The sequence below is a fragment of the Anaerosacchariphilus polymeriproducens genome, from assembly GCF_003363435.1.
Classification (GTDB): Bacteria; Bacillota; Clostridia; order Lachnospirales; family Lachnospiraceae; genus Anaerosacchariphilus; species Anaerosacchariphilus polymeriproducens.
In genome coordinates this window covers 1-57,671 of the sequence record NZ_QRCT01000045.1, presented here as the reverse complement: position 1 = coordinate 57,671, position 57,671 = coordinate 1, and the positions used below count along the sequence as shown (strand labels likewise).

Here is a 57,671-nt window from a genome sequence, read left to right as displayed (position 1 = left end):
TTTTGTTGAAGGTGCAAAGGATGGATTCAAAATTGTAATTCAGATTATGCCGACTTTAATCGGCTTATTAGTCGGAGTCGGAATATTAAGGGCTTCTGGTTTTCTTGATTTGTTAGCTGATATTTTAAGTGGATTTACGAAATATATTGGTTTCCCATCAAAATTAGTTCCTCTTGCTATTGTCCGATTGTTTTCTTCTAGTGCAGCCACCGGGTTAGTACTAGATATCTTTAAAGAGTATGGAACAGATTCACAATTAGGCACAATATCATCTATTATGATGGGTTGTACAGAAACTATCTTCTATACCATAGCTGTTTATTCGATTGCTGCAAAAGTAAAAAAGACACGTTGGACACTGGTTGGTTCATTAATTTGTACAACTGTTGGAGTTAGTGCAAGTGTAGTATTAGCAAGAATGCTGTAAATGACAATATTATACAATAATATAAGAAGACTGAATTAAAATTATAAAAATCATAAGAAAAGGCTTTTAAGATTTATGTTAAAATATAAGTAATCGAGGAGGCTTTTGTATTTTTTTGCCTTAGATTAACAAATTATCTCAAAATAAAGTGGGGGTGAGAAAAAAAAAGTCAATTTGCAAAAAATAAAAGGGGATAAAATTGAACAAATAAGGAGGCAAACGTTATGATACAAATAGGTATTTGTGATGATGACATGAAATCGGCTTCTAAAATTGAAACACTCCTGCAAAATATTGGAAAGAAAAAACTTATAGATATGAATATTGAAGTATATGCGGACGGTGCTACTTTTTTGGAAAGCTTAGAACGTAAAATGAGATATGATATTATATATCTCGATATAAAAATGAAGTTATTGGATGGTGTAGATACAGCAAAGGGAATACGTGAAATAGACCAAGAAGCAATCATTATTTATGTATCGAATTACGAAAATTATTTTATGGAATTATTTGAAGTAGAACCTTTTCGTTTTATAAAAAAGCCTATAGATGAAGAAAAATTTTATAGATATTTCATGAAGGCATACGAAAAAGTCTTGAAAAAAGATAATTTTTTCGAATATAAATTTAATAAAATGGTATTTAAAGTTCCACTAAAAGAGATTATGTATTTTGAAAGTTCTGGAAGACTTATCAAAATTATCCGAAAAGATTTCAACCAAATTGAAAAGTTTTATGGTAGATTAAATGAAATCGAAAAATTTTTAAAAGATTGTAAATATTTCTTTTTAAGAATTCATCAATCGTATTTAGTAAATTTTGAGTATGTTCAGAAAATGAATTATACAAAAGTTTGTATTTCGAATGGAAAGGAATTATTTATAAGTGAGAGCAGGCAAAAGAGAATAAGAGAAGAATATAGTCAAATACTAGGAGAAAAATATATTGATAGATAATTACTGTTTTTTTCATATACATATACTTCCATTCGTATGTTGCTTATTATTAGTAAAAGAATCATTAGATTTAATTTTTTCATTTAATTTTTATAAATATAAAGAAAAATTTCTCTGGATTCTGTTTTTTATCATTGATTATATAATGATGGATATAATCGAAAATATTTTTATTATTTATTACTTCAATATACTGGGTATGATTTTACTTTGCGGTTACCTTTATAAAGGAAATTTGAAAAGTAAATTAATATGGATATGTCTGCTAAATGAGATGTGGATGCAGATAGAGTTGTATATTGACTGTATTTTAAAAGTTATAGGAACGGATTATAAAGTGAATTCTCTTTTAGAATGTATATTTCTAAAGGCAGGTATATTAATTGAAATCTGTTTTGTAATTAAGTTTTTAAAATACAAGTTCATAGGAGACATTACTTTTTTTCAATGGTTGAAATTAGTACTTATGCCGATTGGTAGTGTTTTTATTATATACACATTAGAGCTGTTCTTTAATGTAACAAAATCAAAGGAATTGTTTATTTATATAATAGTGTCATGGACATTAATTTTTATAGCAAATGTCTTTGCCCTAAGAACAATGAGTCGATTATCTGAAGAAGATGAAGTGAAAAAACAGAATTGTGAATATAAGAAGCAATTAGAATTATGCCATAATCAAATGAAGGAATGGGAAGATAGTATCTTAGAAGTCAGAAAGATGCAACATGATCTAAAAAATCATTTTATATATTTGAGAGATTGTTTAGTTAAAAATGATATTGATAATTTAAACGAATATATAGAAGGACTTCTAGAGAAAAATAGCATACCTGCAAAAGAAAAAATCGCAAACAGTGGAAATCTGGTCGTGGATTCGTTATTGAATTATAAATATGATATATGTCAAAAACTGGGGATTAATCTAAAGGTACAATTAGAGATACCCAATCAATTTCCGTTTAAAGATAGTGATATTTGTATTATACTGGGTAACGCGCTTGATAATGCAATTGAAGCTGTAAGTAAACTGGAAATGATTAGACGCAAAATAGAAGTAACTATTATTTATAGACAAAATAATTTGTTAATTGATGTTCAAAATGGGTATAACGGTGTACTTAAACGGGGAAAGGATGGACATTTAACAACACTTAAAGAAGATGTGTATCATCATGGTCTGGGTTTGATTTCTGTTGAAAATGTGGTAAAGGCATATCAGGGCGTAGTAAAAATTTATTCAAAGAATGATATTTTTGAAATTTTTATCTTATTGTATTCTTAAATTTAAACATAATTCGTCTTGGTTTCCTATATTTTGACAAAAAGCACCAAGTAAAAACTACAAAATACGCCGTAATTTTTACTTGATTCTAATTTTCTAATTTTTATGTGGTAATATTTGACGTAAGGAGCGCCCCGAATATATAACGAGTGAATGAATTACATTCTTCGTTATAGTTACTTTTGATTTTGATTACTGTCAAACACATAAAAGAATAGGAGGTCAAATATGGTGGAACTTAAAGAATTAAAAGAAAACATGTTTAGAAGCGATGAAATTAAAGATTTAGAAATTGAAAAAGGCACAGGAATTTACTTATACGATAAAGAGGGAAACCAATTCATTGATTGCGAAGCTGGAACTTTTAATCTAAGTTTAGGATATTGCAATAAAGAGATTGTTGACGCAGTAAATGAACAAAGTCAAAAATTAACACATCTTACATCTTCATATTTAGCGGAACCGGTTGTCAGGCTTGCTAAAAAGTTGATTGATATTTCACCAAAGAATCTTACAAGGGCTACTACAAAGGTTTGCGGTGGTTCTACAGCAAATGAAGGAGCCATTAAGTTAGCACAGTATTATAACAAAAAATCTGAGGTAATCAGCTTTTATAGAAGTCATGTAGGACAAACTATTTATATGCAGAATGTATCTGGTAATAGTTTTAGAAAAGAACCGTTTCATTTCCCACAAAGTGACATTGCGCATATGAATTATCCATATTGTTATAGGTGTCCATATAATTCTACCTATCCAGAATGTCAATGTAAGTGTGTGGACGAAATAGAAGAATATTTGAATTACGGCTCTACTGGTAATGTTTCTTCTTTAATTATTGAACCGATACAAGGGAATGGAGGGAATCAGATACCACCAAAGGAGTATTATAAAAAATTAAAGAAATTATGTGAAGAATGCCATATCGAATTAATTTTTGATGAGATACAGACGGGTATTGGAAGGTTAGGAACAATGTTTGCAGCACAGTACTTTGACGTAGAACCCAATATGATAACAACAGCAAAAGGATTAGGAGGATCCGGTTACCAAATAGCAGCCATACTTATGGAGGAAAAATTCAATATTATGGAATCGCATTTTCATTCTTTTACTTATGGATCTAACGTTCTTAGTTGTACTGCAGCGAATAAAACACTGGAAATTATTGATAACGAGGAGTTTTTAAAACACGTAAGAGAAGCAGGTAATTACATCTTAGAGAGATTAGAAAAATTTAAGGATAAATACTCTTTTATAGGTGATGTCAGAGGGGTAGGATTAATGATTGGTGTTGAAATTGTAAAAGACAGGGAAACCAAAGAATCCGATGTAGAATTAACAAAAGAAATTGCCAAACGTGCCTTTCAAAACAGACTTCTTTTAAGGACTTCTTTATATGGACTCGGTAATGTATTTAAAATTCGACCATCATTAAATATTACGTTTGAAGAATGTGAAGTTATGATGGATAAACTGGAAAAAGTTTTAGATAGTTTTGTTTATTAAAGGAGGTCAACGTGAGAGAGTATATTTTTAATCTATCAAATGAAGTAATTGGTAAGGTAAAAGAAAATTTTGATGTTTTAAAGTCTAAGGATAATATGGGAATATCATCTGGTGGAGATACACAGTTTGATATCGATGAAGTAGCAGAAGAGGCAGTGATGAAATATTTTGAAGAACATACGCTTTCTGTAGCTTATTATTCTGAAGATAGAGGTCTGGTGAAATTTGGGGATTCTCCTAAATATGTTTTTGTTATTGATCCCATAGATGGAACCAGAAGTGCGGCAGCAGGTCTAGAGAGTTGTTGTTTTTCAGTAGCAGTAGCAGCATATAAAGAAGATGCGACTATTGACGATGTTGAATATGCATTACTATATGAATTTAAATCAGATACATACTTTTATGCGGATTGTTTTAACAAGTCAGTTAGTACAAATTGTGGTTCTATTGTTCCATCACCAAAAGAAACGATAGACAGATTGTTTTGGAGTATGGAGTTTAATGGACATCCTTCAAGACTTATCACATATTGTTTAGGAGATCTGATTGATGCTACGGCAAATAAAGGTGGAATTTTTATATTCAACAGTTCAACTTATTCTATATCAAGAATTCTTACCGGTCAATTAGAAGCTTATGTCGATATAGGGAATAGATTGGTCAGAGACGTGCCGGAATTAGTAGCGTATTTTAGAAAAGTTGGAAATGGAAAACTTTTGCATTTATTTCCTTATGATATTGCAGCAGCAGTATTTATTGCCAAAAAAGCCGGTATAATTGTAACAGATGCTTATGGGAATGATTTGGGATGTACAAAGTTGTTAGATATTAAAGAAGGGAATCTGCAATCTTGTATTGCCGCATCGAATAAAAAAATACATGAAAAAATAATGGATTCTATAAAATGGGTAAATCATATTTCTGAAGTTGAGAAAGTATTGTCATGACAAGGAGGTTCAGTATGAAGAGTATTGTATTTAAAGAAAAAAACGTAATTGCTGTGGAAGAAAGAGAGAAACCAAAAGTAATAAAGGATAACGATGTCATCATTAAAATTATCTTAACGGGTATTTGTGGTACAGATTTACGTATATTTACCGGAAATTTTAATGGTGATAAAGGTGTTATTCTTGGACATGAAGCAATTGGCTGGGTAGAAACGATTGGAAGTAGTGTAACGACTGTGAAACCCGGTGACAGAGTTTTAATTGACCCAACACTTTTTGACGGCTCTTGCTATTATTGTAAAAGAGGACAACATAATTTGTGTGATAATAAGGCAAAAACAGAGACCGGAGTGGACAAGGATGGAACATTTGCGGAATACATAGTAATGCCGGAAGAGTTTGTATATCTATTGCCGGATGATATTAGTGATGAAAGAGCAGTTCTAATCGAACCGCTTGCATGTGTTCTTAATAATTTAGAAGCAGCTTCCATTGAATTCGATGATAATGTAGTTATACTGGGTGGTGGTCCAATCGGAACTATTTTTGCAATGCTTTCAGAGAAATATGCATTAAGCACTACAATTGTTGAAAAGAGACCGGAAAGAATCAATTTCCTTAAAAAGATTTTGATGAATACGGAAGTAGTAAATGCAAATGACCAAGATTACCTGGAGCGTATATCCGGAAGAAAACGTAAACCAAGTGTTGTAGTAGATGCGACCGGAATGATGCTAGAAGAAGCAATTCAAATAGTTTCAAAAGGGGGAACCGTTGTTGCTATGGGATTCAATTCAACTTACAGGGCAACTATCTCACCACTTTATTTAACAAATAATGCGATCAAAATAGTAGGAGCAGGTGACTACAATAACATGTTTGTCAGAGCGATCGATTTAGCACAAAATGTAAAATTGGAATCATTGATAACTCATACTTATTCATTAGATCAAGCTGAGGAAGCTTTCCAGATACTTACAAATGGTGAGAATTCAGACAGCCTGGTAATGAAAGTAGTATTTAAAGTTGCTGAATAAAGGTTAAAGATTTTTAACTAGTCAATAAGTTTTTAATAAGAGGATTGGAGTAAAAATTGAAAGAGAACAAGATTGAATTTTATGGCGGAAAATTATATATTAATGGTGAAAAAGTATTTTTACTTTCTGGAGATTACCCTTATTATAGGGATTCAAAAGATGTTTGGGAAGAGAAACTTATTAAAATTAAGGAACTGGGTGTTAATATGCTCACCTTCTATATTCCATGGATTCATCATTCAAAAGAAATAAATGGAGAAGTCAAATATTTTTTTCATGGTGAGTTTTATGATAATAGTAATTTAGTATATTTTATGGATCTGCTAAAGAAGCATAATATTTATTGTATTATTAAACCAGGCCCGTTTATTCATGCTGAGGTGAAAAATGGAGGTTTTCCAGATTTTATTCTAAACATGGATTTTCCGCCTTTAATAAAAGAAGATGGATCAACCATAAATTATATGGGAAAAAGATTACCCAATCCGTTAAACCTTTCATTTCAAAAAGAAGTTCAAGTTTGGTTTGAGCAGATATGTATAAATATTCTTGACGATTATGCGTTTCCTAAAGGAAATATAATTGCAATTCAGATTGGAAATGAAGGTATTTATTGTAATGCCAATAATCATATTAGAGATTTTGATTATTCAACACTTGGACTTGAAAATTATATTGATTATTTAAAGAATTTATATGTAGATATTGATAACTATAATGTTTTACATAGTAAAAATCTAAAATCTTTCGATGAACTTGAATCCGAAAACATGTATCAATGTGATTTGGATTATATAGACTGGGGAAAGTGGAGTAATGTCTATATGAATCGATTTTATCATGATTCTTCCTTTATATTTAAGAGCTATAAACTGCCTATTTTAATTGGTTTAAATTCTCCTGCAAGTGAAGGATTATTAAGTTCATGGCTTGCCAGAAATTATGATGAAACGGGAAGAATAAACTTTGGTTTTACTAATTTTTTAGGAAATGCAGTCAATAGTTTTGAGGTATTTGTACAGCTAATACTAGTTTCAACGTTAAATCAGTGGCCTAATCTGGAAGACAACTGGGGGCATATGTGGGAAGGTAATGAATACAGATATGCCAAGACTTCTTTATATCATGCTATGATTATGCTCTCAAGAGGGGCAACAGGATACGATACTTATAATATATGTGCAACGGATCATACAGAAGCACATTTATTATATGAGCAGTTTGAAATTGATTCTTATGCAGGTAATCCTGAGGTATACAAGGGTATTTATTGTGCAGAAGCACCTATATTAGCAGATGCAGAAACAGGCGATAAATATAGGGATTTATTTAAGTTTGTGACTTTTATTAAAGAATATGAACAGGAACTGCTGGAGGCGGAAAGAACTCCTGATTTAGCCATTTGTTATTGCAAAGACACTTTTGCAATTCAGGCAGGACAGAAGTCTGCAATTAATCTTTTATATCAAATTGTTGAAAGCTGCATTTCTAGTAATACTGATTTTGATATTCTAGATTTGGAAAATGTCAAAAAAGAAGAAATGCAAAAATATAAGATGATTTTTGTTTATACGGGTAAGTGTATGCCATGGTCAACACAAAAAACAATTAAAGATTTATTAACATATGAAGAATTAGTTTATATCGTTGGAGATTTACCTGCTATAGACGAATACTCCAGAGAAACAACTTGCATTAAAAATTATTTTAGAAATAGGGGTAATTATAATCATTATATTAGTAATGATTTGTTAAAAGTAAAAAGATTACTATCACTTTTAAAAGAGCAATCTGAATTTATTCCCCAAAACGATGAAGTTTATACTGTTTTAAGAAGAGTCGGTAAGGTTAAGTTCATTTTTATGATTAATAGAAGTAATGAAGAACAAGTAAATGAGTGCCGGATTGAAAACAAATACTTGAAATGCAAAATTGAAGAGAAGGGCTTCCTTATATTAAGGATTGAGAACGATATCGTAAGTCAGGTCTATTCAAGTAATGATAATACTGAGGTATATTTCGGGATGGAAAGTTAGCTTTAGGAGGATAGAAATGAAAAAACACAATAGCAATATGGGTTTATTGCTAGCCATTATTTACTTTGCTTTTATTAGTCTGGGATTGCCGGATGGGATATTAGGAACTGCATGGCCGAGTATAAGATCAGACTTAAGTCTTCCTTTAGAATTAATGGGCATATTGACGACCTTACTCTTTGCTTGTTCTTTTATTTCAAGTGTAGTCAGCGGTCATATTTTAAACAAATTTGGAACCGCAAAAGTGACTTTCATTAGCTGCTTGATGACTGGAATTGCTTTGTTGGGATATGCAGTTTCGCCTAATTTTATTTGGTTGGCGTTATTTACATTCCCTCTTGGTTTGGGACAGGGGGCAGTTGATTCCGGATTAAATAGTTTTGTGGCAGAGAATTACTCATCAAGACATATGAATTGGGTACATTGTTTTTGGGGATTTGGTGCTTCCATTGGGCCGCTGATTATGACGTATGCATTGACCGGGTTTGGATCATGGAGAAAAGGATACGGTTCTATCTCAATAATTCAACTGTTTTTGGCAGTACTCTTGTGTATAAGTTTGATTAAAGGAATATGGTATGTAAAGCATAATACAAGTCAAAACATGAATCAAAGTACAAATATTAATAAACTAGGATTATCAAGTAAAACGACTCAGTTTATGGCTATAACCCAATTCTTTTTATATACAGGGATTGAGTTTTCAATGAGTGCGTGGATAAGCAGTGTATTAATTGAATCTCGTGGTGTACCGATGAAACTGGCAGGTTATGTAGTTACTATTTATTATTTTTCAATTATGATAGGAAGAATTTTTTCTGGAATCATTGTAAACAAATTAGGAAACATGAATATGATCCGAGGAGGGCTTATATTAGCGATCTTTGGCGGTGCAATCATCAATTTCTCAGATAATATTATAATCATGTTTCTAGGAATTACTATTTTTGGGATAGGATTAGCGCCACTATATCCTTGTCTGATGCATGAAACGCCCAATCGCTTTTTAAAAGAAGTTAGTAGAAAGTTGATTGGATACCAGGTGGGTGCTGCTTGTGTAGGAGGTTCCATTATTTCGGCAGGTATAGGAGTTATTCTCTCTAACTTTTCATTAGAATTGATTTTTGAAATAATCATTTTGCTTTTGTGTATCTATTTTGTCATTAATGAGATACTGAATATGAAATTTTTACATATGAAAACAAAAGATTAATTAAGTGTTATTTTTTTACCAATTTTGAAAGGGTACTTTGAAATATAGGTACCCTTTTTATTGTCATTACTGATGTTAAAAATATATCATATGTCGATAAAAAATATTATATGTATATTTCAGGTGTGATATAATTTAAAAGTCGAGTTTTGAAATAGAGGATATTTATATTGTAGTTGCCCTCAATCTAATGAGAAAGGGGGCGGTGCTGATGACTTTACTAGAAGGATTGACTTTTTGTCTTGTGCTATTTGCATTTGGTAGCTTTATAGTTGAATTTATCGCCCTGATTATTGAAATAATCAAATTACATACAAAAAAGTAAGTATCCTCACAACCTCCAAAGTTTAGGATACTTACCTTAAACGGGGATATATCTACGATATAGATATATATTTCTTAACTTGATTATAGCAAAGGGTACTTTGTTTTACAAGTACCCTTTTAATTATATTTTAAATTTATTATATCTGAATTGAATTTATAGTTGTATTGCATGAACTTTAACAGTAAATCTTAAATTATTTTAGTAGTCCATTCACTACAGTCCCAAACATCTGATACAATACCATCATAAAACTCAGGTTCATGGCAGATTAATAAAATGCTGCCCTTATATTCTTTAAGTGCACGTTTCAATTCATCTTTTGCATCAACATCCAGATGATTGGTAGGTTCATCAAGAAGCAGGAAATTGGTTTCCTGATTGATAAGCTTGCATAAGCGTACTTTTGCCTGTTCCCCACCGCTTAAAACACGAACTTGTGATTCGATATGTTTGGTGGTTAAACCGCATTTGGCTAAGGCGGAGCGTACTTCATACTGAGTCAGAGAAGGGAATTCCTTCCAGATTTCCTCAATGCAGGTAGAAGTATTATTGGGAGACATTTCTTGTTCAAAATATCCAAGATATAAATAATCTCCTAGTTGTGCAAATCCACTAAGTGATTTGTTCAGTCCAAGGATACTTCGTAATAGAGTCGTTTTTCCAATTCCGTTTGCACCTACTAATGCTATTTTTTCCCCACGTTCCATTTTTAAATTCAAAGGTCTGGAAAGTGGTGCGTCATATCCAATGACTAAATCCTTTGTTTCAAACAAATATTTGCCTGAAGCACGTGCAGTTTTAAAGTTAAATTCAGGTTTTGGACGATCCTTTATTAATTCAATTTTTTCCATTTTGTCCAGCTTCTTTTGTCTGGACATAGCCATGTTTCGTGTAGATACACGAGCTTTGTTTCTGGCTACAAAATCTTCTAAGTCGCTGATTTCCTGCTGTTGTCTTTTGTAGGCAGCTTCCAATTGCGCTTTTTTGACTGCATAAACTTCTTGAAACTTATCATAATCTCCTACATATCGGTTCAACTCCTGGTTTTCCATATGGTAGATAAGATTTATAACGCTATTTAAGAATGGGATATCATGGGAGATCAATATAAAAGCGTTTTCATATTCCTGTAAGTACCGTTTTAACCATTCAATATGTTGGACATCTAAATAGTTGGTAGGTTCATCCAGTAAAAGAATATCAGGTTTTTCCAGAAGCAATTTACCCAGCAGAACTTTGGTCCGCTGACCACCGCTAAGTTCAGAAACATCCTTATCTAATCCAATATCCATAAGTCCTAAGGCGCGTCCAATTTCTTCAACTTTTGAGTCGATAATATAAAAGTCATGCATAGTCAGTAGATCTTGAATTGTACCGAGTTCTTCCATCATGGAATCTAACTCATCTGGTGCTGCATTTCCCATCTTATCACAGATGGCGTTCATCTTGTCTTCTAATTCAAATAAATGCAAAAAGGCAGATTTTAAAACATCCCTTATTGTCATACCGGGGGCAAGGACTGTATGTTGATCTAAATAACCTACACGTACATTTTTTGACCATTCAACTTTGCCTTCATCGGGCATTAATTTACCGGTTACAATATTTAAGAAAGTAGATTTTCCTTCTCCATTGGCTCCTACAAGTCCAATATGTTCTCCTTTTAAAAGACGAAATGAAACATTCTGAAAGATAGCCCTATCACCAAAACCATGGGATAGATTTTCAACATTTAATATACTCATACATACTCCTCTATTTCTAATTAATTACTTAATTTGTCATAATTATTGAATATTTAGTATAAAGTATAATAGGTTTTGCTTTTTTTTGCAATCATGATATAAAACAACAAAAAATGTAAACCAAAACAAAAATAAGGTTGACAAACAAAAAACGGTGCAGTATAGTTCGCTGTATAAAGGAAAGTTTGTCAGGAAAGGAAAGAAAAAATGAATGTAAGAGAGTTAAAGGAAAAAGTAATTGAGGGATATCTTATAACAAAAGAAGAAGCATTAGAACTTACACAAGCTCCGTTAGAGGAGGTTTCAAAGTATGCGAATGAAATCAGAATGTATTTTTGTGGAAATAACTTTGATATCTGTACTATCGTCAATGGAAAAAGCGGTAGATGTTCCGAAGATTGTAAATATTGTGCTCAATCTGCTTCTTGCAAGGCTGAAGTCAAAGAGCATCCACTTTTAGATGAGGAGAGTTTATTTAGACAGGCCAAATATAACGCAGATAAAGGAGTCCTTCGGTATTCCATTGTAACTTCGGGTAAAAAGTTAAGTGATAAGGAGATTGATTTACTTTGTGAGAGTATCCGTGGAATAAAAAAGAAAACATCTATTTCCATTTGTGCTTCTTTAGGTCTTTTGGAAAAAGATGCATATAAGAAACTGAAAGATGCCGGAGTAAGCAGAATACATAACAATTTGGAAACATCAAAAGATTATTTTCATAAAATCTGTACAACGCATACTTATGAAGAAAAAATAAAATCTATAAAGGCGGCATTAGAGGCAGGACTTGATGTCTGTAGTGGTGGTATCATGGGGGTTGGTGAATCTATGGAAGATAGAATTGATCTGGCGTTGGCTTTACGGGAGTTAGGAATAAAATCAGTTCCCGTCAATATGTTAAACCCCATTGAAGGAACTCCATTTGAAAAAATGGATAAACTTGCACCGGAAGAAATGCAGATGATTGTCTCTGTCTTTCGATTTCTACTGCCTGACAGTTTTATTAGACTTGCAGGTGGAAGAGGATTAATAGGAGATAAGGGAAGAAAATGTTTTCAATCCGGTTCTAATGCGGCGATTACCGGAGATATGCTGACAACTGCAGGCATCAGTATAGAGAGTGATTTGGCTACATTAAAAGATATTGGATATCATATCAGTAAAACTGTAACGTTTGCTTCCTAGTGACAGAGTTTGTCGATTCATAGCAATTTATGGTACTTTTGCCCTATTGCAAAATCTTAACGATTCAAGTAATATGGTATTGTTGTTAGAAGTAGGCTTTTTTTTAAAATAATGTCAAAAAGAGATAAATAATAGGGTGATGATATCATAATTGGAGGGAGAAAATGAAAATTAAAATTGCACTGCTTGAGAAAGATCAAATTTATCTCTATAGAATTGTAGCCGCGTTTAGAAATAAATTTGAGGATAAATTAGAGGTATTTTCATTTACTGAATTAGAAGAAGCAATGAGTTTTATGGAAACAAATGCAATAGATGTTTTGTTATCCTGTGAATATTTTGAGGTCAATAGTGACAGACTGCCAAAAGGATGTGGATTTGCATATTTTTCAGAATCATTGGAGATTGAACGGATTCGAAATCAAAAAGCAATATGCAAATTTCAAAAGTTAGAATATATATATAAAGAGATGCTAGCTATTTATTCAGAAAATGCAGTGATTAATACAAGAGCGAAAAAGGATATTGTAGAAACAAAAATTATAAATTTCACATCTGCTTGTGGAGGTGTGGGGACATCTACAGTTGCAGCTTCGTGTGCAAGATACTTTGCGAGGCAGGGGAAGAAAACACTTTTTCTTTGCCTTCAACCATTTGAAAATGTGAATTACTTTTTTCGTGGAGACGGTCAGGGAGATTTAAGTGATATATTATATGTCCTTAGAAGTAAAAAATCTAATTTAGACTTAAAGATGGAAAGTGCTTTGAGACAGGATGCATCGGGAGTATACTTTTATGATTCATCTAAATCAGCGATTGATTTAATGGGAATTACAAAAGATGAATTTAAACAAATGATAGAAGGTCTGAGAATCTTAGGTTCTTACGAATATATTATTATCGATTCCGCTTTTTCATTAGAAAAGCAAGCTTTGGATAATTTATCGGAATCCGGTTATATTGTATTTGTAACAGATGGTTCTGATGTAGCGAATGAAAAATGCCATAGAGCATATGCAGCATTAGAGATCATAGAACAGGAGAAGGGTCTTTCTATTAGAAACCGGCTTTCTGTTTTTTATAATCAATTTGCAAAAGATACAAGTCAGTCAATTTCTTTTGCAGATCTTAAAAGTATTGGAAAAGTACCTAAATTAGAGGAGAAAACAATACAAGATGTTATGAAACAACTAAGTAACATGGAGTTGTTTCAAAATATAATTAGTTAAGTTTAGATTATAAAGAAAGGAAATTATGAATATGGCATTTTTAGATAAGTTAAATAGTTTTGCAAAGAATGTTGGAGAAAAAACAAACGATGTTATTGAAATTAATAAGATGAATTTGAAGATTACGAATGAAAAAGCATCCATAGCCGAAAAGCAAAAATTAATTGGAAAGTATTATTATAATAAATATACGCTCGGAGAAAGCGTTGATGATGAGGTATTGGTATTTTGTAAAGCGATCGATGATCATAAGCGTATTATTAGAGAAAGTGAAGATGTGATTCAAATGATCAAGGATGAACGAGAGACAATGAAAAAGGAGTCTCGGGAAACGCAAGAGAATGAAAATACAGTATATGATGTACCATATGAGTCAGGTATTACTTGTACAAATTGTGGTCATACAAATAATGAGGGAATGAAATTCTGCGGTCAATGTGGTAATAAATTAGAATAGCTAATTACAGTTAAAATCCGACTGCAATTTAGCAGTCGGATTTTAATGCAAATAAATATATAAATTTAAACGAGATGGAGAAAAATTGTGAAAAAGGGGGAATGAAAATTTAAATGAATGTAGTTAATTGGTATGTTGTATTTGTTACTTTTATATTTTGTGCATTAAATCAGTTTTTTATGCAATGGAATAAAAAGTTATTAATATATATTTGTACTTATATAATTGAGGCATGAAAGTAATACATTTAGGAGGAAGATAATGAGTTACGATTTTACCTTTGAAACACAAGGAATTAATACTTATATGGTTTATCAAATTAAGAATGAAGATAAGATAGATTCATTAACATTAGGTATGCTTACTAATAATAAAATACCTGGGATTGCATCTGTAGTCTTTACACAAGAAGAGAATAAAAAATTCATTAAGTATAATATTTCGTCGAAAGTAACAGTGGAACAGTTTTTTATAGGAAGTATCAGTAAGAAAAGACTGATAGGTGTTTTTTCCAGTATCACGTCTGCATTGATAGAGGCTGAAGAATATATGATAGAACGGTCAGAATTTCTATTGGATTTAAGTTATATGTTTGTAGATGTTAGTTCATGTGAAGCTGTTCTTGTATGTCTTCCGATTGGACAAGTTGTAGAAGAAATTAATTTAAGTCGTTTTTTTAAAAATATAATGTTTAGTATACAATTTGATCAAACTGAAAATTGTGATTATGTAGCTAAGATTATTAATTATCTAAACAGAACTCCTGATTTTGAATTGCTGGAATTTAAGAAGATATTAGATGAGATAAAGGCAGAAAGCAAATCGCTAGAACCTTTTACAGCAATGCAGACGCAGGGTCTAACTAGTGCCCTAAGTGTTTCTTCCAGCTCTGTAGTGGTTCAACCAAGGAATGTAAATGTGCAAAAGTCGATTACCGGTATTGAGACACCAGACAAAAAGTCGGAAAAGCAGGACTTACTGAAAGAAAGAAAAGGTTGGTTTTCATTTGGAAATAGAAAGAAAAAAGATAATCTGGAAGAAGAGAAACAACAAGTTCGTACAATTATGCCAAAACAGAGAATAAATTATGGTGAAACTACGTTATTAGGTACAGAACCTATTCAGGAAAAAGAAGCGACCGGAAATCTTATTCGTATGAAAACGCAGGAAAAAATTGTAGTAGACAAAGAGATATTCCGTATTGGTAAAGAAAAAAGTTTCGTAGATTATTATATTAGCGATAACAAGGCAATAAGCAGGAGTCATGCGCGTCTTGTTAAAAGAAATAGAGAATACTTTATTGTAGATACAAATTCTACAAATCATACATATATAAATGGAAAGATCATTCCAAGTAACCAGGAGTTTTTAGTTCCCAATGGAGCTACAATAAGATTAGGAAATGAAGAATTTAAATTTGAACTAATGGATTAATTAGGGGGAAATTATTTTGAATTTTATGGTATCAGCAAGTACAGATATCGGGATAAAAAAATCAACCAATCAAGACAGTTTAATGGTAAAAACATTAAAAACCGGAAAGGGCCGGATGACATTTGCTGTTTTGTGTGATGGAATGGGCGGTTTAGCGAAAGGCGAAGTAGCCAGTGCGACGGTTATTAATGCATTTCATAACTGGATGATGAATCAATTACCGATATTATGTAAAACAGGATTTGAAGATTTTGAAATACAGGAACAGTGGGAAACAATCATTGAAATCATGAATCAGAAAATTATGAATTATGGTAATCAACAGAATATAAAATTAGGGACAACGGTTGTAGCCATGTTATTGACGGAAGAAAGATATTATATTGCGAACGTAGGAGACTCCAGAATATATAAAATATCTGATAAAGTGGAAATTTTAACGGAGGATCAAACGGTTGTAGCAAGAGAGGTTAAAAATGGAAACATTTCTCAGGAAGAAGCAAGAATAGATCCAAGGAGGAATGTTCTTTTACAGTGCGTAGGTGCTTCAGATTATGTTAGTGCAGATTTTTTATTTGGAAATACAGAGAAAGATGTTACATATATGCTTTGTTCGGATGGCTTTCGTCACGAGATAAATGATAGTGAGATTCAACAATTTTTGAATCCTGAAGAATTGACTAAGGTAGCAACTATGAAGCAAAATGCAGATTACCTTATTGACTTAAACAAAAAAAGGCAGGAAACAGATAATATATCGGTAATTCTTGTACGTACGTTTTAGGAGGAAGGTTATGTTAGAAATTGGTTCAATAGTTGATGGGAAGTATAAGATATTAAATAAGATCGGCCAGGGTGGAATGAGTATTGTATATCTGGCAATGAATGAGAAAGCGAATAAGCAATGGGCGATTAAAGAAGTAAGAAAAGATGGGATACGGGATTTTGAAATTGTAAAACAAGGTCTTGTAGTTGAAACAGATATGTTGAAAAGGTTATCACATCCCAACTTGCCCAGTATTATAGACGTAATTGAAGATCAAGATACATTTTTAATTGTAATGGATTATATAGAAGGTAACCCTTTAAGCGAAGCACTCGAAGAATATGGGGCTTTGCCACAGGAAAGTGTAATAGAATGGGCAAAGCAGCTGTGCGACGTATTGGGATATCTGCATTCCAGGACACCAGCGATTATTTATCGAGATATGAAGCCTGCGAATGTAATGTTAAAGCCAGATGGTAATCTGACTTTAATTGATTTTGGGACAGCGAGGGTATTTAAGGAAAACAATATAGAAGACACCACATGTCTGGGAACTGTTGGTTATGCAGCGCCTGAGCAGTTTGGAGGTCAGGGTCAGACTGATGCAAGAACGGATATTTATTGTCTTGGAGCGACTTTATATCATTTGGTAACTGGATGTAATCCTTGTGAACCTCCTTATGAAATCAGACCGATTAGAGAAGTAAATCCTATGTTATCTGGGGGTCTTGAAAAAGTCATCTTAAAATGTACTCAGAGAAATCCAAATGATAGATATCAATCTTGCGCTGAGTTAATGTATGCGCTTGAGCATTATGAAGAGATTGATGATAAATATCAAAAGAAACAGAAAAAGAAAATGACGGCGTTTATTTTTGCTTCCGTCCTTACGATACTATTTAGTTTAGTTGGAGTGGGTGCCAGAATAACTGCAATTGAAAAAACCAAAGATAATTATAATGAATCCATTGATTTGGCAGCAAAGTCTTCCAGTATAGAAGAACAAGAAGAATTCTATTACAACGCTATGGAAATAGAACCTGGCAGGCAGGAAGCGTATATCAATTTAATGGAAACATATAAACAAGATGCGATATTCTCTGTTCAAGAAGAAGAGAAACTAGTTTCAGCGATTAAGAGCAATAAAGCGGCCATTTGTGAAGATCCGAATGCATATGCAAATATTTGCTTTGAAACTGGGAAAATGTATTGGTATTACTATGATTATGGGAATTCCAATGATAATCGCAGCAGCCGTATGAAAGCTTCGATCAACTGGTTTGATGATGCTTTGAAATATGGCGGAGATGAATTTAAAACAAAGAATATGGCAACGGTATATAAAGAAATAGGTATATTTTATCGTGATGTTCCACAAAAAGCAATTGAAGGAAGTGACCAGGGTATGTATTTTGCCTTTTTCCAAAAGATGAAAGAACTGCTTTCTTTAACAGAAGTTGAAACTAGTGAGATCGTGAATCTTGAACTTTATGAGCTGGCCAGGGATTCCATGATGCAATATGCAACCAAGTTCAAAACAGATGGAGTAGAAAAAAATACATTAATGAATGTTTATAAAAAGTTAGAATCTGGTGTGAAGAGTGTGAATACGACCACAGACAAAACCAAGTCCATGAAGGAGGAGACGGTTAAATTATTAGAGAGTACCAAGAAGGCTATTATTACCGCCTATGGAACCTGAGAAAGGAGTACATAAAGTGTCAGTCGAAGTATATAAATTAATTTCAAACATTGGATTTGTCAGTGCTGGAATTATGTTAATTTTGTCTATTGTTTTATTTATAAAGTTTAAAATACCTAAAGTTTATGCGGATCTTTCCGGTACAGCTGCGAAAAAAGAGATTGAAGGAATTAGCGAAAAAAATGCTCAAGAGCGTGGCAGATCACGTAAATTGAGTCCGTTCCAATATCAAAAAGGAAAGACTTCTGAAATGGTTTCTATTAAAGGAAAGAATAAAAATTCCGATAAAGGAAATAAGACTGTTTCTAATGAAACGGAAATATTGGATACTAGGAACCAATCATCTCAACAGTTGAAAAAAAATACGGATAATTTTATTGCAGAGGATTTTATCATCGAGGATGATATCGTATTTATCCATACCGATGAAATTATTTTATAAAATAATAGTGTAGAGTTGCTTAAAAAGCCCCGGGTCAATCCGGGGCTTTTTAGTTGGTAGGAAAGATTTTGTAATTATGCATTATTTATGTAATTAAAGGAAAAAATAATTACTATTCAATCTTGCATCGTTCTAAGCAATTAAATATAAACTATTATATAGAAAAAGTGTAAAGAAATTCCAAATATCAGCCGATAAATATATAGAGTTAAAAAGAGCAAAGATGCGTTACTAGAAAGGATTGTCAATGGGAGAAAAGAAGAAATTAGTTTCCGTTATTATGCCGGTATATAACACAGAAAAGTACTTAAGAGAAGCAGTTGATTCTATTTTGAAGCAGACCTATTCATACTTTGAATTAATTCTAATTAATGATGGTTCTACGGACAAATCTTTGGATATTATCATAGAATATGCAAAAAAAGACCAACGGGTTGTAATGTTATCACGTTCTACCAATAGCTTTATTGAAGCAGTAAATGACGGTATACGGATTGCAAGGGGTGAATACATTGCCAGAATGGATTCTGATGATATCTCACATCCAAATAGATTTCAAAAGCAAGTTGAATTCTTAAATACCCATGAAGATATTTATTTATTAGGAACGAATTATTCCATTATTTTTGATGATGGTTTAACAGAAAATACAAAGAAAAAATATATTGGTTCCCATAAAAGAGGACAAGAACCGGTTGATAACAATAATGTTTTTTTGTCTATCAATGAAGGACAAAAATTTATGCAGCCATCGACTATGATGAGAAGAGAAATTTATGAAAAAGTTGGATTGTATAAAGATTTTTTAATTGAGGATATAGAGTTTTATTTCCGGGTAGCGGCAAAGGGATTGGGGATTGCAAAGTTAGAGGAAGAATTATTTCATTATCGTGCGAGAGAGGGTTCAAGATCCACAGATGAATTTCGCAAAAAACAAACGCACCAAATCATACAGATGAAGTTACAATATTTATTTAGCGAATTAATTCCTCAAAAAAAGATACGAAGTTATCTAATTTGGGGAGCAGATATATCAGGTGAAGAAGCTTTAAACTTATTAAAGGATAAATTTCCAAATGCAGAGTGCAAAGCTTTTATAGATCCCTATAAAGCAGGGAAAATTCTTCAATTCGTACCGATAATCTCTCCAGAAGAATTTCCCCATTATTTCGTTGATTACATTTTTATTTGTACTCAGTCAGGGGCCAGACCGGCTAGAGAATTTTTAAAGAAAGAAGGAAAAGAAGAAATAAAGGAGTTCTTTAAAATATCATAGTTTTTAAAAATCTACGAAAGAAAGGAGGGCCTTTATGTATCAAAAAGAAAAAGATATTATAATTTTTGGTGCTTCTTCGGGGGGAATGAAAGTAGCGCAAGCTTTTTCTAGTATGAATATCCCGGTCAAGTATTTTGTTGACAATGAATCCCGCAAATGGGGGAATAAAATAGAAGAAAAAGAAATTTGCTCTCCAATTAGTCTAGAAAACGGAAAACAAGAGTTTCAAATTATCATTGCAAGTGAATATCAAAATGAGATCGAGGAACAATTAAAATCCATGAATCTATTAAGTAATCTATTGCTAAAAGAAGAGGTCATAATGGATTATGTCTTAGATCATTTGCACGAGTTTCCTAGATTGAAGAATCTAACTTCATTGGAAGAATCATCAGAAAATATTATCTTTGATATGCTTGATGGCTTTGAACTGGGAGGAATTGAGAACTGGTCCTATTTGGCGGCATTAGGATTGAAAAAGAGGAATTATAATGTACTGCTATATAGTAATATTACCGAAAAGAAACCCGTTAAAGAATTAATAGATCATGTCAAACCATTTGATACTGATTTTAAAAGATATTGGAGTTTGATTCATGAATTAGTAGAAAGTATTGTGGAGCAACTACCTTGTACATTAATGATTAATAAGCAAAGGCAGCTTTTAATAGCTGGAAGTATTGTTAAAAGGCTATATCCAAATCAACTAAAAATCATATCTGTCCTTCATAACGATCGAATAGATATTTATCGTAGACAGGAGTTTATGAAAAATGAAGTGGATAAAATAGCTTGTGTTAGTAATGATATTAAAGAAAAGATGGTTCATGAATTTGGTGTTGATGAAAATAAAGTTTTTTATAAAGAAAGCCCGGTTCACTTTGAACCTGTTTTACAAAGAAGTTATAGTTTAGACACTAATAAATCAATTCAGATTGGTTATGCTGCCCGTTTAGAGAAAGTACAGAAGAGAGTGGATCTTTTTGTTCCACTTATAAATATGCTAGAAGATAAAAGAGTAAATTATCAATTGCATATTGCCGGGACCGGGTCCTATGAAGAAAAATTAAAAGATTATATTTACAGGAACCAGCTACAGAATAAAGTTGTAATGCATGGATTTTTAACGAAAGAAAAAATGCAGGGATTCTGGAAAAATTCGGATATATTTTTGAACTTATCTGATTATGAGGGAGTAGGATTATCAATGTTAGAAGCAATGAGCTATGGTTGTGTACCTGTAGTAACACAAGTTGCCGGTTCCGTAGAATTTATTACAGATGGGGTAAATGGATATCTATGTCAGACTGGAAATGTGGATCAATTAGTATCGGGAATTATGAAATTAGAAACAGATAGGGAAAATTTAATAAAGTTTGGAGAAATTTGTAGAAAGAAAATAGAGTTAAAATGCAGTGAAAATGATTATATCGACTATCTGGAACAACTTATAGTTTAGAGGAGAAGACGTTCATGAGAAAATTTGATTTTGATACATGGGATAAGTTTCAAAAAGAATCAGTAGGAAAGAAACTAGTGCTATTTGGGGCTGCGAGTGGCTGTCGACATTTCTTTGAAAAAAAGGGCAGTGAATTTAAAATTTCTTATATTGTAGATAATGACTCAATGAAATGGGGTAAAAGGAATCAGGAGATAGATGTAAGAGATCCGAAAGTATTGAAAGAAGAAAACCAGGAAGATATTATTGTTCTTATTGTAAGTGTACACATAGTTGAAATAGTAGAGCAATTAGAGTCTTTAGGAGTAACGAATTATTATTCATGGCGTTTTTTAAATACGAATATTAAAAAAGAAGATACCGAGAGATATTTAAAAGAGTTTCAGATGGTAGAAAGTTTACTGGCAGATGAGGAATCTAAAAAAGTTTATAAAAGTGTAATAGAAAAACGAAGTCTTGGGATAAAAGATTATAGAGATATTTTCAGTGGACACCATTATTTTCCAAAAGGTATTATTAAAAGAGAAGAAGAAGAGATATTTGTAGATTGTGGAGCTTTCGATGGAGATTCTATCATAAAATTTAAAGAATGGGTTCATAATAACTATAAGAAAATATATGCTTTTGAACCAACAAAGGAAACTTATCAAAAATTAAGTAATAATTTTAAAGATGATGATAAGATAAATTGCATGCAAGCAGGTGTATGGGAAAAAGAAACTACATTGATGTTCAGTGAAAACGATGAAGTAGCAGGTGCTAATAAAATTTCAGAAAGTGGTGGGACAGAAATTCATTGCATATCACTAGATGATATATTGGGATCTGAGAAGGTGACCTTTATTAAAATGGATGTAGAAGGTGCAGAGCAAGAAGCAATTTTAGGAGCGCAAACAATTATAAAAGAAAATAAGCCGAAGTTGGCAATCAGCATCTATCATAGTTTAGAAGATTTATGGAAAGTACCGTTACTTATTCAAGAACTAGTGCCTGAGTATCAATTGTATATCAGGCATCATGATATACTTACATGGGAAACTGTTGTTTATGCAGTCTATGAAAAATAGGGAAATGAGGATGAGTGGAAATGAAAGGGAAATTTTTAGTATTCTTGACCGGAGTCATTACAGGAATCTGTATCGGTGCAGCTTTATTATATAAAATGCAGTTAAAAGCTTTGGAGAAACTAAATGCGAAAACTGATAAGTTTAAACAGTATTACAACACGTTAAACCAGTGGTTGAATAATAAAGATGACGGAAAAAGTTCCGTAAATTTTTTTAAGCGCAATGGATATCAAAGTGTTGCAATTTATGGAATGGGTGAACTTGGGAATCGTTTGTATAAAGAACTAAGGAATAGTGATATAAAAATAAAATATGTAATTGATCAATCGATTGATTATCTTAATCATGAAGTATCTGTTATGTCTCCGGAAGATAGGTTAGAAGCTGTAGATGTAATTGTAGTCACACCAACTTTTGCGTTTGAAGACATAAGAAGTAAACTGAAAGCTAAGATTAATTGCCCAATTATTTCGATCAATGAAGTACTTTATGAAATAGACGGAAATTAAATTAAAAGGACATAAAATCAGGAGGAACTTTAATGAAACATCAGAATATGAATATTTTAGTTACGTTAGATGAAAATTATTTATCTCCGCTGCGGGTAATGCTGCACTCTTTGTTCGTCAATAATAAATGGGCTTATATTCATGTATATTTGATGCATAGTTCCATTCCGGATATAAAGTTAAAAGAGTTAGAAAAGTTTATTAAATCTTATCAACATACTTTAAAGATAATCAAGGTCAAAGATGATATATTTGAAGACGCCCCCAAACGTTTGCATATAACGAAGGAAACTTATTATAGACTATTAGTTATGGATTATCTTGATGAAAGGATTGAGCGAATTTTATATTTGGATCCTGATTTAATTGTAAATGATTCTATTAAAAGTTTTTATCATTGCAATATGGAACATGCTATTTTTGCCGGAGCTGCGGATTCCTTTATGAATCAGAAGTATAATCCGCATAAACAGAGTTTGGGGCTGCCAACTACAAAGACATACATTAATGCAGGCGTGTTACTGATTAATGTCAAAAAATTACGGAGATTTACCGACACGAATAAAATTATAGATGAAATTTATAATAATTATGACAAACTTAAAGTACAGGATCAAGATCTGGTCAATATGTTGTTTTATCCATATATTAAAATAGTTTCAAACCGATTTAATCGAGATGCAAATTTTCAAAATATGAAAGAGCGCTGGGAATATCCATTGATAAGGCTCAAGCAATGTTTTCAGAAACAAAATATAATCATTCATTATTTAGGTCCCCAAAAACCTTGGAAAAAAAATTATGGTGGAAAATTTTTAATTGAGTATTGGAAGTATGCCAGAAAAGTATCGGATAGAAAGATGAAAAAAATTGTCAAAGCAAACTTTAAGACATGGATGTATGATTGGATAAAGGTTACAGATTGAAAGTGAGGATGAGATGGATTTAGAAAATAAATATATTGTATTTCCTAATGATAAAATAAAAAAAGGTGAGAAAATTGCAATTTATGGTGCGGGAAAGATTGGTAGATGTCTTGTGGAACAATTGCAAGCAACGAATTATTGCAGAGTAGAAGTTTTAATTGATAAAGAAGCGGATGGAATTGATCAGGTTCATGGAATTTCCTGCATTCTTCCACAGGAAATAAAAAACTATAATCCAGATAAAATTTTAATAGGAAAATTTGCACATCAATCAGAGATATATGAAACATTAATTGCTTTAGGAATTGAAGAATCTAAAATTATTAGGTTAGAGGAGAAATATATTCTACCAGCAATAACCAATGTTGTAGAAACCATAAAAGATGTGAATTGGCTGACTTATTATAATGAAGCAGAAAAGGCAGCAGATAAACAGGTAGATTATTATATCCTGCCTTTTATTAAGAAATATTCTATGACTGACAAAGATAAATCCATTGTTTGCGATTTTGCTTGCGGCCATGGTAGAATTGCAAATCGTATCAGAGATTTTGCAAAAGAGTTTGTAGGTTGTGATATCTCAGAGAAAGCTGTTGATTATTGCAATACAAGATTTCAAAAAGAAAGTAATATTTCGTTTATTACTTGTAATTCTAATGAGATTCCATTAGAAGACAATCAATTTGATTTTATTTATTCATGGGATGCTATGGTTCATTTTCCAATTGAGGATATGCAATTATACATAAATGAGTTTTATCGTTTACTGAAAGTACAAGGATATGTATTAATACATCATTCAAATTGGAAAAATTGTAAAGAAAATAAACAAAGAGAAAACGCTTTATCAAGTAATCGGCATTGGAGAAGTAATGTAAGTAAAGAAGAAATTGCAAGATTAAGTAAACAAGCAGGATTTGAAGTGACAGAACAAAAAGTAATTGACTGGGGTGCTATTTCAGAGTTAGATTGTATTACTGTTTTAAAAAAGACTGATAATGAAGGAATGATGTTATGCAGAGAGTAAGTCGAAAGGATAAGATAGATATTATATTACCAACATATAACGGTGAAAAGTACATTAGAGATCAAATAGAGTCAATAATTGGACAAGATTATACCAATTGGAATCTTTTAATTCGTGATGATGGATCAAAAGATCAGACACCAAGAATAATTAGAGAATTTCATAAAAAATATCCGGATAAAATTCATATTATTTATGATAATAAAGGAAATTTGGGTGTGACTTATAATGTATTTGAATTATTGAAATACGCAAAAAATCCATATATTATGTTCTGCGATCAAGATGATATATGGAAAGTCAATAAAATCAGAACGTTATTTGAATATATAAAAAAGGTTGAGAAAGATAATAAGAATCAGCCTTTATTGGTTCACTCAGATGCTAGTATTGTAGATTCAAAATTAAAAATGATTCATCCATCTTTTGCATCTTACATTCATTGGGACAAAAGGAGGGACTCACTGGCTAACCTGTTACAAAGAAATGTAGTTCAAGGATCAAGTGCTGTTATCAATCAAAAACTACTTGAAAAAGTTAAAATATTAGGAAATAAAAAAGGTCTGAAAACGGTACATCATGATTGGTGGATTGCAGTCGTCGCAGCTACATTTGGAAAAATATACTACTGCAATAAAGCCTTAATGCTTTATCGTCAACATGGTAATAATATAATTGGAGCAACATCAAATACATTACATTTAAGAGATTTATTCCATTTATCCAACAAAGAGTTGAATGATTTGAGATATCGCTTTTATTTGTCAACCAATCCTTTGATTTGCAGACAAATTTTAAAAGTTTTTTCAAACGAACTGACAAAAAGACAAAAAAAGATTTTAAAACATTATGAAATTAGTCCCAACAATATAAAAGAATTTTTTGAGTTAAGATTACAAATGGAATTTTCGATACCACATATTTTGGGAATGATTTTATTTACGGTAGGTTAATACTTTTGATTAAAATTGATTAAATTGATATAAAAATGAAGAAAAGAGGAAAAACATATGAAAAAAGGATGCGTAGCCATTTTATCAACTGTATTGGGAGCTGTTGCAGGTGCTGCAACAAGTAAAGTGATTTCAGATAAAACAATTAATCAAAAAGCGGAAAAAGTAGATAAATTTAAAAGTTATTATAATATGTTAAACCAATGGCTGCTGATAAAGCAAGAAGGGAAATCTTTAGAAAGTTGGTTTATTGAAAATGAGTATAAGACGGTAGCAATTTACGGTATGGGAGAAATGGGGAACCGTTTGTACGACGAGCTTAATAATACAAGTATCAACGTAAAGTATGGTATTGATAAGAATGCAGGAGCAACTTATTCTGATTTAGAAGTGTGTTCTTTAGATGATTGTTTAGAAGAGGTCGATGTGGTGATTGTTACTGCAATCTTTGCTTTTGATGAAATTGAGGAAGAGATAGGAGATATAATTTTAGCACCAATCGTCTCTTTGGAAGATGTAGTATACGAATTGTAAATAATAAATTACAAAGAGGCGGCAGATAAGATGGAAAAAAGTAAAAATATCTATGAAATAAGTTATAGGATAAAACAAGACAAAAAATTAAATTTTATTTCCTTTGCTATCACACCATGGCATGCTCTGGGTGTGATGGGAGCATTGGAAGTTTTAAAAAAGAAGGGCTGTCATTTAGAGGGCATGATTTGTATCTGTCCTCATACAACAGGAGGAGTTTTATTGGACAAGTCCTTTTTTTCATCTGTTGAATCTGATAAAGTCGAAATTTTTACCTTCCGTGGTAGTGAAAACGTTTCTAATAAAAAGATGAAACAATATCTAAAAACAATTCCTTTAAGAGATGGAGAAGATTTTTTTGTAATCAGTCCTCTTAAGCCTCAGTATGAAATAATTGAAAAAATAAGTCTAGTACGAAAAAATGACAGAATTACTGCTGTCGTAATTGACGAAGGCTTAGCGACTTATATGAGAGACACCAAAAGCTGGCTGCAAAGTCAGAAACGAGAAGAAAAGAAAGATATAATTTCGTTAGATGAGATTTTGAATAAACTTCTTTTGGAAAAGTATTATCTAAAATATCTAAATAAATATAAGCTCTGTATGAACCAAAATATTTTTATTAAAAATCACAAGCAAGAATTAGTAATGAATCGCAGAGCTATTTATGGATATCGCTCTATTTTAAAAAAGATGAAATCTGAAAATCAAATAACTAATGCAAATGATTATGCTAATGCAGTCGTTATTAACACACAGCCATATTTTGAAGAAGGAAGATTTAAATCAGAGATTGATTTAAAAGTGATAGAAAATGCCTGTGATTTTTTTCAGAATCAAAATCTATCTGTGATTTTAAAGGTACATCCCAGGGAAGATCTTTTAGAACGGTATCAAAATCTTCCTTGCAAAATTGATACTTCCGGGGGGGTGCCAATGGAACTGTTATTGGCATCTTTAAAAGTAAAGCCGAAATATTTGGTGGGATTTACAACAACGACCTTAGTTACTGCTAAGTTGTTTTTTGGAATAGAAGGAATATCACTGATTAATTTAGTAGATTCCAATGAGATGGAAATGGAATTAAAGAAAGAGTTTCACAGATTTGCACATTATTTCAAAGAGTATATTAAAATACCTAATTACTTACAAGAATTGGAACAAAAATGATTGGAGGGTTACACATGCACATCGTTTATGCAATACGAGAATTTGAATATAATACAACACATGGCGGTGTGATTAGTTATGTAACAAATATTTCTGAAATATTTGCAAGACATGGACATAAAATCTCTATTGTTGCAATATCTGATAAACATCGAGGAAGCCATTTTTGGAAAAAAAATATTACAATAGAGTATATTAATTTAAGAGATACGTTTTTAGGAAGACAATTATTAACGTATAAGGAATCTCATACTCAATACTCATGTTTAATCCGTATAATTGAGAAAGTAGTGAGAAGTTATGAAATTAATAGAAGAATTAAGAAGTTACATAAAACCGATAAAATTGATTTGATCCAATATGCAAGTCCAACTGCAATAGGATTATTCCGAATCAGAGCGATACCCACTATTGTTAGAATATCACAAGATCCCACTTTGTGGAGAGAAACAGAGGATCCAAATTATAATATGAAATCTTCAATGAATCGAGTGAGTTTTGAAGATAAATTAGAATTAGCTGCAATCAAGAGAGCAGATGTGGTGTTTGCACCAAGTAAATTAGTTGCAGAAATTATAGAAAAACGATTAGGTTTAAACGTATCTGTTATTGAAAGTCCCTTTAATCATAATAAAAACTCCTTTCAGTATAAAAATCAAAAAAGTATTTTACATGATAAAAACTACTTTTTATACTTTGGAATTTTAAGCAATCGCAAAGCAATGCTGACAATTGCAGATATCTTAGAGAATGTATTAAGGGATTATCCTAACATGTATTTCGTTTTTGCTGGAGAAAATAGAGAATTAGAATTAAAAGATGGAAGGAGAATAAGAGCTGTAAAATATCTGAAAGAAAAAGCAGGGAAGCAGAAAGACAGAGTGATTCATTTTAATGGTCTAAAAAGAGAAAGTCTTTATCCAATAATTGAAAGAGCTGATATCTGTATTCTTCCTTCCAGAATAGATAATCTTGCCAATTCTTTCATTGAGGCAATGGCACTAGGTAAAATTGTTATTTCTACTTACGGTTCTAGTGCGGAGCAATTGATTACACAAGGTGTAAATGGAATTTTAGTGAAACAGGAATCTCCAAGATCATTGAAAAATGCAATTGATTTTGTTATGAAAATGGATAAGATAAAAAGGAATCGAATCGGGATTAGAGCAAAAGAAAGCTTACAGCGGCTGGAACCGGAAATGGTTTATCAGAAACATTTAAAGTTCTACCTAGACCTTTTGAAAAAACGGGAAAGGCCTTCTTTATAAACGATTTTATCTAGGAGGAGAGTTATGAGGATAAAAATAAAAATGAAATCAATGAAACAGATTATGAATGATTTTCATATTAAGGGTTGGCTTAATTGGTTGCCGGATGACACTCTTCTTAAATTTATTTATAGAATAAGATTTGATAAGAATCTTAATTTGAAGAATCCAAGAACGTTTAATGAAAAAATTCAGTGGCTAAAACTCTATGATCGTAAAGCACAATATACGAGAATGGTTGATAAATATGCAGTAAGAAAATTAATCAAAAAAAATTTAGGTGACGAATATCTGATACCCTTATTAGGAGTATGGAATACTTTTGAAGAAATAAATTTTGATGAACTTCCAAATCAGTTTGTCATGAAATGTACTCATGACTCAGGGAGTGTCATAATCTGCAAGGACAAGGAAAAATTTGATATAAACGAAGCAAAAGAAAAGATGAAAAAAGCATTGAATCGAAATTATTATTATTTATGGCGTGAATGGCCATATAAAAATATAAAGCCCAGAATCATTGCAGAGAAGTATATGCTGGATGAAAGTAATTCTGAGTTAAAAGACTATAAGTTCATGGTATTTAACGGTGAGGTCAAATGTTCTTTTGTTTGTCATAACCGATATGGAAAAGAAGGATTATATGTTGATTTTTATGACAAAGACTGGAATCGTATGTCATTTGAACGACACTATCATAGTAGTAATATAATATTACCCAAACCAAAGAATTATGACTTAATGGTTAAGATCTCAGAGGATTTTTCTAAGGGAATAAGATTTATTAGAATTGATTTTTATGAAATTAACGGTAAATTGTATTTTGGAGAATTTACTTTTTATCCGGGAAGTGGTTTGGAGGAATTTTCGCCGGAATGGTATGATAAAAAATTTGGATCTTGGTTGAATTTAAAAGAGGAAGGACATAAAGGAGTGAAAAGAATTGGTTAATTATTTTATGTACAAGCAAGAAAGCAAATACCCATCAGATACTTATTATAGGCCAGATATAGCCTATCCTGAATATCCATTTAAAGAGCTGGGGATATCTGAGACTAAGAATGATGTATATGAAATGATTAGAGAGATTTTTTATCATATTGGACTGGATAATGAAAATTTTGGAACTGAAAATTGGAATCCTTTAGAACGTTATATTAAACCCGGAAATACAGTTTTGATTAAACCAAATCTCGTCAATCATACGAATCCTTCTGAAAAAGTTTACAAAAAAGGAATGGAGTGTCTCACAACACATCCATCTATCATTCGAACTATGATTGATTATGTGTATATTGCTCTGAAAGGAAGGGGAACTATAATAGTAGCGGATGCGCCTATACAAGACTGCGATTTTAATTTTATGTTAGAAAAAGGTGGCTATTCTAATATTTTAAAGTTTTATCGCCAGTTGCAGGATAGTATGTTGCAGTTTGGAATTAATGATCTAAGAAAAGTAACATTAGTAAGAGATAAGGAAGTTTTAAAGCAAAGAGTAAGAAAAGATTTAAAGTTTGAAGAAAAGATAATTAATATAGGGAGACATTCAAAATTTGCCCACAAAGATTATGAAGGGAAGCTGCGTATTATCAACTATGATTCGAATGATGTGAATCGTTTTCATCATGATAACGTACAAGCCTATGGAATAAGTGATGCATGCTTACAAGCTGATGTAATCATAAATCTGCCTAAACCTAAAACTCATCGTTTAGCCGGATTTACCGGAGCTTTAAAAAATGTTGTAGGTATTTGTACAAGAAAGGAGTTCTTACCTCATCATTGTAAAGGGGCCCAAAATAAAGGTGGAGATGAATACAAGAATTCTGGAATTTTGAAAAATTTATCCAGCAACATTGACGATATTAAGAATTTTGCATTAAAAAGAAACATGTATATGGTTTCTGAACTTTTGATTAAAAGTAATAAAGAATTAAACAAACTCATTTGCAGGAAAGACCAAAAGAGAATAAAACTTGGCGGATGGTATGGGAATGATACGATATGGCGCACAATTGAAGACTTAAATTATATTGTGAAGTTTTGCAATAAGAGTGGAAAGTTATGCAGAACGCCACAAAGAACAGTGATACATCTGGGTGATATGATTGTAAGTGGAGAAAAAGAAGGGCCTTTGGCACCATCATACAAAAAAGTGGGAGGATTATTATTTGCAGATGACCCGGTTTTATTTGACTTATGTCTCGTACGGTTAATGGGATTTGATTATAAGAAAATTCCTTTATTAAAAAATATAACAAAGAGTAACGTTCACTGGAAAAAAGATATTAATAAATTGGAACTATGTTCAAACAATCCTGAGTTTTGCGGTAAGATTAATAAAGTCCAGGATTCATTTCAATTTGTACCCACAAGTGGATGGATTGGTGCAATGGAAAGACAAGGAGAATATTAATATGGTGATTCTATTTGTTACAAGATGGTATGTGGAGAAAAGGAGAAATAAGCTTATCAACTTATCCGGTATGCCTACTTATATATATCGTATAACCAAAGCATTAAAAGAAAGAGGACATGAACCAATAGTAGTTGCTGCGAGCACGAAAACCAGGAAAGAGATATTAGAAGGAATAGAAGTTCATTACGTGAAATATAAGGAGATACAGACCGGTAGTGAGGTGTTAAATTTAGGTTTGAATGATATCTTGAGAGATTTAAAATTACATTGTGAAGTAAAAAAAGTAGCAAAAAAGAAAAAGATTGATTTAATACAATATGCAGGCTGTACCGGTACCGGACTCTTTCACTCAAATCAAACACCTGGTATTTTACGTTTATCTACTTACTCAAAAGTATATAATATTTTCGAGAATAAAAATCAATCATTAGGAGTAAGATTTGAATCGTTTTTAGAAAGAATGGCATCTAGAAAGATGGATGGTATTATAGCTCCAAGTTATGCAATGGGAGTTCCTTTTGGAAAAGATACCCATAGAAACGTACAGATAATAGAAACGCCATTTTTTAATGAAGTAAAAGAGAATGATTTATCAGTATACAAAAAAAGATTAGAAGATAAGAAATACTTTCTTTATTTTGGCAATATTACACCCAATAAAGGTGTTTTTACCATTGCGGGTACTTTTAGTGAACTATTTGGTAAATATCCTGATTATTATTTTGTTTTTATCGGAACTGATTATTTTTATAAAAATAAAAGGTGTAGTGTATTAATGAGAGAGGCAGCAGGGAGATATGCGAATCAAATTCTTTATCTTTCACCATTGGAGCATAAACAACTTTATCCTATTATTGAGAAGGCTGAGTTGGTGGTATTGCCATCTTTAATGGAGAATTTTTCAAATGCTTGTATGGAAGCCATGTATTTTAATGGGTTGGTAGCAGCAACAGCAGGTACAAGTTTTGAACAGCTGATTAAGGAGGAAGAGACAGGTTTTCTGAGTATACCGGGAAATTCAGAAAGCTTGTATAAAGCGATAGAAAAGGCTATGAATTTGCAGGAAGAGAAGAAAGAGCAAATTAGATTAGCTGCTAAAAAAAGAGTGGAACAACTTAGGCCTGAAATTGCAGTAGCGCGGTTAGAGAATTATTACAATTATATTTTGAAAAAGCGTAGTACAAAATAGATATTTTAAGATTAGGAGGATAAGAATGAACATAAATATTAGTTTAGACAAGTTAATTACAAAATATAAGATAGATTCCTTTTATCCTCAGGTTGCTATGCGGAAAAAAGCAGAGGAGCTGTTGAATACATTAATAAAAGATCTTTCAAAAGATAAAACGATTGCTCTGCGCGGAGCGGGAATTCATTCAGACTACGTATTAAACGCATTGGATGCTTCTAATAGAAAAAAAATTTCTTTTATGATTGATAAATTTTCAAAAGAAAAAGGAGAAGATATACCTATATTTGAAGTTGATAAAATTCCAGATTTAAAAATAGATACGATAATAATATCATCTTTTGCAAATCGATTTGATATGGCAGTAGAGCTTTATAATATGCAGGAAACTTTAAATTTTCATATTAATATTATAGATTTATATTCCTATTTTCAATTAAATGATCTTAATTTCCAAAACTGCTATTATACAGATACTGAATTTGGTTATAAAGAAATTTATTGTGTCCGAAAACAGTATTTGAAAGAAGAAAATCTTCAAAGAAAAGGTATGCTATTAGAGCAGCTTATATATTTATATTTATATATTAAGGATTTTTATTATGCACAGAAATATATCATAGAGTATATACAAAATAATTTTGAACGAAAAGAAGAATACAAACAATTTCATTTTGAACTTGTTAGTTTATTGGAAGAAATTGAAATCCAAATGCATAGAAGAGAAGGGAAAGACATTATTATTAATTGGATGGATGCGCTAAAAACAGAAGAGTTACAAGATATGCCGCATCTGTTTGAGTTATCAAAGAAAAGTGTTTTCTTTGATCATGCATATACGGTAATGCCTTGGACAAGTATGACGTTGGCATCAATGATGACGAATCAGTATCCAATTGAAGGCAGACTCTTTCAAATAAAACAATTTAACAGAGAAACAAGTGTGTTTTTAGACAAGTTAGAGAAACGTAATTATAAATTCCAATATCTAGGAGAATTTAAGCAGGTAAAAAAATTTGCTCCTGCATATCGAAATAAAATGATTAAAAAAAATATAGGATATTTGCCTTGTTGTTCTTATCAATGGGAGGTAATAAACACCATATTAAATAGTGAGAGACCTGTGTGCATTTTGGCGCATAATCTTCTGGAAACACATACACCATTTTTAAACGGACATGCTAATCTTTTAGAGTTCAAATCAGTTGGGACATTTATGCCCCAGGAAATTAGTAAAAATTTAACATCTCAAATGAATGAGAGTAAACGGTATCTGGATATTCAATTACATTGGTATCGTCAATTCTATGATAATTGTACATTATGTTATATGAGCGATCATGGAAAATTTACTAGACAACAGTATACGGATAATGCTGTACACATAAATTTCTTCTGGTATCAAAAAAATGTTGAACGTAATAGGTATCAAAAACTTTTTAGTTTAAAAGATTTTTCATTTGTAATTGAAAGTATATTAGATTCTAAACCTTTTACAAAATTTGAAACATATATTCGTTTAGAAGGACTTGATACCTATAATAAAACAGCGGTAGAAACCATTTTAAATAATTGTTCGATGGAAGAGATGAAAGAATATTTACAATATACAGGTATTAGGACTGAGAAAGAGAAATATATACGAAACAGTCAGGGAGATGAAGTTTTTTATCTGTTACCTGATGAGGAACAAAATCAAATCAATAACGAAATGTATCAAGATAGAATTGATTCATTAAGAAAGATCACAGGAGATTGTTTTATAGATATTTTTGCTGAAGATTTTTTTGTAGAGAGCAGACGAATATATAATACTGTTTTAAGGAGGGATAAAGCGTGAATAAAGACATAATAAATAATTTAAAGTGCAGAATTTATTACGCCTATTTTTTGTTAAGAAAGCCATTATTTCGGTACATTGAAATAGAAACTGTGAATCGATGTAATGGTACCTGTTCCTTTTGCCCTGTCAATAAATTTCAGGATTCTAGAAAATATGCAAAAATGTCTACGGAACTATTTGAGAAAATAATAAATCAACTATCGGATTTAAATTATAAGGGTGAACTTGCCTTATTTTCCAATAATGAGCCATTTTTGGATGATAGGATAATTGAATTTGCGAAGCTGGCCAGAGAAAAACTTCCTCATGCTTATATTTATTTATATACCAATGGAACATTACTAACTTATAAAAGTGCTATGGAGATAGAAAAATATTTAAATAAGATTATAATTGATTGGTATTATGAAGATAAAAAAGAAGTGAATAAAGAAATTAAAAAGATAATTAAGAGATCAGAAAAAAAGCTGAAGTTGAGAGAAAAAATAGATCTCTTTTATATTAGTAAAAATAGAGTAGGCTCTACCAGAGGTGGTCAGGCACCTAATAAGAAAATAGAATCTACAGTTTCAAGTTTGTGTTGTTTAAATTTGCTGCAATTTGTGATTCGTTCTAATGGAAAGGTAAGTTTATGTTGTAATGATGCAATGGGGAAATACACATTGGGAGATGTAAATAAACAGAGCCTGTCAGATATATGGTACGGTCAAAAATTTAATATTGCAAGAAAAAGAAATATGAAAGGTAGACAATATATTAAACTTTGTAAATATTGTGATACAAAAGAAGATAGAATTTTAAAATGGAAAACAAACAAATAGATAAAGAGGGCGTATTATGAGACAAATTTATGACAAATGTATCTATGTAAATGTTAAGTTGAAAAAGTGCATTGAGTATATACAAGCTCAAAATTTTGAAGAAGCTATCATTAGTTCAGCTCATATTTGGATAGTAATTTCAGATATGATAAAGAGAATGGAAGAACTTGACCCAAAACAGGAAATTCCAATGTTTGAAGAGAAATTAGTGATTCATATAATAAACGAAATAATGAAGGCGAAAAATAATAATAACTATATACAAGTTAAGGATCTGATAGAATCACAATTACAGCCCATTTTTATTTCACTTCAAAGGGAACTGGGTCTTAAAGCACCTATTACCGAGCCGGTCTTTTACAATCAAAATATGGAAAATTGTATGGATTATAACCCTGAATTAGCGAACTATATAAAAGAAATTCCAATATCAATAGCAGAGGAATTCAAATTTGAAGAGGCTTTATCAGGAAATGTGATTTTGAAGAGGGAATTAAAGAATCAAAGGACGATACATTTTCATAGCATACAAGATCCTTGGCTTGAAGCTCAGAAGTTTATTGACCAGTGTGACAATCAAAATAAGGAACGTTTCCTCGTATTTGGTTTGGGGTGGGGGTTTCACATATTTGAACTGCTAGATCGTTATAAAGAAGTCATTATCTTTGAAGCCGACGCAGCTTTAATAAGACTTTGGTTTGAGCATAGAGATATAAAAGGAAGTATTTGGGGAAGAGGAGCACAATTAATCTATGATCCTGATTTTAAAAAGCTTCAAATGGCTTTAGGAAAGTTGAATCGAGAGAAAGATACTTTTGTGATACATTATCCCTCTTATATAAATTTACAAAGTGAAATGATAAAGTTTGAAAATATGATTAAAACAGAAAGGAAATAGTATGATAATTTGGTTGATGGGCATATCAGGAGCAGGAAAGACTACCATTGGATTAAAACTTCAAGAATTTTTTAATCAAAAACAAAAGAAAAATTATCTTGTTGATGGTGATGAGATTAGGAATTTATTTGAGAATGATTTAGGATATTCAACGGAAGATAGAAAAGCAAATGTAAAAAGAATTATTATGGGAGCTTATATTCTGGATAGGAATGACATTATTGGAATTATATGCAATATATCTCCTTTTGAAGAATTAAGAGAACTAGCAAGAAAAAAAATTGAGGGATATAATGAAATTTATCTAAAGAAAGACCTCAAAGTCAGTATAGAAAAAGATGTTAAAAATGTCTATCAGCAAAATCTGGGAAAGACGGAGATTGTAGGTGTAAATATAGGTTTTGATGAGCCAAAACATAGTGATTTGATTTTAGAAGTTGACAAGATGACAGAAGAGGAAACATTTAAAAGAGTTGTACAATATATAGAAGAAAGGTATGGTATCTGATAGTATGCATAAATATCAAATTGATGAAGAAACTTTACAAGACGTTATAAATATTGAGACTGGTATTTTATATCCATTAAGAGGATTTATGGGAAAAGAAGATTATCAAAGTGTAGTAGAAAATTATTGTTTGTCTGATGGAGAGGTTTTTACACTTCCAATTACTTTCGATGTAGTAGAAGAGTTTTATAACAAGTTAGAGAGTGGAAGTCAGATTGCATTAATTTGGGAGGGCAGAACAGCTGCTACACTTTTAGTCGAAGATAAGTTTCAAATTACAGAAGAGGATCTTTTCAAAATATTCAAAACTACAGATGATAAACATCCAGGTGTTTTGAAGGAGAAAAAAAGAAGTAGATATAGAGTAGGCGGGTTAACCAAAATTGTAGATATGTCTTTCATTGAAAATGCTCTAAATCCTGTTGAGACAGAACGCATTTTTAGAGAAAAAAAATGGAAAACAATTGTTGGATTTCAAACAAGGAACCCTATACATAAAGCACATGAGCATCTACAACGTATAGGTTTAGAAATTTGTGATGGTTTATTTATAAACCCTATTACTGGTTGGAAGAAAAAAGGTGATTTTACAGAAGAAGCTGTTATGGCAGCTTATAATAAAATGATTGAGCTTTTTTACCCTAAAGACAGAGTTTATCTAGCAGGACTAAAAACTCAGATGCGTTATGCAGGACCAAGAGAAGCTGTCTTTCATGCAATCATTAGAAGAAATCTGGGCTGTACTCATTTTATTATTGGCAGGGATCATGCAGGAGTAGGCAATTATTACGATGCTTATGATGCTCATAAATTAGCCAGTCAATTAGAACAAAGATATAATCTCGGAATCGAATTGTTATTGCTGCATGAACCATATTATTGTAAAAAATGTGGTCAAATTGTTACGGATAAAAACTGTTCCCATTATGCAACGGATCGAGTAGAAATCAGTGGGACAATTATAAGAGAATACATTGCAAAAGGTTCTATCCCGAATGAAATAATGTTAAGAGATGAAATATTTAATGAAATTTTGTCAGTTAAGCAAATTTTTATCGGAGAAAAGGAGACGCAAAAATGAAACGTTTTATATTAACTGTTGGACCATCTTTAATGAATACTGTTAAGTTGAATGAGATTCATAATGAAAAATATATTTATCGAATAAACGGAGCTCATGGTTCAGTCAGAGATATTGAAGAATACATTTTAGAAATTAGAAGACAAGTACCTGGCGCTGATATTTTAATGGACTTGCCCGGAAATAAGGTCCGTACAAAAGATATTGAGATACCTATTACATTAGAAAAAGGAAAAGAGTTTGAAATACCTTGTAATAACTTTAACTATCAAGAATTTTATAAACATTTGGAACCAGGCATGACAGCATGGGCAAACGACAGCACTTTTGAATTTGAGGTAAAAAAAACAGACCCTGAAAAAATAACATTTTTATCTAAGTCAGAAGGAGCTCTAATCAGTAACAAAGGTGTTCATATCCGGGGAATACATGATGATATTCCATTTTTATTTGAAAAAGACAGATCTTTAATAGACTTAGCAAACCAATATCATTTGTCGTTTGTTGGTTTGTCGTTTGTACGGAAACCGGAAAATATTATAGAAGTGAAAAACATACTAGATAGCAATGTAGAAATAATCTCAAAAGTAGAGACCCTGGAGGCAGTAGAGAATTTAAATGAAATTTTACAGGAAGTAAAATATATTTTGGTAGACAGAGGGGATTTATCGACAGATATTGGGATAGAGAAAATACCAAGATACCAAAAATTTATTATACAAAAAGCTCTATATTATGGTGTGAATGTATTTTTGGCAACGCAGGTCTTAAAGAATATGGAAGAAAAACCAATTCCTACAATTGCAGAGATAGATGATTTATATCAGATTTATACATCAGGTGTTTATGGAGTACAAATGTCTGAGGAAACTGCAGTAGGTAAGTATATAAAAGAGTGTATCAACATATTAGAAAAAATGTGTGATGAAGTTGAAAAAGAAACTCTGGTATTGTGAAAATAAGAATCAGGAGATTAAGATGGCAAAGGATAAAGAAAATAAAATTGCACAATATAACGAAATATTTCTTAAAAATATTTTGCAGATTAGATTATGCTCAGATGCAGTATATTATTGTCGAGTCCAAGATATAAGAAGAATTGAAGATGGATTGTGTGACATCATTATATTAAAAACTAAAGAAATTTTTGAAAAAGCTATGGAAAATTTAGAGTTTTATAATGCAGATTATGATATCTTAAATACAAAAGAACTTTCTTTCATGATAGCAGATTTGAAAGAAACTATTGATAATCAGGATTATGTCTATTTTGCTGATATTTTAGAACTCCAAATCATACCGATTCTGGTCAATATGCAAAGTATCTTAAGAAATGTAGTTACTATTTATGGAGATGACAATAATTATTTTAAGCATAATATAAATTTACTTGAAAAGAGAGATCCACAACTGGCTCAAAAGATAAAAGATTACAATTTCAACAATCAGGAATTGTATGTATTGGAATATACAAATATTGGAACGATTACTCTTAGTATTAAAGAATGTAATGAAATATATGGAATCCATACAATAAATAATCCATTTGAAGATGGTAGAGTATTTGCAAAACGGTACTATACGCCGGATATTAAAAATTATGTGATTTATGGATTTGGTTTAGGCTACCATGTAATGATGTTAAGTAAAGAATCTAGTAATGCCAAAATAGAGGTTTACGAATCAAATCTTGATATATTATATTTGGCATTTTCCTATATGGATTTATCGGAAGTTTTAGAAAATCCTAAGATAAATTTATGTTATGATTCAAATTTTAGTTTATTTGGAGAACAATTAAATACAACTGCACTTAATATGCAAGAAAAAAGAGTTATCATATTCTATCCGTCTATACGGACGATTCCTTTTCCAACAATTAAAGTTTTAATGGAAAACGTAATTTGTCAGGAAAATATTCAGGAGCAAGCATATGCTCTGCTTAAGGATAACTTTAATCATAATAGTAAGCATTATGATGATGTAGTAGATAAATTAGAACAAAATTTTCATGGTAAAGATGTTTATATTGTTGCTGCCGGTCCATCTCTAGATAAAAATGTGAATATGTTGAAAAATATTAATAATGATTCCAGTATTATATTAGCAACAGGAACGGTATATAAGAAACTTTTAGCACAAGATATTACGCCGGATTATGTTATAGTATTGGATCCGAATGAGACAGTTTATAAACAGATCTCAGGAGTGGAAGCAAGTACGGTTCCGATGATTTTTTTATCGACAGCTTATAAAGGATTTTCCAAGAATTATAAAGGGTATAAATATATTGTACTCCAAGAAGAATTTGGTCTATCAGAAGAATTAGCTGAAAAGTTAGGAACTAAGGTTTACAAAACCGGAGGCTCTGTCAGCACTATTGCATTAGAAGTTTCTATCAGATTAGGCGCAAAGAGAGTAGTTTTCCTCGGATTAGATTTAGCTTATACTGATAATTTTGGACATGCATCAGGCACCTCTCAAAGAGGAAAAAAAGAACATTCAGAATATATCAGGGTTAAGTCCGTAGATGGGGGAACAGTATTATCGAGTAAGGTTTTTTGTGAGTTCCGGCATTGGATTGAAGAAAGGATAAAAAGAGAAAAAAGCTGTGAATTTATCGATGCTACTGAAGGTGGAGCTTATATTGAGGGCACAAAAATTATGCATATGGAGGAGCTACTTTAGAAATTCTATAACTTGTCTCTTTATCAGATTTATTGTATAATGTTGATTAGTGAAGGAAACGGCGGTGATAATGTGGATGTTTATAATACTTTTCATGAAATATTAGTAAATCTTTTTAATGATATTATGGCAATTGAAGAAAAAGCCATCATCACAGAAGAATTCAAAGATATTTCAAATAATGATATGCACGTTATCGAAGCGATTGGCCTGGATTGCGCGCGCAATATGTCAGCGGTAGCGAAAGATTTATCGGTAACGGTAGGTACTTTGACGATTGCAATCAATAATCTTGTGAAAAAAGGTTATGTGGAACGCATGCGTAGTGAGAAAGATCGAAGAGTTGTTTTGATTTCTTTATCTTTAAAAGGTGAGAAAGCATTCCGACACCATCAAGATTTTCACGAAAAAATGATAAGAGCGACTGTTGAAGGTATGACAGAAGAGGAAGCTCAAATTTTGGTTCGTGCCTTAACAAATTTGAATAATTTTTTTAAAGAATATCAGGATTGACTTTTTTGAGAGTCAATCCATTTTTGCATATATTTTTCAATAACAGTAAATGGTGCCGGACCAAATTCTACAAGAAATTCATGAAATTTTTTTAAATTAAAATCATCACCTAAAGCATCTTTTGCAATGTCTCTTAATGAGAGAAATTCCAGATAACCGACATAATATCTCAAATAATAAGCTGGATTTGCGGCAACGGTATTATAGGTATTTACGACTGCTCTTATATCATCGATTCCAAAATCGGCCATAAACCTCTGCGTGTCTTTGATAGACCATCCCTCAAAATGAATTCCTATATCTAAAGTAGAATATAAACTTAATAAGATGGAACGATCCATTTGTAATAAATCTGCCAAATCTTGATCAATTCCAGCCAAAGAATAGGAGTACATCTCTACATAGGTGGCCCATCCTTCAGAAAACCCACAGTAATCTGTAATACATAAAAGTGGATTATTTGAAGTTTCTGTAGACATTACGTTTTGGTAAAGATGTCCGGGATATCCCTCATGTGCTAAAGTTGTAAACAACTCTAAGTCATTTGTTAGACTGCTTTTATTAATATATATAAAATTTTCATTTGGGTTATCAATAGGCGGTTGTAAATAAAAAGCAGGCCCTATTACATCTTTCAAGGAAGAGTGTACATATTTAATGGAATAATTTACATTAATAGGTGAAGGAAAATCCTTTTTACACTTTTCTTTTAAGTATTCGACAATATGTTCCGGAGAAGAGATTTCTAAACTGAGTGAGGCCTTAGAAAGTATGGCAGGACTTTTATTGATTATTTTAATCGAATCATGTAGGTCTTGCATACGTTGCTTTTCAATAAGAGAAGTGATTTCTTTCATTGATCTTGAGGAACCGGTATTGTATTTCACTAAATACTCATAGAATTCTTTACCTTTTGGGAAATAGCACAGTCCCTGTTTATTAACACCGGTGTCTTTTATTAATTCTAATCCTGTGATTAAAGCTTTATATCCAGGAATTATATGCTTTTCTATGGCTTTCTTATTTTGAGCGATATACTTTCTCCGTTTTCTGGAAGATAAATTTGTCTTATTTACTCTATCTTCAAAAGTATCAATCAAATAATTGGCGGAAGGATCTTTTATAAAATCAGAACATTGATTTATTATTTTTTCTGCAGAGGAAGGAGACATAAAAAGTCCAGCCTTTGATTTTTGTTTTTCAAAATTCAAAACGTCTTTTAAGTACTCATCGACCAAACAAAGCAGCGATAAATACTCTTTTATATCTTTTTCATTATCAATCCTGTATTCAGCAAGAAGAATAGGAAGTTGGGAATGTACACCTGTATACATATTTAGAGGTTCTGAATATAGATACAACTGTTTAGAAGATAATTCTGTCGAGAAATAGTTGTTTAAAATATCGTAGGTTATTTTTTGATTTGTATTTAGAGAATCGTATGGAAATGATTCCAGAACAGCCTGATAGTTTTCGAGGGCTGCAGCAGAATCTTGAAAGGTTTCTTTTGAATAATTGTTTAAGGTAATAGGGTATTTTTTTATACCATAAGAGGATGGATTTTTGAGTGTATAATGAAGATTAATTGTATTGCTCGTGATTTCAGAACGAAAAATATCATTTAAATAATTATTAAAAGACGAAACAGTGGAACTCTTTTTTTTATTACATCCAAAAACAAGAAACATAAGACATATTATAAAAATAAAAGAAGAGACAATGGCATTTCGTTTCATAAAGACATTCCTCTAATCATGACTATTATGATTTACTTTATGCCATTGTCAACCATGTTATTCTCAAGGTGTTAAACTTTAATTAACATCTTCTGTATATATGAGTACAAATAATGTTCCAATACAGGAAACTATGGTTCCTACCAAAAGCATTGTAAAAATACCAAAACGATCAAGTAGTGCGCCCCCTGCAAGATTTGCAAATACAGCGGCAACACAGGCAGCCATGGCAGCGTAACCCTGGCCCTTGACTTTGTCTTCTGGCTTCATCAATTTGTTTGTATAGTATACGATAGCAGGAGTGTATAGAGCATAACTTAAAAACTGTATAGACTGAGCGAAAAATATAGTAGCTATATTTGGAGCTAAAATTATTATAAATGTTTTAACAGTAAAGAAGATTCCTGAAATTTTTAAAATAGTACTGCACTTTATTTTTTTTAGCAAATAAAAAAATGAGGCCATTACAGGAAGTTCCATTGCTGCAGAGATACTTAGTGAAATTCCAAGGTGGCTGCTGTTACCGCCAAGGTTTCGTATAATATTGATAAAGTAAGTGTTTAATATGGTATGGTAAAAAAACAGACATACGATACCAATTAATAAAAAGGAAAAGCGCCGGTATGTATTAATAAAATAAAATAATCCACCGCTAGTATTTGTGAAAGAACAGTTTTGAACTATTTTGGCAGGTGATTGGAAGGTAAACATAACAACTGCCAATAAAAAAAACACAAATATGAAGATTGGAAGTAGTATTTGAGCTCCGGTTCGCTCAATCAGTATACCAAGACTAATCGATGCTGCAGCGTAAAAAATAGAGCCAATTCCACGGGCCAGTCCATAGTCGATATAACAGTTTGCATTACAGTATTCGATACATACGGAACTCATTAAAGGAATGACTAATAAGACAAGAGCTATCATAATACTATACAGTCCACCCACAGCCCAGACGATATCAGGTAAAAAGATTAAAATAACACCAAGACTGGAAGCTATGAAAGCGAATAAACTGGTTAAAGTTTTTAAAGATATTTTTGAGGTCTTGTCTGCAAAGGAGCCTATAACAGGTTGCAAAAATACAGATAAAATATTTCCAAAAGCCAATACGACTCCAACTTGTGTATTATCGAAATTCATATTTAGTAAATAGACTGTTGCAAAACCATACAGAGTACAATTTGAAAACCAGTAAAGACTGTGAGAAAGTTGGTAACGGATATTTAGTGCTTTTTGATGATTCATTTGTAGTTTCCTTTCGTACTAAAAATTTGTAAATTATTTAATTCAAACAAACAAAATAAGTATAGCATGCTAGATTTCTATGCACCATTAGAAAACATACTTTTTAAAAAAATGAAAAGGCTGATAAAAAGAGGGGAAAATTAATTAACGACAGAAATTTTAAAAAAAAATCGTGAGATTTTGCTAATTTATATAAAACCGTTACTTTTTAATAGAAATATCCATAGAGTTAAAGAAAGGGAAGAAAATAAAGTTGCAAGCACCACAATATTAGATGTTAGTATGTAATCATTGCCCATATTTTTTGCCATAATATAGCAGGTCACTGCTGTAGGTGAACCAAGCATGACCAAAATAGATACTAATTCACAATCGCGGAATCCCAATGCAAGTGTAAAAGGAAAGAACAATGCAGGTATTCCAATCAACTTGATAAAGGTAGCGGTCAATGCAGGTTTGATTTTAGCAATGGCTTGTTTTCCTTCGAATCCGGCACCAATAACCATGAGTGCAATTGGTGTTGCAGTATCCGCGATACATGAGATGAATTTCATAGGTATTGTAGGAATTGGTATTTTAAGAATTGCAAAAATTGAACCAATAAATATAGATATAATAATGGGATTTATCAATACATTTATAAATGCTTCTCTAATTCGGGATATAGTATTATCACAAGTATTAGAACAAAATGTCAAAATAATAACAGAGTATATATTATATAATGGTACTGCTGCCATTATCATAAGAGCGGCCAATTCTGTATTTCCATAAATGTTTTCGACAAAGGCAATTCCTAAAACGGCTGCACTTCCCCGCGTAGAAGCTTGTGTAAAAGCTCCTACCATGGATTTATCTTTCATAAAAAGTGATGTAAAAAACCAAACCCCGAGAAACATGATGGTTGTACTTATTAAGCAGTATAATACAAATTTTAATCGAAATACATCTTGTATGTTGGCGGTTGCAATATCTTTAAATAAAAGAAGTGGTAGTGCTGCTTTAAAAATATATTTGTCAGCGGATTTTGTAAATTCAGTGGAAAATATTCCTGCTTTTTTTAGGAACCAGCCGAAAAAAATGATTAGAAAAATGGGTATCGTAATGGTTAAACTAAAAATAAAATCGCTCATTAAGTTCTCCTTATTTATAATTGTCAGAGCTATTATATCACAAATATATATTTATGCAATAGACATGTAGATGTTATTCTAATAGATATTATTACATTGTTTTAATAATATGAATAATCTTTAAAGGGATGTAAGCGTTGGAAATATTCCCATAAAATGTTTTGCTCCAACGGTTATGCCAAACATTTCAATGAGCCTTGTGTAAAACGAATATCAGGAGTGCCTTCTATTCGTTTTAAGTCTCATTTCCATGGCATAAGAGTTTGCACAAAATATTTTATGGGAATATTTACGGAAGGTTATGGCTCCGGTTTGTTTTTTGTTAGGTTGAATTTACTGGAAATTAAGTTTGAAGGGTTTGTGTGAATTTCCAGATATGTATTTTGTATTTTAGGGAGCACTTAGATTTTGTTATAATATTTTATATTGTGAGAAATTTTTTTTTATAACTCAGTTATATTATTGGAATATTTTGCCTTGGAAGTGGTTGACAAATTTGTTATAATATAGACAAAGGAATAAGGGACAAGAGGAGAGTCTGATTTAAAATGAAACTTACGAGCATTTAATGTTTAATAAATGATAGATGAAAATCTTGCATAACTGTTCCTAACAGGGATGCATTTTTTTATGAAAGATTTTAGTTTGTAAATTTTTTCTTGAAAGAAAAGGGATAAAAGAGAGGATTAATAGGAATGCATATCTAAACTTTAATGAATTAATTAATGGGGGTGTTCTAAATGAAAAGAAGTAAATTATTGATAACAATGGTCATGATCTCATTTGGAATTTCTGGATGCAATATTGATAAATCTATCATTCTAAAGGATGCAAATGAAACGGTACAGAATATAAAAGATGCGGAAAAAGAGATTTTTAAGGATTCAAAAAAAATAGCCGAGTTTTACCGGGAGATTTATGAGCATGCGCTCAATGAGGAAAACCAATTAAACTTAGATACTGTGAAAAGTATTGTTAAATTACTAGGGGAAGCCGGATATGCAGCTGTGGATAATGAAAACCAAGTTGACATGGTGAACCCTAATAAAGTAAAACAGTTTGCAGAAAAGGTTGAAAATAAGGAAGAAGCGGAAATTACAATTATTTGTGTGTTGTACAACGGCGGTTTTGTTCGTTATGACTTAAATACTAAAGAAGGTAAGGTGGAAGTAATAAGAACTTCCATTACATGGAAAGATAAAATGCCAGAAGTAAACTATAGAGAAGAGTATTTTGCACATACTTGGGTCTATTCTGAGGAAGGATATTTGTTTTTTGAACAATATCATATGCCAGGATTTGACGGTCCTTCCGGTCATACTGCAATTCGGGTGAAAGCACTGGATGAAAGAAGTCGGGAATTAAATCGAAAATATCTTATACCAATAGGGTATAATTTGAATAATATGTTTACTACAGATTGGAGTGAGGGAGATTATAAGCAGTTAAATTTTTATGATTTATATGAAAGGATGTATCAGTTAAAATATGGAAAGCCTGTTAGTGATAAATCGGAACATGAGGGAAAATCTTATGAAATTCCAAAAACAGAATTTCAAGACGTGTTTCAGTCATACTTTAAAATAAATAGTCAAATTCTACAGCAGAAGACAGTTTATCATGCTGGCAGTAAAACTTATCAATACAGACCAAGAGGAATGTTTGATTTTGCTCCCACTCCGAATATCCCTTATCCAGAGGTGGTCTCTTATAATGAGGAACAAGATGGAACAATTATGCTTACTGTAAATGCTGTTTGGCCGGAAGAGAATCTGGCAAAGGCTTTCAGCCATGTGGTAGTTATAAGACCGTTGACAGATGGAAGATTTCAATATGTATCGAATCATGTAATTCACTCAAAAGAAAATATGGAGCCAACATGGTATAGAGACAGGCTTACAGATGAGGAGTGGGCGAATTATTATGGAGCGGCAGAATAATGGTAATTATGTTATTTACATTTCATATTATACCAAAGAATAGAGGTGATTTTGTATGAATCCAAAAAAAATCGTGTTGTTATTGATGTCAGTAGTAGTCTGTACTTTTTTATTTGTAGCTTGCAAACAGGGAAAAGGGCTGGAAGAAAAAGAACTTTTGGCTGTAGAAAAACAGAAAAAGGATAAGGGAAGCAAAAGAGAAGTGGATGTGAAGGAAAAGGGATATGATCTTCCTGTTAATGATGAGGATAGAATAGAATCAGAAACAGACTGTAAAATGGTCATGAATAGAATTAAAAAAATTTATGAGAAGGCTGATAAGGGAGAGGCTGCAAATGTAGCTATTTCAAACAAAACTGCAGAGAAAATGCAGAATGTGGTGGAGACAATTGGTTATCCTGTTACAATAAATGGATTTCATTACAATATGTGTAATTATGAGAAAATGGAAGCCTTTTTGATAGATTCTTTGGAAGGAAAAAAGGGAGAAATTATTCTATATGAGATTTATTTTGGAGGTAATATCTGCAGAAGGAAATTTATTTATGATGGATCAGATATGTATGTACTGGATACAGGAACCTCTTGGAATGAAAAAAATGAGCCAACGATTTCGGCCACCTCTTATAACAAAATAAAAAATTGGAAATATACAGAAAAAGGATGGTTTATTTTTGAATATTGTGTGCCAGAGCCTCCGGAGGTTTCAGAGGTAATAAACGGAAATGTTATGGTTCGGGTAAAACCATTAAACGAAGAATTTAATAGGATTGCTGAGAAGTGTTTGTGTGATCTAGGATATCAGGGAAATAATCTTCTATGTTCTAATTGGGATGCCAATCATATGGAGGATTTAGATTATAATGGTCTGTTCCAATATTTATATTTTATAAAGCATAAGAAGCAATTTGATTCTGAGCAGTATTCCAAGGGTATTCCAAAAGAGGAATTTGAAAGTCTGATGAAAGAATTTCTTCCTGTTACAGCAGAGGAACTACAGCAATATGCTGTTTTTGATCCTAAAAGTCAGACCTATAGTTGGACAATACTTGGATGTCGTAATTATTCCCCTAATGCATTTGGTACCTCTGCACCAGAGGTAACGGATATAAAAGAGAATGTGGATAAAACTGTAACTTTAACTATAGATGTAGTTTGTGAGATGGCCGGTAGTGATGCAGTTATGAGTCACCAACTCACAGTACAGTTCTTAGAAGATGGTGGCATACGATACTTGAAAAATGAGATTTTAAATGATGGGCTGGCTAAAATTCCGGCATACCAATATCGATTTAAACGGGGGAAGTAGTAAATTGAGAAACTGAATGGCAGAATAGTAGAAATCAAACGGCTGTTTTCATTTATCAGATTGGAGGAGGAGTATTATGTTTTCATTTGTTTTAAGTTTGATGGGGTTAGTTTTAGGATATGTATTTTATTCAAAATTTGTTGAAAAAGTATTTGGAGCCGATGATTCAATGGAAACTCCGGCGATAAGATTGAAGGATGGAGTAGATTTTGTTCCTTTACCGACTTGGAAAATCTTTTTGATACAATTTCTAAATATTGCTGGATTAGGGCCCATTTTTGGAGCTATAGCGGGGGCGCTGTGGGGGCCGGTCTCTTTTTTATGGATTGTACTGGGGACGATTTTTGCAGGGGGCGTACATGATTATTTTTCGGGAATGTTATCGCTAAGAAATGACGGGGCAAGTATTCCGGAGGTTGTTGGAAAGTACTTAGGAAAAGGGCTGCAGAACTTTATGCGTATATTTAGTGTTATTGTACTAGTTTTGGTTGGTGTCGTTTTTATTGCAGGGCCGGCAGGATTGTTACAAGGGATAACTCCAATTAGTAAATCTGTTTGGATTTATATTATTTTTGCCTATTATTTAATTGCAACTCTAGTTCCTATTGATAAATTAATCGGTAAAGTTTATCCGATTTTTGGATTCATTCTATTTATTATGGCATTTGGTGTAATTTGTGGAATCATCTTTGGTGGATATGAAATACCAGAAATACAATTAGTAAATATGCATCCTGAAGGGCTGCCTATTTGGCCTCTTTTATTTATTACAATCGCATGTGGGGCTATTTCAGGTTTCCATTCTACACAATCACCAATTATGGCACGTTGTATCAAATCAGAGAAACAAGGGAGACGAATATTTTATGGAGCTATGGTTGCCGAAGGTATTGTTGCTTTAATTTGGGCTGCTGCTTCAATGTCCTTTTTTGGTTCCATTAATGCGTTAGGAGAAGCAATGTCTGCCAATGGCGGAGCTGCTTATGTAGTAAACATAATTTCCAACACCCTGCTTGGTAAAATTGGTGGTGTTTTAGCCATTTTGGGTGTAGTAGCCTGTCCGATTACTTCCGGAGATACGGCATTTAGGTCAGCACGTTTAACGATAGCCGATGCGTTAAGATTAAAGCAGGGGCCGATCCTAAATCGTTTTAAAATTTCAATACCGTTGTTTGTTATTGGGTTTGTTTTAACACGTATTGACTTTTCAATTATATGGAGGTATTTTGCATGGTCTAACCAAACATTAGCTATGATTGTACTTTGGACTGCTGCAGCATTTCTAGCTTTCAACAAACGTAATCATTGGATTGCTACGATACCTGCGGTTTTTATGTCCGCAGTAATATCTGTTTATATCATGGTTGCACCTGAAGGATTTCAGTGGTCTAAAATGATTGCCTACCCTCTGGGAATTGGAATTGCAATTCTATTTTTTATATTATTTATGAGATACATAAAACATTAAAATTGACACACTAATAGGTGCTGTTGCACCCTGACTCAATTCGTCAGTTTTGCAACAACACCTAGGTGATATATATGAATAAATTTAATATATAATTAATTCGGCATATTCTCAAACTCATAGAAACTATTTTCATATATGTCTATGATTCCCTGTGCGATTCCTACCATTTTCATTAATTTTTCATCATCAGGAAAATACTCCATAGTGTAATCATGAATAACGTTATAGTTGTGAATTCTAATATTTTTCAAATTATATTCTTTTTGGATTGCTTTGAATGCATCCGAAAAATCTTCTAATGCATTTTTTAACGCTTTTTCTGGATTTTTAAATATTAACTTACGGTTCTTATTAAATCCTAAGTCATAAACTCCATCTGCATTAAGTTCTTTTGTTTTATCTTCAAAAATAGTATCTTCAAAAATATTTCTAGTAGAATTTTCTACTACAAGTCTATATGGTTCTTCTAACTTATCATGATATATTCGATAACTTAAATATCCTGATAAAGATAAAATTGTAATTAATAATACAATAATAAACTTTTTTTTCAATATAATTCACCTCTATTTATTATGGTTTGGTAATTCATTAAATTATTTCTATTTTATCATAGCTGTCAACTATTAAAAAAAATAAAAATAGTATGAGTCTGTTTCTTCATCATAACTGTGATTAATACTTTTGTTACAATTTGTTGTAACTCAAGTAAGCATATGTTGAGTTTTTTCGGAATTTGGCTTATAATAGAATATAGTAAGAATTTACAAATAGAAAGGGTGTAAAGTTTGCTTTTTATCAAGATGGAAGATTTGAAAGTAGGAATGCGATTAGCAAAACCCATTTTTAACAAAAATGGTGTATTACTTTATGACCGAGACACAAAAATTACGGCACAGGGGATAACCAGTATTAAAAATTTTGGATTGCTAGGCCTATATATTTTAGAACCTGCAGAACCTTTGCCGCCGTTGTCAGAGGAAGAAAGAGAGTTTGAAAGATTTCAGACCATGTCTGTATTCTCTCTGAAAAATGACTTGAAATTTTTGATACAGAACAAAAAGACTAAGAATCTTAAAGGTCTTGCTGAAGATATTATCAAGAAATATGGAAGCCTGAAAGATAAGATAAACTTTATTCAGGATATAAGAAGCACTGAAGATTATTTATTTAAACATTCTCTTAATGTTGCAATGCTGTCGGCATTAATTTCAAAAAAGCTGAAAATAGATCAGCCAAGAACATTGGATATTGTTTTAACAGCATTGGTGCATGATGTTTCACATCTAAAATTGAAGCCGAATTTAATGAATAAATTCGAAGGTTTTGATGAGAAAGAATTGGAAGAAGTCAGAAAAAGTCGTACAGAGGCTATCAATAGTGTAGAAGTTAATAAGGAAACTTCCGTTAAAGTTACAAAATTATTAACACAGATTCATCGCGGTCTAGATGAGTTATATAACACAAAAACGAATGTATTTCCCAGAATTTCAGTAGACGCAAGTATTGTCCTAACTGCTGAAGCTTATGACCGTCTTACGACTATGAGATTAAACAAAAATCCAATTTCAGAAATTAGTGCAATTCGGATGTTAATGTCTATGCCCAAAGCTTTTTCAGAACAAGTAGTCAAGGCATTGATTGACAGTATTTATATACTGCCGCCGGGGTTATGTGTAGAATTGTCAAATGGAGAAAAAGGTTTGGTAATTAACGAAAATTCTGAAGATATACAACGTCCGATGGTATTAGGATTTAAAGATAATCAAATATATGATTTAGGGAATAATAAAGTTTTTAAGCAGATTCAAATTGCTGATGTTATGAAAACGATGGATAATCGCTTTGTTATAGATCGAAAACTATTAGAAGAATTCAGGCGGATTTAAAATGCAGAAAGTAGAACAGCTTAAGAAACGTTTTGTTGAGTTAGCAGATAAAGCTTATACACAAAATTTATATACATATACTGGATTTTTAAATATGATGGAACAGGATATCTTTTATCAAGTGTTACCATTGATACCGCATGTTCCCTATCAATTATTTGGAGGAGAAGATTTTTGTGAACGTCAGATGATTGGTTTTGGATCATGCGCACTTTTTGGATATCAGGGAGAATTTCCGATTTCTTGTCTTCATGTTTATCCGGTCTCATTTAAATATGCAGATATGTTGGCTCATAGAGATTTTTTGGGTGCACTTTTAAATTTAGGAATTGAAAGAAGTACTATAGGTGATATTTTTGTAAAAAATAAAGAAGCTTATCTCTATTGTCAAAAAAATATGTCGGATTATATTATAACTAATCTTGACCGCATCCATCATACATCTGTAAAAGTAGAAATGGTAGAAACAGAATTGACAAATGATTGGAAACCTGTTCTAAAAAGTGAAAGTATGCCGGTCAGTTCATTTCGCCTTGATGTTGTGATTGCAGCTGTTTATCATTTATCAAGAAAACAAAGTTTAGAATATTTGCAGGAAAAGAAAATATTTGTAAATGGCAGATGTATTCAAAATCCAAGTCATATTTTACAGGAAGGAGATTTAATTTCAGTAAGAGGACAAGGACGTTTCTGGTTTCGAAAAATAGGAGGAGAGACAAAGAAAGGAAAATTTTTTTTAACAATTGAAAAGTATAGGTAGCCAAATTAGAAATTTTATGGTAATATATTTTGTGGTAAAAGAAACGGGATGTGGCTCAGTTTGGCTAGAGCGCGTCGTTCGGGACGACGAGGCCGCAGGTTCGAATCCTGTCATCCCGATTAATAATGTTATAAAAGTGTCTGTCGCACTAACGATTGAAAAGTCGTTGGTGTGGCAGCATTTTTTTTGCATTTTTAACGTTTTGGTATCTGCACCATATTAAAGTAATACTAAATTGTCCATATAAGCATACAGTATAAAGAATATTAAAAATTTTATTTATGAAAGGAGTTTTTATGGTGATGGAATCAAAAAAATCTAAGTTCAAAACCCTGAATCTCGTCTATATAGCATTGTTCAGTGTTTTGATTACTATTTGTTCCTGGATTTATGTTCCTACAGTTGTGCCGTTTACACTTCAAACATTTGCAATTTTTTGTGCTTTATGCTTGCTGGGAGGGAAACTTGGTACTTGCTCTATCATAGTATATATACTTCTGGGGGTTGTTGGAATACCAGTGTTTGCAGGGTTTAATGGAGGGGTTGGTGCTCTTCTGGGAGCGACCGGTGGTTATATAATTGGTTTTATTTTCATGGGTCTGATATATTGGTTGATTACTGGAATATTCGGAAATAAGACATATATATCTTTTATTGCTATGATTCTTGGATTAGCAGTATGCTATGCAATAGGAACAGCGTGGTTTATGTTTGTTTACATACAAAAATCAGGTTCTATCAGTCTTTTATCGGTACTTGGTTTATGCGTGTTTCCTTTTATTATTCCGGATATGATTAAGATGATCCTGGCTGTTTTCTTAGCGAAGAAGCTGGCATGTTGTGTTAAGGTATAAACTCAATGTTATTTAGTTAAGTTCAATGGTTAGATTCCTGTATGGGGTCTAACCATATTTTTGTACTTATATATAGTGTTTCCTTTATATTGGGTATTTATATTTAGTAGACATGCGATGGTGAAATAGTTGTAAGTGTTGAAAATATTCCCATAAAATGCTTTGCTCCAACGGTTATGCCGGACATTACAATGAGCCTTAAGCAAAACGAATAGCAGGAGAGCCTGCTATTCGTTTTAAGTCTCATTTCCATGGCATAAGAGTTTACACAAATCATTTTATGGGAATATTGACGGAAGGTTACGGCTTCCGTTTTAAGTGAATATAATAAAGAGAAAATATATGAAAAGTCAAATGAATTATTAGACAACTTAATCGTTTCGCTGGAATATTTTGTCTTGGAAGTAGATAACAAGTTTGTTATAATATAGACGAGGGAATGAGGGACAAGGGGAGAGTCTGTTTAAATATGAAACTTCCGAATATTTAATGCTAAAATAAATGATGATGAAAGCCTTGCATAACTGTTCCTAACAGGGATGCATTTTTTTATGAGAAGATTTCAGGTTGTAAATTATTTCTTGAAAGAAAAGGAATGAAGGAGAGGATAAATAGGAATGCAGAAAGAAAGGGTAATTATGGTAAGACAAAGACAAGTAAAATACATACGGAGTTTCCTGATATTAGCAGTTGCATTGCTGATGTTGGTCGGGATGAAGAAAACGGTTTTCGCAGAGACCGCGACCTTGACCATTGATGGAACCAGCGTAAATCCATACGTTTCCTCCAGTGGGAAAGGAAGTTCGGGAGGTACTTGGAATTTTGCTCCTGCAAATGGAATAAGGAATGCTACGCTGACTTTGAATAATTATCAAGGAAAGGAGATTGATTATAGCTACGCTCCTGGAGATTTTGATATTGTATTGGTTGGAAATAACGTGATTACTAGTAATACGAATACAACAGGTTTTGGGATTTACTATAAATCTGATGGAATCTATACGTTTACAATCAAAGGTTCTGGAAGATTAACAATTAATTCGTTATGTGAAGGAATTTTATTTAACAGTAAATATAATACCACTGATAAAGGAGCTAAGTTAATATTTAACGCCAATATTACCATGTATTGCGCTGGTGGAGGACTTCATTCTCAAGGAAAGGCTTATATAAACAGTGGAACACTAAATATAGTAGCAAATAATTTTAATGCTGTCATTATGAATCAATTTATTCAAAATGGTGGAAACGTGACCGTAACAGGAAAAGGAGCATATAGTGCGGGGGTTTACTTAGCAGGGGAGAATTCCCGGTTTGAAGCCAATGGTGGAACTTTAACGGTAAATTCTGTTATGCGGGCCATTGAAGCGTATAAGGGTGATCTATATTTTAACGAGGGAAGTCACGTGACAGCGATAAGCACAGGTAAGAGCAAGGATAGTCTTTATTCTTTTTATGGGCAGATTCATTTTAATGGGGGAGAGGTAAAAGCCTATGCAAAAGCATCTAATGCCTTTAGTTCAAGAAAGAATGCTCAAAATCAGTTTGTATATTTTGGAGATCTTAATCCGGGTCGGCAGATGGCCTACTTTGAAGGACAGGATCTAAATAGTTTAACTCGAGTGAACAGCTTATCCATAGTTGGAAATGAATCTATATCTGGATATAGTAAAGCGGATGCCATTTACATTTTACCCAAATGGAAAGCATTGGTAACTACCAGTCAAAAGAAGGCAGCGATCAAGCTGACGAATCTGACACCGAAGTATGGAAGTGATTCAGCTAATTCCGTTACAGGAATTAAAGGGGAAACAGTCAAGGTAAGTGTTCGTTGTGCTAAAGGGAAAAAGCTGTCAGCGCTTTATTATTATAAAGCGAAGGCTCCAAGTAAGAAGACTTCAATTGATTTAAACAAAAAAATGTTTCCCATGCCAGACTATGACGTTGTTGTGGCAGCCAAAGTAAGGGATACGGTCAAGGTATCCAAAATCAAACTGAATAAAACAAAAGCCACGATTCGAAAAGGAAAGAACTTTACGTTACGGACTTCGATTCGACCAAGTAATGCGGATAATAAAGGAGTGACTTATAAAAGCTCCAATCAAAGAGTGGCAACGGTCAGTCAAAGTGGTGTGATTACAGCGAAACGATATGGGACGACTACGATAACCGTTATTTCCAAAGATGGAAGCAGGAAGAGAGCGACTTGTAGGATAACAGTAGGTTATCAGATTGATTACAAATTAAATGGAGGAAGGAATCGGAAATCCAATCCATCTACTTATTATAAGAAAAAGATTACGTTAAAGGATCCAATTCGTAGAGGCTACCTGTTCAAAGGATGGTATACGAATAGACGGATGACCAAGAAGGTAACTGCTATTTCTAAAAGAAGCAAAAAGAATTATACGTTATATGCGAAGTGGAGGAAGGTCAAGAAGCCGGCTGCATCGAAGGTGACAAAAGTTGTAAAAGTCACAGGAGACAAACTTGAAGTGACTTTAAAGAAACAAAAGAACACCGATGGATTTCAGATTTCTTATGCGACCAATGCGACATTTACGGAACAGGTTAAGAATGTTTCCACAAGAAAGCTTATGAAAACCCTAAAAGGGTGTAAGAAGGGAAGTACCTATTATATTCGTGTGAGAGCGTATCAGAAAGATTCTGCAGGTAAAAAAGTCTATGGTGCTTATAGCAGGGTGAAGCAGGTGAAATAGTTACGGAAGGTTTTGAGCAATGTCTAGTTTCGAATGGAGTAATTATAAATATTATAAGTAAAAGAAGAAAAATAAATTTTTAAAGAACAATATCTACAAAGGAGAGATGAGTCATTATGAGAAAGTTATATAAAAGGCTGTTATCAATGGCAGTTGCGATACTGGTGCTATTTCAAAGTGTCTCCATGTATTCACTGGAAGTTTATGCGGATCAGACAGAGGATGAGGATCAAGGAGAGATCCGGATTGAGGAGTTAACGAAAACACCGGATACCGTATGGAGCAATCAGGATGTTATCATTACAGGAAAGATAAAAGGCGGGAAGTCTTCACAAGATACTCCTTATCGGTATAAGTACACGAATAATAAAGACATGTATCGATTTTTTTATAAACATGATACGTATGAAGAAAGTGGTCATGTGATTGCTGAAAATGCCGAAGATCAAACGATTCACATTCCGATCTACAGTAGTACCGAAGCGACCTATTACATCTGGGCGTATGATGGAAAAAAGAATAAATCTGATTTAAAGGTCATTGAAGTGAAAGTTGATCAAGAGGCTCCTACGGTAGAGTCGATTCACAGTAATGCGGATGCAGACCCCACCGGGAAAGATGTGACTATTAGTGGGAAGGCATCGGATGCTCACTCTGGTTCCGGATTGAAGGAAATACGGTATGGGGTTCGATCAACAACATTTGAGCAAGATACTTTTGAGACAAAAGCAGATAAAGTTTATACTGCCTCTGTAGAAGAGGATGGAAGTTATTCTTTTGTCTTGGATGAGACTGTAAATGGGGAGTTATATGTCTGGGCTTATGACCAAGCAGGGAATAAGACGGTCACACCTCAGATGATACGGGTAAACGTGGATAAAACTCCTCCTATTATCAACAAGATCACAGACACAGCCAAAGGCAGCTGGACAAATGGAGGGAATAAGCAGACCACAGGCTGGGGTAAGGATAAGGTAACGGTTACGATTGATGCGGACTTAGATCCTAAAATTGATGCGGATGGTAATCATATCGTAACTAAAATTCATTATGGAACCTCAGAGAATTTAACGGCGGCACAAGTTATTGATAAACCTGTCAATGGTCAGTTTACGTTTGAGGTGCCGGCAGGGAAAGAGGGCGTGGATGAGACTTATTACATTTGGGCTCAAAATCGTATTGATTGTATCACAAAGACCCCTATCCCCTACAAGATCCAAATCGACCCCCACCCCCCGGAAATCGTATCGTATGAGTTCTCCCCCCTCCACGACAATCTTGCGTCCAAGTTCATCCGCTGGCTGACCGGCGGTATCTTCTGCAAGGAAGGGGTCAAGGTGACGGTAACGGCCACCGACGAAGATCAGGACAATGATGACGTGGTAAGCTCCGGGATGGAGTCCATCACCCTTTATGGAGATGACAAAGGACAAAGCGGCGTGTCTGTAATCGGCGAAGCTACCGGAGACAGTCTCGTGAAACAAAAGAACGGCACTGTAAAGGCTACGTTTAACATTGAGGGAAAAGAAGGCGAAGTGTACCGGAAAGTCCTTTCTGCGAAAGCAAAGGACGTCGCAGGGAATGAATCTTCTGTGACCAAGCCAAGTGACATCGATGAAGAAAAGGGCGATGAGATCGTAGTGGAGAAGACCAGCCCAACGATTCAGATCGAAAAGAAAAAAACAGGCGCTTACAAAGAAGTAGGGACCGGAGATATTTATTATCATGGAGAAGCGAGCTTCAACCTTTCTATTTCCGATT

The 57,671-nt window shown here is 32.4% G+C and carries 49 protein-coding genes and 1 tRNA gene (1 of these 50 running past the window's edge); 45 read left to right on the top strand and 5 right to left on the bottom strand.

All coding sequences use genetic code 11. From position 1 onward, the window contains the following. The 8 genes from DWV06_RS12845 to DWV06_RS12810 form a co-directional block, all read left to right on the top strand. On the top strand, positions 1-427 hold the 3' portion of the coding sequence (locus DWV06_RS12845; protein ID WP_115482590.1) for a spore maturation protein. 98 nt of this gene lie to the left of the window's left edge; only the last 427 of its 525 coding nucleotides appear in the window; its start codon lies off the left edge, out of view; its stop codon occupies positions 425-427. Positions 428-651: 224 nt separating this feature from the next. Next, complete coding sequence (locus DWV06_RS12840; RefSeq protein ID WP_115482589.1) at positions 652-1,386, top strand: LytR/AlgR family response regulator transcription factor; 735 nt, start codon at positions 652-654, stop codon at positions 1,384-1,386. Next, positions 1,376-2,671 carry an ATP-binding protein gene (locus DWV06_RS12835; protein ID WP_115482588.1) on the top strand — a complete coding sequence of 432 codons (1,296 nt, stop codon included), beginning with the start codon at positions 1,376-1,378 and terminating at the stop codon, positions 2,669-2,671. The genes DWV06_RS12840 and DWV06_RS12835 overlap by 11 nt, the downstream gene beginning before the upstream one ends. A gap of 228 nt (positions 2,672-2,899) precedes the next feature. Then, positions 2,900-4,180, top strand: coding sequence for an aspartate aminotransferase family protein (locus DWV06_RS12830; RefSeq protein WP_205027766.1), 1,281 nt, complete (start codon positions 2,900-2,902; stop codon positions 4,178-4,180). An 11-nt stretch (positions 4,181-4,191) separates the two neighbouring features. After that, a complete protein-coding gene (locus DWV06_RS12825; protein ID WP_115482587.1) occupies positions 4,192-5,127 on the top strand; it encodes an inositol monophosphatase family protein in 936 nt (311 codons plus the stop codon). Positions 5,128-5,141: 14 nt separating this feature from the next. Further along, positions 5,142-6,164 (top strand): zinc-dependent alcohol dehydrogenase, encoded by a 1,023-nt coding sequence (locus DWV06_RS12820; protein ID WP_162300634.1) that lies wholly within the window; start codon positions 5,142-5,144, stop codon positions 6,162-6,164. A 56-nt stretch (positions 6,165-6,220) separates the two neighbouring features. Next, complete coding sequence (locus DWV06_RS12815) at positions 6,221-8,200, top strand: beta-galactosidase (RefSeq protein ID WP_115482585.1); 1,980 nt, start codon at positions 6,221-6,223, stop codon at positions 8,198-8,200. Positions 8,201-8,216: 16 nt separating this feature from the next. Further along, the gene (locus tag DWV06_RS12810; RefSeq protein WP_162300633.1) at positions 8,217-9,413 is read left to right on the top strand and encodes an MFS transporter; all 1,197 of its coding nucleotides are present in this window, start codon (positions 8,217-8,219) and stop codon (positions 9,411-9,413) included. A 516-nt stretch (positions 9,414-9,929) separates the two neighbouring features. On the opposite strand, the gene DWV06_RS12805 is transcribed toward DWV06_RS12810, so the two are convergent. Further along, on the bottom strand, positions 9,930-11,486 hold the full coding sequence (locus tag DWV06_RS12805; RefSeq protein ID WP_115482583.1) for an ABC-F family ATP-binding cassette domain-containing protein: 1,557 nt from the start codon (positions 11,484-11,486) through the stop codon (positions 9,930-9,932). Between the two features lie 207 nt (positions 11,487-11,693). On the opposite strand from DWV06_RS12805, the gene bioB reads away from it, so the two are divergent. From bioB to DWV06_RS12665, 28 genes are all read left to right on the top strand, one after another. Continuing rightward, positions 11,694-12,671 (top strand): biotin synthase BioB, encoded by a 978-nt coding sequence (gene bioB, locus DWV06_RS12800; RefSeq protein WP_115482582.1) that lies wholly within the window; start codon positions 11,694-11,696, stop codon positions 12,669-12,671. Positions 12,672-12,835: 164 nt separating this feature from the next. Beyond that, complete coding sequence (locus DWV06_RS12795; RefSeq protein ID WP_115482581.1) at positions 12,836-13,900, top strand: AAA family ATPase; 1,065 nt, start codon at positions 12,836-12,838, stop codon at positions 13,898-13,900. 31 nt (positions 13,901-13,931) lie between these two features. Continuing rightward, positions 13,932-14,357, top strand: coding sequence for a zinc ribbon domain-containing protein (locus tag DWV06_RS12790; protein ID WP_162300632.1), 426 nt, complete (start codon positions 13,932-13,934; stop codon positions 14,355-14,357). Between the two features lie 261 nt (positions 14,358-14,618). Continuing rightward, positions 14,619-15,791 carry a DUF6382 domain-containing protein gene (locus tag DWV06_RS12785; protein WP_115482579.1) on the top strand — a complete coding sequence of 391 codons (1,173 nt, stop codon included), beginning with the start codon at positions 14,619-14,621 and terminating at the stop codon, positions 15,789-15,791. A gap of 25 nt (positions 15,792-15,816) precedes the next feature. Then, positions 15,817-16,575: a PP2C family protein-serine/threonine phosphatase gene (locus DWV06_RS12780; RefSeq protein ID WP_235828962.1), complete on the top strand. Its 759-nt coding sequence runs from the start codon at positions 15,817-15,819 to the stop codon at positions 16,573-16,575. 10 nt (positions 16,576-16,585) lie between these two features. After that, complete coding sequence (locus tag DWV06_RS12775) at positions 16,586-18,259, top strand: serine/threonine protein kinase (protein ID WP_115482577.1); 1,674 nt, start codon at positions 16,586-16,588, stop codon at positions 18,257-18,259. 16 nt (positions 18,260-18,275) lie between these two features. Next, the gene (locus tag DWV06_RS12770) at positions 18,276-18,701 is read left to right on the top strand and encodes a hypothetical protein (protein WP_147289863.1); all 426 of its coding nucleotides are present in this window, start codon (positions 18,276-18,278) and stop codon (positions 18,699-18,701) included. 247 nt (positions 18,702-18,948) lie between these two features. Continuing rightward, entirely contained in the window at positions 18,949-19,977 is a 1,029-nt protein-coding gene (locus DWV06_RS12765; RefSeq protein ID WP_115482575.1) for a glycosyltransferase family 2 protein, read from the top strand. A gap of 34 nt (positions 19,978-20,011) precedes the next feature. Beyond that, positions 20,012-21,436 (top strand): glycosyltransferase family 4 protein, encoded by a 1,425-nt coding sequence (locus tag DWV06_RS12760; protein ID WP_115482574.1) that lies wholly within the window; start codon positions 20,012-20,014, stop codon positions 21,434-21,436. A gap of 14 nt (positions 21,437-21,450) precedes the next feature. Further along, positions 21,451-22,503 (top strand): FkbM family methyltransferase, encoded by a 1,053-nt coding sequence (locus DWV06_RS12755; protein ID WP_115482573.1) that lies wholly within the window; start codon positions 21,451-21,453, stop codon positions 22,501-22,503. 20 nt (positions 22,504-22,523) lie between these two features. Further along, a complete protein-coding gene (locus DWV06_RS12750) occupies positions 22,524-23,012 on the top strand; it encodes a hypothetical protein (protein ID WP_115482572.1) in 489 nt (162 codons plus the stop codon). Between the two features lie 32 nt (positions 23,013-23,044). Further along, positions 23,045-23,938: a glycosyltransferase family 8 protein gene (locus DWV06_RS12745; protein WP_115482571.1), complete on the top strand. Its 894-nt coding sequence runs from the start codon at positions 23,045-23,047 to the stop codon at positions 23,936-23,938. Between the two features lie 13 nt (positions 23,939-23,951). Next, positions 23,952-24,965, top strand: a complete 1,014-nt coding sequence (locus tag DWV06_RS12740) for a class I SAM-dependent methyltransferase (protein WP_115482570.1) — start codon at positions 23,952-23,954, stop codon at positions 24,963-24,965. Further along, a complete protein-coding gene (locus DWV06_RS12735; protein WP_115482569.1) occupies positions 24,953-25,918 on the top strand; it encodes a glycosyltransferase family 2 protein in 966 nt (321 codons plus the stop codon). Before DWV06_RS12740 ends, DWV06_RS12735 begins: the two co-directional genes overlap by 13 nt. A gap of 57 nt (positions 25,919-25,975) precedes the next feature. Next, positions 25,976-26,452 carry a hypothetical protein gene (locus DWV06_RS12730; protein ID WP_115482568.1) on the top strand — a complete coding sequence of 159 codons (477 nt, stop codon included), beginning with the start codon at positions 25,976-25,978 and terminating at the stop codon, positions 26,450-26,452. Positions 26,453-26,482: 30 nt separating this feature from the next. Beyond that, on the top strand, positions 26,483-27,622 hold the full coding sequence (locus DWV06_RS12725) for a polysialyltransferase family glycosyltransferase (RefSeq protein ID WP_115482567.1): 1,140 nt from the start codon (positions 26,483-26,485) through the stop codon (positions 27,620-27,622). 14 nt (positions 27,623-27,636) lie between these two features. Beyond that, entirely contained in the window at positions 27,637-28,890 is a 1,254-nt protein-coding gene (locus DWV06_RS12720) for a glycosyltransferase family 4 protein (protein WP_162300631.1), read from the top strand. A 24-nt stretch (positions 28,891-28,914) separates the two neighbouring features. Further along, the gene (locus tag DWV06_RS12715; protein WP_235828960.1) at positions 28,915-29,841 is read left to right on the top strand and encodes an ATP-grasp fold amidoligase family protein; all 927 of its coding nucleotides are present in this window, start codon (positions 28,915-28,917) and stop codon (positions 29,839-29,841) included. Next, entirely contained in the window at positions 29,834-31,306 is a 1,473-nt protein-coding gene (locus DWV06_RS12710) for a DUF362 domain-containing protein (protein WP_115482565.1), read from the top strand. Before DWV06_RS12715 ends, DWV06_RS12710 begins: the two co-directional genes overlap by 8 nt. Position 31,307: 1 nt before the next feature. Continuing rightward, positions 31,308-32,498 (top strand): glycosyltransferase family 4 protein, encoded by a 1,191-nt coding sequence (locus DWV06_RS12705; RefSeq protein ID WP_115482564.1) that lies wholly within the window; start codon positions 31,308-31,310, stop codon positions 32,496-32,498. A gap of 25 nt (positions 32,499-32,523) precedes the next feature. Beyond that, positions 32,524-34,338 carry an alkaline phosphatase family protein gene (locus DWV06_RS12700; protein WP_115482563.1) on the top strand — a complete coding sequence of 605 codons (1,815 nt, stop codon included), beginning with the start codon at positions 32,524-32,526 and terminating at the stop codon, positions 34,336-34,338. Continuing rightward, positions 34,335-35,162, top strand: a complete 828-nt coding sequence (locus DWV06_RS12695; RefSeq protein WP_115482562.1) for a radical SAM/SPASM domain-containing protein — start codon at positions 34,335-34,337, stop codon at positions 35,160-35,162. The genes DWV06_RS12700 and DWV06_RS12695 overlap by 4 nt, the downstream gene beginning before the upstream one ends. 16 nt (positions 35,163-35,178) lie before the next feature. Beyond that, positions 35,179-36,060, top strand: a complete 882-nt coding sequence (locus DWV06_RS12690) for a hypothetical protein (RefSeq protein ID WP_115482561.1) — start codon at positions 35,179-35,181, stop codon at positions 36,058-36,060. A gap of 1 nt (position 36,061) precedes the next feature. Beyond that, a complete protein-coding gene (locus DWV06_RS12685) occupies positions 36,062-36,568 on the top strand; it encodes an adenylyl-sulfate kinase (protein WP_115482560.1) in 507 nt (168 codons plus the stop codon). Then, the gene (locus tag DWV06_RS12680; RefSeq protein ID WP_193726025.1) at positions 36,558-37,649 is read left to right on the top strand and encodes a sulfate adenylyltransferase; all 1,092 of its coding nucleotides are present in this window, start codon (positions 36,558-36,560) and stop codon (positions 37,647-37,649) included. Before DWV06_RS12685 ends, DWV06_RS12680 begins: the two co-directional genes overlap by 11 nt. Beyond that, entirely contained in the window at positions 37,646-38,605 is a 960-nt protein-coding gene (locus DWV06_RS12675; protein WP_115482559.1) for a pyruvate kinase, read from the top strand. The genes DWV06_RS12680 and DWV06_RS12675 overlap by 4 nt, the downstream gene beginning before the upstream one ends. 22 nt (positions 38,606-38,627) lie before the next feature. Further along, entirely contained in the window at positions 38,628-40,337 is a 1,710-nt protein-coding gene (locus DWV06_RS12670) for a motility associated factor glycosyltransferase family protein (protein ID WP_162300630.1), read from the top strand. Positions 40,338-40,376: 39 nt separating this feature from the next. Next, positions 40,377-40,850: a MarR family winged helix-turn-helix transcriptional regulator gene (locus DWV06_RS12665; RefSeq protein ID WP_115482608.1), complete on the top strand. Its 474-nt coding sequence runs from the start codon at positions 40,377-40,379 to the stop codon at positions 40,848-40,850. Here the strand turns inward: DWV06_RS12665 and DWV06_RS12660 are convergent. The 3 genes from DWV06_RS12660 to DWV06_RS12650 all read right to left on the bottom strand — a co-directional run bounded on the left by DWV06_RS12660 (position 40,841) and on the right by DWV06_RS12650 (position 44,967). Continuing rightward, positions 40,841-42,586 carry a DUF885 domain-containing protein gene (locus tag DWV06_RS12660; protein ID WP_115482557.1) on the bottom strand — a complete coding sequence of 582 codons (1,746 nt, stop codon included), beginning with the start codon at positions 42,584-42,586 and terminating at the stop codon, positions 40,841-40,843. The genes DWV06_RS12665 and DWV06_RS12660 overlap by 10 nt on opposite strands. Positions 42,587-42,664: 78 nt before the next feature. Then, positions 42,665-43,834: an MFS transporter gene (locus DWV06_RS12655; protein WP_115482556.1), complete on the bottom strand. Its 1,170-nt coding sequence runs from the start codon at positions 43,832-43,834 to the stop codon at positions 42,665-42,667. A 188-nt stretch (positions 43,835-44,022) separates the two neighbouring features. Then, a complete protein-coding gene (locus DWV06_RS12650) occupies positions 44,023-44,967 on the bottom strand; it encodes an AEC family transporter (RefSeq protein ID WP_115482555.1) in 945 nt (314 codons plus the stop codon). A 740-nt stretch (positions 44,968-45,707) separates the two neighbouring features. On the opposite strand from DWV06_RS12650, the gene DWV06_RS12645 reads away from it, so the two are divergent. The 3 genes from DWV06_RS12645 (at position 45,708) to DWV06_RS12635 (ending at position 49,684) form a co-directional block, all read left to right on the top strand. Next, positions 45,708-46,907, top strand: a complete 1,200-nt coding sequence (locus DWV06_RS12645) for a DUF6070 family protein (RefSeq protein ID WP_115482554.1) — start codon at positions 45,708-45,710, stop codon at positions 46,905-46,907. 55 nt (positions 46,908-46,962) lie between these two features. Next, complete coding sequence (locus DWV06_RS12640) at positions 46,963-48,216, top strand: DUF6070 family protein (protein ID WP_115482553.1); 1,254 nt, start codon at positions 46,963-46,965, stop codon at positions 48,214-48,216. Between the two features lie 76 nt (positions 48,217-48,292). After that, on the top strand, positions 48,293-49,684 hold the full coding sequence (locus DWV06_RS12635) for a carbon starvation CstA family protein (RefSeq protein WP_115482552.1): 1,392 nt from the start codon (positions 48,293-48,295) through the stop codon (positions 49,682-49,684). A gap of 95 nt (positions 49,685-49,779) precedes the next feature. On the opposite strand, the gene DWV06_RS12630 is transcribed toward DWV06_RS12635, so the two are convergent. Then, on the bottom strand, positions 49,780-50,241 hold the full coding sequence (locus tag DWV06_RS12630) for a hypothetical protein (RefSeq protein WP_115482551.1): 462 nt from the start codon (positions 50,239-50,241) through the stop codon (positions 49,780-49,782). Between the two features lie 234 nt (positions 50,242-50,475). On the opposite strand from DWV06_RS12630, the gene DWV06_RS12625 reads away from it, so the two are divergent. The 6 genes from DWV06_RS12625 to DWV06_RS12600 form a co-directional block, all read left to right on the top strand. Then, on the top strand, positions 50,476-51,576 hold the full coding sequence (locus DWV06_RS12625; protein ID WP_115482550.1) for an HD-GYP domain-containing protein: 1,101 nt from the start codon (positions 50,476-50,478) through the stop codon (positions 51,574-51,576). A gap of 1 nt (position 51,577) precedes the next feature. Beyond that, on the top strand, positions 51,578-52,336 hold the full coding sequence (locus DWV06_RS12620; RefSeq protein ID WP_115482549.1) for a YlmH family RNA-binding protein: 759 nt from the start codon (positions 51,578-51,580) through the stop codon (positions 52,334-52,336). Positions 52,337-52,380: 44 nt separating this feature from the next. Continuing rightward, positions 52,381-52,455: transfer RNA gene (locus DWV06_RS12615), tRNA-Pro, on the top strand. A gap of 183 nt (positions 52,456-52,638) precedes the next feature. Further along, on the top strand, positions 52,639-53,190 hold the full coding sequence (locus tag DWV06_RS12610) for a biotin transporter BioY (protein WP_193726024.1): 552 nt from the start codon (positions 52,639-52,641) through the stop codon (positions 53,188-53,190). 617 nt (positions 53,191-53,807) lie between these two features. After that, entirely contained in the window at positions 53,808-55,910 is a 2,103-nt protein-coding gene (locus tag DWV06_RS12605) for an Ig-like domain-containing protein (RefSeq protein ID WP_115482547.1), read from the top strand. 116 nt (positions 55,911-56,026) lie between these two features. Next, positions 56,027-57,671: hypothetical protein (locus DWV06_RS12600; RefSeq protein ID WP_147289859.1), on the top strand; the 1,645-nt coding region annotated here is incomplete at its 3' end.

Coding starts and splice junctions, on each gene's coding strand:
- DWV06_RS12745 (WP_115482571.1), top strand. CDS start 23,045: ATGAAACATCAGAATATGAATATTTTAGTTACGTTAGATGAAAATTAT.
- DWV06_RS12715 (WP_235828960.1), top strand. CDS start 28,915: ATGAGGATAAAAATAAAAATGAAATCAATGAAACAGATTATGAATGAT.
- DWV06_RS12765 (WP_115482575.1), top strand. CDS start 18,949: ATGGGAGAAAAGAAGAAATTAGTTTCCGTTATTATGCCGGTATATAAC.
- DWV06_RS12805 (WP_115482583.1), bottom strand. CDS start 11,486: ATGAGTATATTAAATGTTGAAAATCTATCCCATGGTTTTGGTGATAGG.
- DWV06_RS12660 (WP_115482557.1), bottom strand. CDS start 42,586: ATGAAACGAAATGCCATTGTCTCTTCTTTTATTTTTATAATATGTCTT.
- DWV06_RS12820 (WP_162300634.1), top strand. CDS start 5,142: ATGAAGAGTATTGTATTTAAAGAAAAAAACGTAATTGCTGTGGAAGAA.
- DWV06_RS12750 (WP_115482572.1), top strand. CDS start 22,524: ATGAAAGGGAAATTTTTAGTATTCTTGACCGGAGTCATTACAGGAATC.
- DWV06_RS12635 (WP_115482552.1), top strand. CDS start 48,293: ATGTTTTCATTTGTTTTAAGTTTGATGGGGTTAGTTTTAGGATATGTA.
- DWV06_RS12740 (WP_115482570.1), top strand. CDS start 23,952: ATGGATTTAGAAAATAAATATATTGTATTTCCTAATGATAAAATAAAA.
- DWV06_RS12730 (WP_115482568.1), top strand. CDS start 25,976: ATGAAAAAAGGATGCGTAGCCATTTTATCAACTGTATTGGGAGCTGTT.
- DWV06_RS12840 (WP_115482589.1), top strand. CDS start 652: ATGATACAAATAGGTATTTGTGATGATGACATGAAATCGGCTTCTAAA.
- DWV06_RS12785 (WP_115482579.1), top strand. CDS start 14,619: ATGAGTTACGATTTTACCTTTGAAACACAAGGAATTAATACTTATATG.
- DWV06_RS12685 (WP_115482560.1), top strand. CDS start 36,062: ATGATAATTTGGTTGATGGGCATATCAGGAGCAGGAAAGACTACCATT.
- DWV06_RS12700 (WP_115482563.1), top strand. CDS start 32,524: ATGAACATAAATATTAGTTTAGACAAGTTAATTACAAAATATAAGATA.
- DWV06_RS12675 (WP_115482559.1), top strand. CDS start 37,646: ATGAAACGTTTTATATTAACTGTTGGACCATCTTTAATGAATACTGTT.
- DWV06_RS12725 (WP_115482567.1), top strand. CDS start 26,483: ATGGAAAAAAGTAAAAATATCTATGAAATAAGTTATAGGATAAAACAA.
- DWV06_RS12735 (WP_115482569.1), top strand. CDS start 24,953: ATGCAGAGAGTAAGTCGAAAGGATAAGATAGATATTATATTACCAACA.
- DWV06_RS12830 (WP_205027766.1), top strand. CDS start 2,900: ATGGTGGAACTTAAAGAATTAAAAGAAAACATGTTTAGAAGCGATGAA.
- DWV06_RS12720 (WP_162300631.1), top strand. CDS start 27,637: ATGCACATCGTTTATGCAATACGAGAATTTGAATATAATACAACACAT.
- DWV06_RS12690 (WP_115482561.1), top strand. CDS start 35,179: ATGAGACAAATTTATGACAAATGTATCTATGTAAATGTTAAGTTGAAA.
- DWV06_RS12680 (WP_193726025.1), top strand. CDS start 36,558: ATGGTATCTGATAGTATGCATAAATATCAAATTGATGAAGAAACTTTA.
- DWV06_RS12610 (WP_193726024.1), top strand. CDS start 52,639: ATGGAATCAAAAAAATCTAAGTTCAAAACCCTGAATCTCGTCTATATA.
- DWV06_RS12655 (WP_115482556.1), bottom strand. CDS start 43,834: ATGAATCATCAAAAAGCACTAAATATCCGTTACCAACTTTCTCACAGT.
- DWV06_RS12795 (WP_115482581.1), top strand. CDS start 12,836: ATGAAAATTAAAATTGCACTGCTTGAGAAAGATCAAATTTATCTCTAT.
- DWV06_RS12775 (WP_115482577.1), top strand. CDS start 16,586: ATGTTAGAAATTGGTTCAATAGTTGATGGGAAGTATAAGATATTAAAT.
- DWV06_RS12790 (WP_162300632.1), top strand. CDS start 13,932: ATGGCATTTTTAGATAAGTTAAATAGTTTTGCAAAGAATGTTGGAGAA.
- DWV06_RS12640 (WP_115482553.1), top strand. CDS start 46,963: ATGAATCCAAAAAAAATCGTGTTGTTATTGATGTCAGTAGTAGTCTGT.
- DWV06_RS12645 (WP_115482554.1), top strand. CDS start 45,708: ATGAAAAGAAGTAAATTATTGATAACAATGGTCATGATCTCATTTGGA.
- DWV06_RS12760 (WP_115482574.1), top strand. CDS start 20,012: ATGTATCAAAAAGAAAAAGATATTATAATTTTTGGTGCTTCTTCGGGG.
- bioB (WP_115482582.1), top strand. CDS start 11,694: ATGAATGTAAGAGAGTTAAAGGAAAAAGTAATTGAGGGATATCTTATA.
- DWV06_RS12810 (WP_162300633.1), top strand. CDS start 8,217: ATGAAAAAACACAATAGCAATATGGGTTTATTGCTAGCCATTATTTAC.
- DWV06_RS12780 (WP_235828962.1), top strand. CDS start 15,817: ATGGTATCAGCAAGTACAGATATCGGGATAAAAAAATCAACCAATCAA.
- DWV06_RS12620 (WP_115482549.1), top strand. CDS start 51,578: ATGCAGAAAGTAGAACAGCTTAAGAAACGTTTTGTTGAGTTAGCAGAT.
- DWV06_RS12755 (WP_115482573.1), top strand. CDS start 21,451: ATGAGAAAATTTGATTTTGATACATGGGATAAGTTTCAAAAAGAATCA.
- DWV06_RS12650 (WP_115482555.1), bottom strand. CDS start 44,967: ATGAGCGATTTTATTTTTAGTTTAACCATTACGATACCCATTTTTCTA.
- DWV06_RS12670 (WP_162300630.1), top strand. CDS start 38,628: ATGGCAAAGGATAAAGAAAATAAAATTGCACAATATAACGAAATATTT.
- DWV06_RS12665 (WP_115482608.1), top strand. CDS start 40,377: ATGTTGATTAGTGAAGGAAACGGCGGTGATAATGTGGATGTTTATAAT.
- DWV06_RS12605 (WP_115482547.1), top strand. CDS start 53,808: ATGCAGAAAGAAAGGGTAATTATGGTAAGACAAAGACAAGTAAAATAC.
- DWV06_RS12705 (WP_115482564.1), top strand. CDS start 31,308: ATGGTGATTCTATTTGTTACAAGATGGTATGTGGAGAAAAGGAGAAAT.